Annotated in this window: 49 protein-coding genes (2 of these 49 only partly in view); 30 read left to right on the top strand and 19 right to left on the bottom strand. The window is 69.6% G+C overall.

Annotated features, from left to right (window positions below; translation table 11 throughout):
* On the top strand, positions 1–290 hold the 3' end of the coding sequence (locus tag FHT26_RS07415; RefSeq protein WP_168559503.1) for a methyl-accepting chemotaxis protein. It extends 1,252 nt beyond the left edge of the window; only the last 290 of its 1,542 coding nucleotides appear in the window; the start codon falls outside the window, past its left edge; it ends in the stop codon at positions 288–290.
* A 73-nt stretch (positions 291–363) separates the two neighbouring features.
* On the opposite strand, the gene FHT26_RS07410 is transcribed toward FHT26_RS07415, so the two are convergent.
* The 3 genes from FHT26_RS07410 to FHT26_RS07400 all read right to left on the bottom strand — a co-directional run bounded on the left by FHT26_RS07410 (position 364) and on the right by FHT26_RS07400 (position 4,107).
* A complete protein-coding gene (locus FHT26_RS07410) occupies positions 364–1,044 on the bottom strand; it encodes an OmpW/AlkL family protein (protein WP_168559502.1) in 681 nt (226 codons plus the stop codon).
* A gap of 28 nt (positions 1,045–1,072) precedes the next feature.
* On the bottom strand, positions 1,073–2,230 hold the full coding sequence (locus FHT26_RS07405) for an SGNH/GDSL hydrolase family protein (protein WP_168559501.1): 1,158 nt from the start codon (positions 2,228–2,230) through the stop codon (positions 1,073–1,075).
* A 161-nt stretch (positions 2,231–2,391) separates the two neighbouring features.
* Positions 2,392–4,107 (bottom strand): long-chain fatty acid--CoA ligase, encoded by a 1,716-nt coding sequence (locus FHT26_RS07400; protein WP_490362774.1) that lies wholly within the window; start codon positions 4,105–4,107, stop codon positions 2,392–2,394.
* Positions 4,108–4,274: 167 nt separating this feature from the next.
* Here FHT26_RS07400 and FHT26_RS07395 point away from each other — a divergent pair, with 167 nt between their 5' ends.
* On the top strand, positions 4,275–5,771 hold the full coding sequence (locus FHT26_RS07395; RefSeq protein ID WP_168559500.1) for a PQQ-dependent sugar dehydrogenase: 1,497 nt from the start codon (positions 4,275–4,277) through the stop codon (positions 5,769–5,771).
* Between the two features lie 109 nt (positions 5,772–5,880).
* Positions 5,881–8,196: a PQQ-dependent sugar dehydrogenase gene (locus FHT26_RS07390; protein WP_168559499.1), complete on the top strand. Its 2,316-nt coding sequence runs from the start codon at positions 5,881–5,883 to the stop codon at positions 8,194–8,196.
* 461 nt (positions 8,197–8,657) lie between these two features.
* Here FHT26_RS07390 and FHT26_RS07385 read toward each other — a convergent pair whose 3' ends face one another.
* A complete protein-coding gene (locus FHT26_RS07385; RefSeq protein WP_168559498.1) occupies positions 8,658–10,253 on the bottom strand; it encodes an alkaline phosphatase D family protein in 1,596 nt (531 codons plus the stop codon).
* A 243-nt stretch (positions 10,254–10,496) separates the two neighbouring features.
* Here FHT26_RS07385 and FHT26_RS07380 point away from each other — a divergent pair, with 243 nt between their 5' ends.
* Complete coding sequence (locus tag FHT26_RS07380) at positions 10,497–11,147, top strand: hypothetical protein (protein ID WP_168559497.1); 651 nt, start codon at positions 10,497–10,499, stop codon at positions 11,145–11,147.
* 95 nt (positions 11,148–11,242) lie between these two features.
* Positions 11,243–11,815: a 3'-5' exonuclease gene (locus tag FHT26_RS07375; RefSeq protein ID WP_246867763.1), complete on the top strand. Its 573-nt coding sequence runs from the start codon at positions 11,243–11,245 to the stop codon at positions 11,813–11,815.
* A gap of 37 nt (positions 11,816–11,852) precedes the next feature.
* On the opposite strand, the gene FHT26_RS30300 is transcribed toward FHT26_RS07375, so the two are convergent.
* From FHT26_RS30300 to FHT26_RS07345, 6 genes are all read right to left on the bottom strand, one after another.
* Positions 11,853–18,533, bottom strand: coding sequence for a calcium-binding protein (locus FHT26_RS30300; protein WP_168559496.1), 6,681 nt, complete (start codon positions 18,531–18,533; stop codon positions 11,853–11,855).
* A gap of 15 nt (positions 18,534–18,548) precedes the next feature.
* On the bottom strand, positions 18,549–18,959 hold the full coding sequence (locus tag FHT26_RS07365) for a hypothetical protein (protein ID WP_168559495.1): 411 nt from the start codon (positions 18,957–18,959) through the stop codon (positions 18,549–18,551).
* A 134-nt stretch (positions 18,960–19,093) separates the two neighbouring features.
* Positions 19,094–19,627, bottom strand: coding sequence for a hypothetical protein (locus FHT26_RS07360; RefSeq protein WP_168559494.1), 534 nt, complete (start codon positions 19,625–19,627; stop codon positions 19,094–19,096).
* Positions 19,628–19,699: 72 nt separating this feature from the next.
* On the bottom strand, positions 19,700–20,287 hold the full coding sequence (locus tag FHT26_RS07355) for a prolyl hydroxylase family protein (RefSeq protein WP_246867762.1): 588 nt from the start codon (positions 20,285–20,287) through the stop codon (positions 19,700–19,702).
* A 12-nt stretch (positions 20,288–20,299) separates the two neighbouring features.
* Positions 20,300–20,701 (bottom strand): hypothetical protein, encoded by a 402-nt coding sequence (locus tag FHT26_RS07350; protein ID WP_168559493.1) that lies wholly within the window; start codon positions 20,699–20,701, stop codon positions 20,300–20,302.
* Between the two features lie 48 nt (positions 20,702–20,749).
* Positions 20,750–21,145 carry a hypothetical protein gene (locus tag FHT26_RS07345; protein ID WP_168559492.1) on the bottom strand — a complete coding sequence of 132 codons (396 nt, stop codon included), beginning with the start codon at positions 21,143–21,145 and terminating at the stop codon, positions 20,750–20,752.
* Between the two features lie 767 nt (positions 21,146–21,912).
* Here FHT26_RS07345 and FHT26_RS07340 point away from each other — a divergent pair.
* From FHT26_RS07340 to FHT26_RS07320, 5 genes are read left to right on the top strand one after another with little or no spacing between them, the layout of a single operon-like run.
* Entirely contained in the window at positions 21,913–22,746 is an 834-nt protein-coding gene (locus tag FHT26_RS07340; RefSeq protein ID WP_246867761.1) for a GntR family transcriptional regulator, read from the top strand.
* Positions 22,747–22,748: 2 nt separating this feature from the next.
* The gene (locus tag FHT26_RS07335) at positions 22,749–23,546 is read left to right on the top strand and encodes a transporter substrate-binding domain-containing protein (RefSeq protein WP_168559491.1); all 798 of its coding nucleotides are present in this window, start codon (positions 22,749–22,751) and stop codon (positions 23,544–23,546) included.
* A 17-nt stretch (positions 23,547–23,563) separates the two neighbouring features.
* Complete coding sequence (locus FHT26_RS07330; RefSeq protein ID WP_168559490.1) at positions 23,564–24,223, top strand: amino acid ABC transporter permease; 660 nt, start codon at positions 23,564–23,566, stop codon at positions 24,221–24,223.
* A 3-nt stretch (positions 24,224–24,226) separates the two neighbouring features.
* Entirely contained in the window at positions 24,227–24,874 is a 648-nt protein-coding gene (locus FHT26_RS07325) for an amino acid ABC transporter permease (RefSeq protein ID WP_168559489.1), read from the top strand.
* Complete coding sequence (locus tag FHT26_RS07320) at positions 24,861–25,628, top strand: amino acid ABC transporter ATP-binding protein (RefSeq protein ID WP_168559488.1); 768 nt, start codon at positions 24,861–24,863, stop codon at positions 25,626–25,628. Before FHT26_RS07325 ends, FHT26_RS07320 begins: the two co-directional genes overlap by 14 nt.
* 155 nt (positions 25,629–25,783) lie before the next feature.
* On the opposite strand, the gene FHT26_RS29785 is transcribed toward FHT26_RS07320, so the two are convergent.
* Positions 25,784–27,517: a serine/threonine protein kinase gene (locus FHT26_RS29785; protein WP_246867760.1), complete on the bottom strand. Its 1,734-nt coding sequence runs from the start codon at positions 27,515–27,517 to the stop codon at positions 25,784–25,786.
* Between the two features lie 72 nt (positions 27,518–27,589).
* Here FHT26_RS29785 and ppnP point away from each other — a divergent pair, with 72 nt between their 5' ends.
* The 3 genes from ppnP to FHT26_RS29780 all read left to right on the top strand — a co-directional run bounded on the left by ppnP (position 27,590) and on the right by FHT26_RS29780 (position 30,741).
* The gene (gene ppnP, locus FHT26_RS07310; RefSeq protein ID WP_168559487.1) at positions 27,590–27,904 is read left to right on the top strand and encodes a pyrimidine/purine nucleoside phosphorylase; all 315 of its coding nucleotides are present in this window, start codon (positions 27,590–27,592) and stop codon (positions 27,902–27,904) included.
* Positions 27,905–27,973: 69 nt separating this feature from the next.
* Entirely contained in the window at positions 27,974–28,510 is a 537-nt protein-coding gene (locus FHT26_RS07305) for a putative pterin-binding protein (protein ID WP_168559486.1), read from the top strand.
* 17 nt (positions 28,511–28,527) lie between these two features.
* Positions 28,528–30,741 (top strand): ATP-binding protein, encoded by a 2,214-nt coding sequence (locus FHT26_RS29780; RefSeq protein WP_168559485.1) that lies wholly within the window; start codon positions 28,528–28,530, stop codon positions 30,739–30,741.
* Between the two features lie 126 nt (positions 30,742–30,867).
* Here FHT26_RS29780 and FHT26_RS07295 read toward each other — a convergent pair whose 3' ends face one another.
* Positions 30,868–33,585, bottom strand: coding sequence for a winged helix-turn-helix domain-containing protein (locus tag FHT26_RS07295; protein WP_168559484.1), 2,718 nt, complete (start codon positions 33,583–33,585; stop codon positions 30,868–30,870).
* 135 nt (positions 33,586–33,720) lie between these two features.
* Between FHT26_RS07295 and FHT26_RS07290 the strand changes: the two genes are divergently transcribed.
* Together FHT26_RS07290 and FHT26_RS07285 are read left to right on the top strand one after the other, a co-directional pair.
* Positions 33,721–34,065, top strand: coding sequence for a cupin domain-containing protein (locus FHT26_RS07290; RefSeq protein WP_168559483.1), 345 nt, complete (start codon positions 33,721–33,723; stop codon positions 34,063–34,065).
* A 97-nt stretch (positions 34,066–34,162) separates the two neighbouring features.
* Positions 34,163–36,931: an immunoglobulin domain-containing protein gene (locus FHT26_RS07285; protein WP_168559482.1), complete on the top strand. Its 2,769-nt coding sequence runs from the start codon at positions 34,163–34,165 to the stop codon at positions 36,929–36,931.
* Here FHT26_RS07285 and FHT26_RS07280 read toward each other — a convergent pair whose 3' ends face one another.
* The 4 genes from FHT26_RS07280 to FHT26_RS07265 all read right to left on the bottom strand — a co-directional run bounded on the left by FHT26_RS07280 (position 36,932) and on the right by FHT26_RS07265 (position 42,228).
* Positions 36,932–38,392, bottom strand: coding sequence for an HD domain-containing phosphohydrolase (locus tag FHT26_RS07280; RefSeq protein WP_168559481.1), 1,461 nt, complete (start codon positions 38,390–38,392; stop codon positions 36,932–36,934).
* 140 nt (positions 38,393–38,532) lie between these two features.
* The gene (locus FHT26_RS07275; RefSeq protein WP_168559480.1) at positions 38,533–39,852 is read right to left on the bottom strand and encodes a 3-deoxy-D-manno-octulosonic acid transferase; all 1,320 of its coding nucleotides are present in this window, start codon (positions 39,850–39,852) and stop codon (positions 38,533–38,535) included.
* On the bottom strand, positions 39,849–40,820 hold the full coding sequence (waaC, locus tag FHT26_RS07270) for a lipopolysaccharide heptosyltransferase I (protein WP_168559479.1): 972 nt from the start codon (positions 40,818–40,820) through the stop codon (positions 39,849–39,851). The genes FHT26_RS07275 and waaC overlap by 4 nt, the downstream gene beginning before the upstream one ends.
* 16 nt (positions 40,821–40,836) lie before the next feature.
* Positions 40,837–42,228 carry a phosphomannomutase/phosphoglucomutase gene (locus FHT26_RS07265; RefSeq protein WP_168559478.1) on the bottom strand — a complete coding sequence of 464 codons (1,392 nt, stop codon included), beginning with the start codon at positions 42,226–42,228 and terminating at the stop codon, positions 40,837–40,839.
* A gap of 136 nt (positions 42,229–42,364) precedes the next feature.
* On the opposite strand from FHT26_RS07265, the gene FHT26_RS07260 reads away from it, so the two are divergent.
* The 5 genes from FHT26_RS07260 (at position 42,365) to FHT26_RS07240 (ending at position 47,099) form a co-directional block, all read left to right on the top strand.
* Positions 42,365–43,903, top strand: coding sequence for a DNA-3-methyladenine glycosylase 2 family protein (locus tag FHT26_RS07260; RefSeq protein WP_168559477.1), 1,539 nt, complete (start codon positions 42,365–42,367; stop codon positions 43,901–43,903).
* Positions 43,900–44,448 carry a methylated-DNA--[protein]-cysteine S-methyltransferase gene (locus FHT26_RS07255; RefSeq protein WP_168559476.1) on the top strand — a complete coding sequence of 183 codons (549 nt, stop codon included), beginning with the start codon at positions 43,900–43,902 and terminating at the stop codon, positions 44,446–44,448. Before FHT26_RS07260 ends, FHT26_RS07255 begins: the two co-directional genes overlap by 4 nt.
* Positions 44,445–45,338 (top strand): DMT family transporter, encoded by an 894-nt coding sequence (locus FHT26_RS07250; protein ID WP_168559475.1) that lies wholly within the window; start codon positions 44,445–44,447, stop codon positions 45,336–45,338. The genes FHT26_RS07255 and FHT26_RS07250 overlap by 4 nt, the downstream gene beginning before the upstream one ends.
* A 64-nt stretch (positions 45,339–45,402) precedes the next feature.
* The gene (locus FHT26_RS07245; RefSeq protein ID WP_168559474.1) at positions 45,403–45,783 is read left to right on the top strand and encodes a helix-turn-helix domain-containing protein; all 381 of its coding nucleotides are present in this window, start codon (positions 45,403–45,405) and stop codon (positions 45,781–45,783) included.
* A complete protein-coding gene (locus tag FHT26_RS07240) occupies positions 45,780–47,099 on the top strand; it encodes a type II toxin-antitoxin system HipA family toxin (RefSeq protein WP_246867759.1) in 1,320 nt (439 codons plus the stop codon). Before FHT26_RS07245 ends, FHT26_RS07240 begins: the two co-directional genes overlap by 4 nt.
* 31 nt (positions 47,100–47,130) lie before the next feature.
* Here FHT26_RS07240 and FHT26_RS07235 read toward each other — a convergent pair whose 3' ends face one another.
* The 3 genes from FHT26_RS07235 to FHT26_RS07225 form a co-directional block, all read right to left on the bottom strand.
* The gene (locus tag FHT26_RS07235; RefSeq protein ID WP_168559473.1) at positions 47,131–48,222 is read right to left on the bottom strand and encodes a hypothetical protein; all 1,092 of its coding nucleotides are present in this window, start codon (positions 48,220–48,222) and stop codon (positions 47,131–47,133) included.
* 439 nt (positions 48,223–48,661) lie between these two features.
* The gene (locus tag FHT26_RS07230) at positions 48,662–49,570 is read right to left on the bottom strand and encodes a DUF2145 domain-containing protein (RefSeq protein WP_349238103.1); all 909 of its coding nucleotides are present in this window, start codon (positions 49,568–49,570) and stop codon (positions 48,662–48,664) included.
* Positions 49,571–49,572: 2 nt separating this feature from the next.
* Positions 49,573–50,055: a hypothetical protein gene (locus FHT26_RS07225; RefSeq protein ID WP_168559472.1), complete on the bottom strand. Its 483-nt coding sequence runs from the start codon at positions 50,053–50,055 to the stop codon at positions 49,573–49,575.
* A 76-nt stretch (positions 50,056–50,131) separates the two neighbouring features.
* On the opposite strand from FHT26_RS07225, the gene FHT26_RS07220 reads away from it, so the two are divergent.
* The 10 genes from FHT26_RS07220 to FHT26_RS29495 all read left to right on the top strand — a co-directional run.
* Positions 50,132–50,761, top strand: a complete 630-nt coding sequence (locus tag FHT26_RS07220; protein WP_168559471.1) for a TetR/AcrR family transcriptional regulator — start codon at positions 50,132–50,134, stop codon at positions 50,759–50,761.
* Positions 50,762–50,864: 103 nt separating this feature from the next.
* Entirely contained in the window at positions 50,865–51,266 is a 402-nt protein-coding gene (locus tag FHT26_RS07215) for a VOC family protein (protein WP_168559470.1), read from the top strand.
* Between the two features lie 205 nt (positions 51,267–51,471).
* Positions 51,472–52,539, top strand: a complete 1,068-nt coding sequence (locus FHT26_RS07210; protein ID WP_168559469.1) for a GlxA family transcriptional regulator — start codon at positions 51,472–51,474, stop codon at positions 52,537–52,539.
* Complete coding sequence (locus FHT26_RS07205) at positions 52,536–52,931, top strand: hypothetical protein (RefSeq protein WP_168559468.1); 396 nt, start codon at positions 52,536–52,538, stop codon at positions 52,929–52,931. The genes FHT26_RS07210 and FHT26_RS07205 overlap by 4 nt, the downstream gene beginning before the upstream one ends.
* A gap of 30 nt (positions 52,932–52,961) precedes the next feature.
* Positions 52,962–53,642, top strand: coding sequence for a biliverdin-producing heme oxygenase (locus FHT26_RS07200; protein ID WP_168559467.1), 681 nt, complete (start codon positions 52,962–52,964; stop codon positions 53,640–53,642).
* Positions 53,643–53,688: 46 nt separating this feature from the next.
* The gene (locus tag FHT26_RS07195) at positions 53,689–54,918 is read left to right on the top strand and encodes a helix-turn-helix domain-containing protein (RefSeq protein ID WP_168559466.1); all 1,230 of its coding nucleotides are present in this window, start codon (positions 53,689–53,691) and stop codon (positions 54,916–54,918) included.
* 45 nt (positions 54,919–54,963) lie between these two features.
* Positions 54,964–55,629: a glutaminyl-peptide cyclotransferase gene (locus tag FHT26_RS07190; RefSeq protein WP_168559465.1), complete on the top strand. Its 666-nt coding sequence runs from the start codon at positions 54,964–54,966 to the stop codon at positions 55,627–55,629.
* A gap of 102 nt (positions 55,630–55,731) precedes the next feature.
* Positions 55,732–56,502, top strand: coding sequence for a DUF899 domain-containing protein (locus tag FHT26_RS07185; RefSeq protein ID WP_168559464.1), 771 nt, complete (start codon positions 55,732–55,734; stop codon positions 56,500–56,502).
* Between the two features lie 3 nt (positions 56,503–56,505).
* On the top strand, positions 56,506–57,072 hold the full coding sequence (locus FHT26_RS07180) for a hypothetical protein (protein WP_210427281.1): 567 nt from the start codon (positions 56,506–56,508) through the stop codon (positions 57,070–57,072).
* A 9-nt stretch (positions 57,073–57,081) separates the two neighbouring features.
* A protein-coding gene (locus FHT26_RS29495; RefSeq protein WP_210427280.1) for an ATPase domain-containing protein crosses the window boundary here: on the top strand, positions 57,082–57,296 show its start. Its footprint extends 1,192 nt past the window's final position; only the first 215 of its 1,407 coding nucleotides appear in the window; it begins with the start codon at positions 57,082–57,084; the stop codon falls past the right edge of the window.

The following is a 57,296-nucleotide window of genomic DNA, read 5'->3' as shown; positions in this document are numbered from 1 at the left end:
GCGTCGAGCGCGTCGAGCAGGGCACGCTGCTGGTCGACCGTGCCGGCACGACGATGCAGGACGTCGTCACCTCGATCCGCCGCGTCACGGACATCGTCGGCGAGATCAGCACCGCGAGCAGCGAGCAGAGCACCGGCGTGTCGCAGATCGGCGAGGCGGTGACGCAGATGGACACGACGACGCAGCAGAACGCCGCGATGGTCGAGCAAGGCGCGGCCGCGGCCGAGAGCCTGAAGGCGCAGGCGCAGGACCTGGTGAACACGGTGGCGGTGTTCAAGCTGGCGGCGTGAACGGACGCCGGGTCACCCATGAAAAAAGCCCTGCCGCGGTTGGCGGCAGGGCCTTCACCCGACACCGCTCCGGTCAGAAGCGGTAGCCGACAAAGACCGCCGTGGTGAGCGGATCCAGCTTGATGTCGAGCGTCTGCCCTGTCGACAAGGTCGTGGTCGTCTTCAGGAAAGTCTTCAGCACGGTCGCATCGACGAACCAGTGTTCGTTGACGTTGTAGCTCGCGCCGATCGCGATCGTCGGGGCCAGCTTCGAGTCGACCTTCAAGGTGGTCGGGTTCGCGCTCGTGCCGCCAGTCAGGCCGGTCAGCGTCGCGGTGCCCTTCTCCTTGTAGAACTTCGCGTAGGTGATGCCGGCGCCGACGTAGGGGCGGAACGGCGAGCTCGCCTCCAGGAAGCGGTACTGCCCCATCAGCGTGATCGGCAGCGCCTTGGTCTCGCCGATCTTGCCGACGCCGGCGATCGCGCCGTCACCGTTGATGTCGTGCTTGAACGGCATCGACAGCGGCAGGTCGATCGCCCAGTTGTCGCTCCACATGTAGGTGATGCCGCCGCCGAACTGGGTGCTCGAATCGACGTCGGCCTTGGTGCCGGGGAAGGCCGGCGAGCTCAGGTCGCCGCTGTCGACCTTCGGATCGATGCGCACCGCACCGGCCCGCACCAGCCACGAGCCGGCGGATTGCGCGCTGGCGCTGGCGCCGGCGAACAGGCTGGCCACGCAACCGGCCAGCGCGATGCACTTGAATGTCTTGTTCATGGTTCTTGTTCCTTCGTGCATCCGGGGGTTACAGCCAGCCCTTGGTGGCCAGGCTGCGCGCGATCAGCTGGGAGAGCAGCTGGTGGGCATACGGCGTCGGGTGGAAGCCGTCGGAGAAGGCGTAGCTCTTCCACCAGTTCGGGTCGGTCACGCCGGTGGGCGGCGCGGCCGACAGTGCCGTCGCAGTGCAGGTCGGGAAGCTGTAGACCGGCAGGCCGTCGGCGCCGAGTCCGGTGGCCGGGCAGGCCGGCGTCGTGACGTTGGTCAGGCTGTATTGCGCCGGGATCGCCACTTCCTCGTTGAACGAGGTGTAGAAGTCGACCACGACCACCTTGCCGTTGCCGGCGTAGTGCGTGGCCAGCGTGCCGTTGAAGGCTTCGATCCACTTCTTGAACAGGCCTTCGGCCTGGGCACGGGCCGCGGCACCGCCATCGGTCGCGCCACCTTGCACGGCCTTGGCCGCGATCGAACCGAGCACCAGCTGGAAGCGCGGCGTGTTCGTGATGCCGGGCATGTTCAGGATGGCGACGTAGTTCGCCCCCTTGGCGAGGATGTTGGCATCGATGGCCGCGCTGAACTGCGTCGCCACCGCCACCATGTACATGCCGCCCAGCGTGGCCAGGCCCGCTGCGCCGGTGGCGGCCTGGGTGTCGACGGTGGTCGGGTCCAGCTCCGTCTTCAGCAGGGCCAGGTAGCTCGCACCGCCGTCGGAGGCGGCCTTCAGGTAGGCGCCCACCAGGTCGGCCGCGTCATTGCCGCCGCCGTCGATCAGCGCCAGCTCGCTGGCGCCGATGTTGGCCGTCGCGGTCGCGTCCTTCATCTGCTGGATCACCGACAGCTGCGAGGTCGGCGCGCTGTAGTTGTTGATCCGGCTGCCGGCGATCGCGTAGTTGGTGCAGCCGGTCTTCGCGGTGTTCGGCGTGAAGGTGGTCGCGCTCGTCGGCGTGTAGTAGCTGCACATCGACGTGATGCCGTAGTTCAGCGCGACGCGCTCCGGGTAGACCAGCGAATCGGTGCCCTGCACCGTTGCCTTGAAGCCGAAGGTGCCGGAGTCGGCCAGGCTGTCGCCCATCACCTTCACCGCGGTGATGTTGACCTTGGTCGTCGTGTCGCTGCCGCCGCCGCCGCAAGCTGCCACCAGTGCCGCCGCGCACAGCGCGACGACATTGCGTTTCCATTGATGCATCCGTGTCTCCTGCTTCCCAGTAATGAATCCAGCCGAGGCCGAGGGGAACGCCGCGCAAATCAGCACGACCGTTCGTTTTTCGATCAGCGCGGATGTTAGAGGCGCGACCGCGCCGGCGCCCTGCTGGAAAGCCCGGATACCGTCGAGAAAAAAAGGCCGGCTTACGTCGACTTTGTCTCTTGCTCCTGCAACACCCGCCACAGCACCTTCCCGGCGCCGGACTTCGGCAGGCTCTCGGCAAAGCTCACGAGCCGCGGCGCCTTGTACGCCGCCATGTGATCGCGCGCCCAGTCGACGATGTCCTGCTCGCGTGTCAGGCCGCGCGCTTCGGCGCGCAGCACCACCACCGCCTTCACTGTCTCGCCCCGGTAGGCGTCGCGGGCCGAGATCACGCAGGCCTCCTGCACCGCGGGGTGCTTGTAGAGCAGCGCCTCCACCTCCGCCGGCCACACCTTGAAGCCGCTCGCGTTGATCATCCGCTTCAGCCGGTCGGTGATGAAGAAATAGCCCTCGTCGTCCATGCGCCCCAGGTCGCCGGTGCGGAAGAAACGCCGGCCGTCGATCTCGATGAAGGCCGCCTGCGTCGCCTGCGGATGCCGCCAGTAACCCTGGAACACCATCGGCCCGTGCGTGACGATCTCGCCCACTTCGCCGACCGGCATCTCCTGCTGCGTCAGCGGGTCCACCACGCGCGAGTCGACGCCGAAGATCGGGATGCCCAGGCACTGCAGCTTCGCGCGCTCCGGCGGGTTGGCATGGCTCGGCGCCGCCGTCTCGGTCAGGCCGTAGCCTTCGGCGAAGGTCAGCCCGAACTCCGCTTGCAGCCGCTCGGCCACCGCCTGCGGCATCGCGGCGCCGCCACCGCTCAGGTAGCGCAGGCTCGACAGGTCGAAGCTCTTGTAGTTGGGACTGCCGAACAGGTCGATGATCATCGTCGGGATGCAGGTCCAGTGCGTCGGCCGGTGGCGCGAGACCAGCCGGCCGGCCAGCTCGCGGTCCCAGCGCGGCATCAGCACCGTCGTGCTGCCGTTGTAGACCGGCCCGAGCACGCCATAGACCATGCCGGTGATGTGGAACATCGGCACCACGCCCAGACTCACCGTCTCGGCACCGGCGTTGCCCCAGCAGCCGCCCACCGCGTTGGCCATCAGCGTGCGGTGCGTGTGCATGCAGCCCTTCGGCAGCCCGGTGGTGCCCGAGGTGTACGGCAGCACGGCCAGGTCGTCCGGCTGCGCGGTGTGCGGGCCCGGCACGCAGCGCTGCGCGAGCGCATCGGTCCAGCGGATGTAGCGCTCGGGGGTGCCCAGGGGCAGCGGCGGGTCGGCGCGCAACCACGCCTCCATCGCCGGCGGCGGCGCGATGCCGGCGTCGATCGCGTCGGGCAGCGCATCGGCATACCGCACCACCAGCACCTGGCGCAGCCGCTGCGCGTCGGGCAGCCCGGCATTCGCCTGCGCGACGAAACCGGTCAGGTCGGCGCTGCAGATCGCGACGCGGGCTTCCGGGTCGGTGATGTAGTGGCCGAATTCGTCGGCCTTGTTCATCGGGTTCACCGGCACGACGACCGCGTTGGCACGCAGGATGCCGTAGTACGCCGCCACGTACTGCGGGCAGTTCTGCAGGTACAGCACGACCCGGTCGCCGGCCTGAACGCCGGCCTGCTGCAGCCAGCCGGCCACCCGCTCGGCCTGCTCGCGCAGCGTGCGGAAATCGAGCGGCCGGCCGAAGAACAGGTACGCCGGCTTGTCCGGAAAGCGCTGCGCGGCCACCTCCAGGTTGAACCACAGCGTGGTCGACGGGATGGCCAGCGCTCGCGGCAGGCGGCGCGGCCAGATCCGGTGATGCGGGCGCGGTGGAACTTCGGGCAACGGGTTCACGGTCGACTCCCGGAAAGATCGGCAAGGTATACCGCGCCGTACCGGCAAGGCCTACGGAATCAACCCGCGGCCGCCCTGTCGCGAAGGCGACAGGCCCATGCTGCCGGCCGCGGCGGCATGGGCACACCGATTGCCGTCGCCCTCCACCAAACCTTGGGGAGACCGTCATGGCGAACTGGAGATCGACGATCGGATGCATGGTGCTGGGCAGCGGCTTGTTGCTCGGCGGCTGCGGGGGCGGAGGCGGCGACGGGACGACCGCCGGCGACGCCACCACCGGCGAACGCGCGGCGGCCGTCGGGGCCCAGGTGCCCGACGCGACGGCCGCCGACACGCAATTGCCGACGCTGGTGCTGAACACGCCGGCCGACCTGGCCGCCAACCTGACCGGTCGCATCGACATCACCGCCGACGCGAGCGACAACGTCGGCATCGCCGGCGTCGAGTTCCAGGTCGACGGCGCGCTGTGGGGCGACGACGACACCAATCCGCCGTACATGACCAGCATCACGACGACCCGCCTCACCACCGGGCAGCACGTGATCCGCGCCCGCGCCCGCGACACCTCGAACAACCGCTCCGCGTGGGTCACGCGGGTGGTGCAGTTCGGCAACGACGTGCAGGTGCCGGAAGGCTTCACGAAGACCGCGCTGGTCGGCGGGCTGACCGGCGCGACCTCGTTCGCCCAGGCGCCCGACGGCCGCATCTTCGTCGCCCAGCAGACCGGCGAGGTGCGCGTGATCAAGAACGGCGTGCTGCTGCCGACGCCGTTCGCGACGCTGGCCAACGTCAACACCGAGGGCAGCGAGCGCGGGCTCGGCGGCATCGTGCTGCACCCGGATTTCGCGACCAACGGCTGGGTCTACGTCTACTACACGACCAACGACGGCGGCACGCACAACCGCATCAGCCGCTTCACGGCGAACGGCGACGTCGCCGCCGGCCCGCCGACCGCGCTGTTCGGCCTGCCGACGCTCACCACGACGATGCACAACGGCGGTGCGATGCACTTCGGCATCGACGGCAAGCTGTACGTGGGCGTCGGCGACGGCGGGCTCGGCGCGCCGGCCCAGGACCGCACCAGCCTGTTCGGCAAGATGCTGCGGCTGAACGACGACGCCACCATCCCGACCGACAACCCGTACTACGGGACCAACACCGGCAACGCGCGGGCCGTGTGGGCGATCGGCTTGCGCAACCCGTTCACCTTCGCGATCCGCCCGAGCGACGGCCGCATCCACATCAACGACGTCGGCCAGAACACCTGGGAAGAGATCGACGTCGGCATCGCCGGTGCCAACTACGGCTGGCCGAACTCCGAGGGTCCCGACAACCTGACCGCCGCGTTCACCGCCCCGCTGTTCACCTACCGCCACACCGCGGCCACGCCGCCGGGCAGCGCGATCGGCGGCTTCATCATCGGCCGGTGCATTGCCGGCGGCGCGTTCTACCCGGTGGGCGGCAGCTTCCCGGCGCGCTTCCAGGGCAACTACTTCTTCGCCGATTTCACGACCCATGAGATCAGCCGCGTCGACCTGTCGAACGGCAACGCCGTCTATTCGTTCGCGAAGACGGTCGGCGAACCGGTCGACCTGCGCGTGGCCACCGACGGCGCGCTGCTGGTGCTGACGCGCAACAACATCGTGCGCATCGCGCCGACCTGAGCGTTCGCGAGGGGGTGACCGATACCGGGTTGCGATCGGTCACACCCCTGCCGTGCAAGAGCCGGAAAGGGAAGACACAATGCGGCGCAAAGAGACACAAGGGATCCTCATGGCTGCCATTCTTTCTCCCCTGAACAAGATGCGGCTGGCCGCGCTGGGCTGCAGCCTGCTGCTGGCCGCCTGCGGTGGTGGCAGCGACGGCGACACGCCGGCCAACCCGCCGGCGCCGGTCGGCAACGCCCCCACCGCGCGCATCGACAGCCCCGCCGAAGGCACGACCTTCGCGGCCGGCGATACCCTCACCTTCGCCGGCAGCGCGACCGACGTCGAAGACGGCACGCTGCCCGCCACCTCGCTCAGCTGGTGGGCCGACCTGCACCACGACGCCCACACCCACCCGCTCCAGCTGGCCACGCCCGGTGCGGGCGGCACGGTGACGATCCCGGTGCGCGGTGAAACCTCGTCGAACATCTGGTACCGATTCCACCTGAAGGCGACCGATTCGAACGGCAACGTCAACGAGGTCACCCGCGACGTGCAGCCGCGCAAAGCGCAGGTCACGCTCGCGACGGTGCCGGCCGGCCTGGCGCTGACGATCGACGGCCAGCCGGTGACCGGCCCGAACACCTTCACCGGCGTGGTCGGCATCGAGCGCGATGTCGGCGCCGCCACGCAGACCTTCAATGGCCGCAGCTACGGCTTCGCGACCTGGAGCGATGGCGGTACGGCCACGCACACGATCTCGACCCCGGCGGCCGACACCACCTACACCGCGACCTTCACCGACCTCGGCCCGGTGACGAACCAGCCGCCGACGGTTTCGCTCGCGGCCGCGGCCACCGGCACCGTCGGCACCGCGATGACGCTGACGGCCACCGCGGCCGACCCGGACGGCACGGTCGCGAAGGTCGAGTTCTTCGACGGCGGCACGCTGCTGAACGCCGACACCAGCGCGCCTTACTCGTTCTCGTGGACGCCTGCCGCGGCCGGCGCCCATTCGCTGACCGCGCGCGCCACCGACAACACCGGGGCGACCACCACCAGCACCGCGGTCGCGGTCACCGTGACGACGCCGCAAGGCCCCGACACGCAGGCACCGACGATCGCGATCACCGCGCCAGCCAACCTCGCGACCAACCTGACCGGCACGCTGAACATCACTGCTGCCGCGACCGACAACGTCGGCGTGGCCGGGGTCGAGTTCCAGTTCGATGGCGCGGCGCTCGGTGCCGAAGACACCGCGGCACCGTTCACCGCGAGCATCGTCACCGCCAACCATGCGAGCGGCCAGCACGTGATCCGTGCGCGTGCCCGCGACGCCGCCGGCAACCGCTCCGACTGGACCATCGTCACCGTCAAGTTCGGCGGCTCGGTGGCGCTGCCGCAGGGCTTCACGAAGAACGAATCGTGGGTGGCCGGGCTGAACAGCGCGACCGCGTTCGCGCAGGCGCCGGACGGCCGCCTGTTCGTCGCCGAACAGGGCGGCACGCTGCGCGTCGTGAAGAACGGCGTGCTGCAGGCCCAGCCCTTCGTGACGCTGACGGTCGACTCGCAGGGCGAGCGCGGGCTGATCGGCGTCGCGCTGCACCCCGATTTCGCGACCAACGGCTGGGTCTACGTCTATCACACGACCACGCAGAACGGCACGCACAACCGCATCACGCGCTACACCGCGGCCGGCGACTTCGCGGGCCCCGGTGCGCCGAAGGTCATCTTCGACCTGCCGGCGCTGTCGGCCGCGACCAACCACAACGGCGGCGCGATGCACTTCGGCAACGACCGCAAGCTGTATGTGGGTGTCGGCGACAACGCGCGCGGCTCGCCGGCACAGGACAAGACCAGCCTGTTCGGCAAGCTGCTGCGACTGAACGACGACGGCACGATCCCGACCGACAACCCGTTCTACGCGGCGAGCAACGGTGCGGACTTTGGTGCGGTGTGGGCCTACGGCCTGCGCAACCCGTTCACGTTCGCGGTGCGTCCGAGCGACGGCCGCATCCACATCAACGACGTCGGCGAGGTGACCTGGGAGGAAGTGAACGTCGGCACGGCCGGCGCGAACTACGGCTGGCCGGGCTCCGAGGGCAACGAGCGCGTGACTGCCGGCATCACCGGGCCGCTGTTCACGTACAAGCACAGCGCGACCAACCCGGAGGGCAACGGCCCGGGCGGCTTCTTCGTCGGCCAGTGCATTGCCGGCGGCGCGTTCTACCCGGCGGGCGGCAACTTCCCGGCGATGTACCGCGGCAGCTACTTCTTCGCAGACTACGTCGCGCACACCGTCGGCCGGGTCGACCTGGCGAACGGGAATGCCGCGTACGCGTTCGCGAAGCTCGACGCGGATCCGGTCGACATGCTGGTTGGGGCGGACAACGCGCTGTACATCCTCGGACGTGGCGGGATCGTGAAGATCGCAGTTCCGTGATCGTGCGGCGCGTCGCGTCGCGGCGGGTGAGGGGATGGGCTGGGCTGGGGGCTCATGCCGGGGTGGTCGGCCCTGGCGGGCCGACTCCACTGCGAAGATCGGCTTCGGGGATGCATCGGCAAACTCCCTCCACTCACTTCGTTCGTTGTGGTCAAACAGTGCCGATGAGTCAGTCCACGAAGCGGGCTGCGCCCGCCATCCCCGAAGCCGATCTTCTCCGTCACCCCAGAAATCGCCCCCAGCCCAGCCCATCCCCCCACCCGCCGCTCAACACCACCCGCTCTTGGGGGAGGAAAAGATTGAAGTGACCGACGAGCATGCGAGCGCCGGCGCGCTCGTCGGTCACTTCAATCTTTTCCCCCCCAACACAGCGAGCGGTGCCGGCAAAGGCGCGGGGGGGTCATCGGCCCCGCCAGGGTCGATGACCGCCCCCCGCGCCTTTGCGCGCGCAGAGACAGCGCTCAAGCAGCACGCAGCGTCTTCGTGAACAGCGTCGCCCCGGTCAGGTCCTTCAGGTTCACCGTGAACGCCTTGGTCTTCGCGTCGATGTCGACCTGCCCGAAGAACTGGTAGCCCTCGCTCGGCGCCGCGTTCTGCGCCGGCGGCGCCTTCTCGTAGACCACCTGCACGCCGAATGTCGCGTCGGGCTTGTTGGGCCCGAAGCTGCCGGCGTTCAGCGGGCCGGAGATGAACTCCCAGAACGGCAGGAAGTCGGTGAATTTCGCCTTGCGCGGGTCGTAGAAATTCGCCGCCGTGTAGTGCACGTCGGCCGTCAGCCAGACGATGTTCTTGATGCTCGCCCGCTTGATCTCGCGCAGCAGCCGCGCGATCTCCAGCTCGCGGCCCAACGGCACGCCGTCGTCGCCGTTGGCGATCGCCTCCCACTTGTCGCGGCCCTGCGCATCCTTGCCGTCGGGCACCTGCACGCCGATCGGCATGTCGGCGGCGATCACCTTCCAGGTCGCCTTCGAACGCTTCAGCCCGTCGAGCAGCCACGCGATCTGCGGTCGTCCCATGAACGCGCTCTCGCCAGTCTCGTCGGTCTGCAGGTTGGCACCGTTCGGGCCGCGGTAGCTGCGCATGTCGACGACGAACACGTCGAGCAGCGGCCCCTGCGGCAGGTGGCGGTACACCCGCTCGCTCTCGGCATCGGGCCCGCGGCGCAGCGGCGCGTACTCGAGGAACGCGCGGCTCGCGCGCGCCACCAGCAGCGGCACGTTCTTCTCGGTGTAGCGCGCGTCGCCCGACACGTCCTTCGAGTCCGACCAGTTGTTGCTGACCTCGTGGTCGTCCCACTGCCAGATCTGCGGCACCTCGGCCGACAGGCGGCGGATGTTGGCGTCCATCAGGTTGTAGCGGTAGCGCCCGCGGTATTCGTTCAGCGTCTCGGCCACCTTGCTGACTTCTTCGGTCACCAGGTTGTTCCAGGTGCTGCCGTCGGGCAGCTTCAGCTGCGCGGCGATCGGGCCGTCGGCATAGATCGTGTCGCCGCTGTGCAGGAAGAAATCGGGGTTCACCTTGCGGATCTGTTCGTAGATCTTCATGCCGCCCCAGGCCTCGTTGATGCCGAAGCCCTGGCCGGCGGTGTCGCCGCTCCACGCGAAACGCACATCGCGCAACGGCTTGCCATGCGAGGCCGCCGGCAAGCGCAGGTGGCCCGGCATCGGCTCGGACAGCACGCGCTCGTTGTGCAGGTCCTGCAGCACGACGCGGTAGAACACTTCCTGGCCGGCCGGCAGGCCCGTCAGGTCGACGCGGCCGGTGAAGTCGCTGTCTTCCAGCAGGTGCGGCCCGCGTACGCGGTTCAGGTTGGCGAAGCTCGCCGTGCTCGACCACTCGACCCACAAGCGCGCCGGCCGGTCGCTGCGCGTCCAGACGATCGCGCTGTCGGCCCGCGCATCGCCCGACTGCACGCCGGACGGAAACTGCGGACGCATCGCATCGCGCGTGACCACCGCGGCCGCACCGGACTGGGCCGGCTGGGCCGACGACAGCCCCGGCACGGTGCCCGCACCCGCCAACAGCAACGCGTTCGACAAGAAGATCCGGCGGTCCATTCGATTCGTCCTCGGTGATGCATGAAAGCGCGCAGTCTGCGGTGCCCGTGTGGCAGCTTCATGAACCGATCCGACACACCTGGCCCTGTTAGTCGGCAATCGCGCAGACACCGTGCAGGCCATGCATTTCACAGAACGCAGCATGAACAACTTGTATGGCCGGGCATGAGCCGCTTTGGCGCCGTTCTGATTACGCTTGCGGCGCGGCCGATGGCAGGTCGGCACCGTTCAGGGAGAAGCCAAATGAGTCACCCCCATGCATCGACGGGCTCGGCCGCCTGGGCCCCTGTCGCGGTCCGATTGACGTGGCGCGTGGCGCGCCACCACCTGCGCCGCATGTGCACCCTGGTGCCGCCGATCGCCCTGCTGGTCGGCGGCGCATACAGCTGCCTGACGGCCATCCCTTTCGGCATCGGCGATGCGGCCGCCGTGCTGATGTTGCCGGGCGACCTCGGCCCCGCCGGCCGGGGCCCCGATGCGCTGCTGATGTTCTGGATGCTGTCCTACGCCTTGCTGCCGCTGCAGGTGGTGGGACTGCACGAGGTGTCGAGACGGGGGCAGCTGATCGAGCAACTGCGGCCGCTGGTGCTGCACGCCGCGCCGCACGGACCGGGCCGGCAAAACCTACGGTACGCCGCCGCGGCGATCGCCGTGCTGGCGCTGCTCGGCATCGGGAAGATCCTGTTCGGCTCCGCTACGCGGGACCTGGCGGTCCAGACACCGGGGGCGCTGCTCGCCTTCCTGGGCGTCAACTGGCTGCTGCTGCACCTGCTGATGGCGATCGTCACGCTGACCACCTCCTTCTTCGCCGCCTGCGGCAGCAACGCGGCGCGAAGCCGTGACACGACCGATCGCCTGCGGTCCTACGCCGATTCGCGCCATGCGTCGGGCTGAAGGGTTCTCAGCCAACCGCTGAAAGGAGTGGAAACGAACGGCAATCCGCGGGCTTCTCCCCGGACGGCTGGCGCGCCGATTGCCTAAGCTGCCGCATGGCCCTCGTGCAGCCGCTTTCGTCCGTGCCGGCGGTGTCGTCCGCGGGTGGGCCGCGGCCCGCCGCCGCAGGTGCGGGCGCCCCGGCCATCCTCGACATCGAGGCCTCGGGCTTCGGCCGCGACAGCTACCCGATCGAGGTCGGCTACGTGCTGCCCGACGGCAGCAGCTTCTGCAGCCTGATCCGGCCGGCGCGCCACTGGACGCACTGGGACCCGGCCGCCGAGCAGGTGCACCAGATCCACCGCGAGACGCTGCTGGTGCACGGCCGGCCGGTGACCGAGGTCGCGCAATGGCTGAACGACCAGCTGCACGGCCTGACGCTCTACAGCGACGGCTGGGCGCACGACTACCCCTGGCTCGGCGCGCTGTATGAAGAAGCAGGCCTGGTGCCCGGCTTCCGGCTGGACAACCTGCGCTCGCTGTTGACCGAAGTCGAAGCGCGCGACTGGTATGCGACCAAGCAGGCGGTCAGCAACGAGCTGGGGCTGACGCGACACCGGGCGAGTGCGGACGCGCGCCTGCTGCAACGTACGCTGCTGCGGCTGCGGGAGCCGGGGCGGGACCCATAGCCCGCGGCACCCCGGCACTGCGGCCGCAGCAAGCCGGTCAGATCAACGCATTGGTGGTCAGGTGCACCGGCATCGACCCTCGCCACTGGGGGGTCATGTCGGATTCGGCAGCCGCCGGAGCGCCGAATGCCGCCATCGCGCTGACCAAGCCTTGCGCCTGAGCGTCGACCCCGCCGCCCTGCACGCTCAGCGTCGCCAGCAACTGGTCCAGCGCCATCGTCGCGCCGTCGGCAAAGCGGAACAGCTCGACACCGCGCTCTGACACCGCGTGATCCGAAGCCACCCGATCGGCCGCGTAGTCGATGTCGAGGAATTCGCGTCCGTCCTGAAAGAGCTTCAGCGTCTGCAGCGAAATCCGGTCTTCGATTTCTTCCCAGTTCTCGGGGTTGGGGTCGAAGGTGAAGGCATCGGACCACTGATAGCTCAGGCTGGCCTGCTGAACCGAGGTGTCGAACTCCACGATGTCCTTGTTCGCGTAGGTCAAGTCACCGTACATCGCAAAGTACTGCAGGGCGTCGAACCCGTAGGTGTCCCCCAGCTGGAGCCAGTCGAATGCGGCCAGGTCGGAAATGGTGTCCAGATCCGACCCCGCCGTGCCGACGATGTAGGTGTCGGCGCCCGAACTGCCGTCCATCCAATCGCTGCCGGCACCACCGATGATGACGTCGTTGGCGTCGGTTCCCTGCACGGCATCGTTGCCTTCGCCGACATCCAGCCATCCACCCCGGCCACGATACGTGTTGTCGGCATAGCTGAACCACACGCCCAAGTCGACGTCTTCACCGTCCGTCGGCCCGTTCGTGGCAATGCCCCAGTCGGTTAGCGTCCGGTAGCCGATGTTCACCGAGTCGTCGCCAGCGCCGGTTTCGAGGGATCCGCGGAAGTCGGTGAAGGTGGCGATGTCTTCATAGTTGACGCTGCCGCCACCGCCCCCGAACTCGATGGAATCGTCGCCGGCCGAACCATGGACCGTCGCCTGCGTGGCGGTGTACACGTACTCCATGTACGACTCCGTCTCGAAGGTGCTGACCGGCGGTTCGTTGCGCGGCTTGTAGAAGCCCGAACCGCCGGATGACGAACCCGCCGGCAGCAGCACACCGAGGACGTCGTGGCCCTGCCCGCCATTCACCAGGGTGGAACCCGGCGGCAGATTGGATGCGCCACCCGGCAAGTCATCCAGCGAGACGAACCGCTTGATGTCCGATGCGGGGTTGACCGGCGAGCTGGGGGCATGGGAGCCGCGATCCCGGCCAATGACGGTCCGGTATCGCTGAAACTCCTCGACCTGCCACGCCCCAGGCAGGAAGTCTGCATCACCGGCCACCTCGAGATCGACCTGCCTGACCTTGTCGGCGCTCTGCACACCGCCCGCGAGAAAGCTGGCGAACTGGCCCTCGATCCGGAAATCGCGCAGTTGCGCCTCGACTAACGCGGTCTTGCGCCCGGCCAGGTCGGACTGCGCCGGCGGCAATGCCGACGCGATGCTGTCCAGCGTCACCGCGGCGTGGCCATGGGCTTCGACGTGCCAGGATGTCCCGAAGCCCGGATGCAAGGCGTAGTCCTTGATCCTGACGATCGAGGACTCTCCGGACGCCAGGATCAGGTCATTGCCGTCGCGTGCTCCGGTGACGCTGCCGTCGAACTGCAAGGTGGCGAGTTCGTCGGTGCTGCCCTCGACCACGTCGTAGCCATCGCTGCCGCTGAAGGTGTAGGTGTTGGAGCCCGTGCCACCGACCAGGGTGTCGTTGCCGGCTCCGCCCGTCAACGTGTCGTCGCCTGCCCCGCCCTCGATGCGGTCGTCCTGCTCGGAGCCCACCAGCAGGTCAGCGCCCGCCGTACCGCGGTACACGCCGTCGGCCGACAGGCCGCCCTCGGCGGGCGGCAGCTGCATCAGATCGAGCAGCGATGCCGTCGTGCCGTCCGCGAACTGCAGCGCTCCGATTGCCATGTACGCCCCCGCTTCCAGCGTGACGACGTCGCCCTGGCCGTAGTCGATCGAGACGATCCGGGCACCGCCACGCGCCACGCCAGGGCTGCTCACCCGGATGTCGGCGAGGCCGATGCCGGCACCGAAGCGGATCACGTCCAGCCCGCCATCCGATGCCTGGACGGTTGCGATGGTGTCCACGCCATCGCCGCGATTGAATTCGTAGACATCGACACCGGATTCAGCATCGGTCACGCGTCCCGACAGCGAGTCGTCGCCCTTGCCCCCGGACAGCAGGTCGGCGCCGGCGCCGCCCTGCAGTTCATCGTTGCCGATGCCGCCTTCGAGCACATCGTCTCCGCCGCCCCCGCTCAACAGGTCTTCGCCGCTGCCGCCTTGCAGCAGGTCGCGCACGCTGGTGCCGGTCAGCGCCTGGTCGCCCGTCATCGACGACGACCACATGATGCCGCTGCCGGTCATGTAACCGGAGCGCACCAGCCCTCGCGCTTCGGTCGCGTCGACGATGGTTTGCAGCGACCGGGTCGCCCCGGTTGAATCGGCCACCATCAGTGAACCCGGCGAGATGCCGGAGCCATAGGACACAAGCCCGGCCGATCCGAAACTGACGTAAGTCGTTCCGTCCTGGCTGAACACTTCCGCGGTGTCGTGGGCCAGCGTGACGCCATTGACCTGCAGGACGTTGTCGCCCTCGTTGTCGTCGATGTGGGAGGCGATGTAGATCGGCTTGCCCTCGACCAGTTCGGCCGGCTTGAAGGTGATGCGGTAGGTGTCGTTGCCGGCGCCGCCGACAAGGTAGTCATCGCCGTCGGACTCGAGCAGGTCGTTGCCTTCGCCTCCGAGGAGGACGTCCGTGCCGATGTCCGCGGTCAGCGTGTCGTCGCCTTCGCCACCGGCCAGCAGGTCATCACCGTCACCGCCGCGCAGTGCATCCTGGCCCGCGCCACCGAAGAGGGAGTCGGCACCTTCGCCACCCGTCAAGGTGTCGTCGCCGGCACTGGCATACAGCATGTCGAAGCCTTCGCCGCCATCCAGCACGTCGTTGCCATTGCCACCCAGCAGGCTGTCGTTCCCGGTGCCACCGTAGAGCGTGTCGTTGCCGGTCAATGTGGAGACCGCATCGCTGCCGGTCTCGTCCTCGCCAGACAGCCAGTCGTTGCCGTCGCCGCCATCGAGCACGTCGTCGTTGCCACCGCCCCAGAGCTTGTCGTCTCCCGCGCCGCCATCGAGCGTGTCCTTCCCGTGCAGGGAAGCAGCGACCACGCTGGTGACGTCATCGCCGCGAAGCTCGTCGTTGCCGTCGCCGCCGCCAAGTTCATCGTCCTTGCCGCCGCCGACGAGCGTGTCGTCGCCTTCGCCGCCGTCCAGCAGGTCGTTGCCATGCGCTGCGGCGCTGAGCGACGTTTCATCGGCGTCACCCCACAAGGCGTCGTTGCCTGCGCTGCCCCACAGCGTGTCGGCGCCGCCGCCGCCTTCGAGGTAGTCGTCGCCATCCTCGCCATCGAGGTAGTCGTTGCCGAAGGCTGCTGCATCGGCGCCGGTGGCATCCGAATCGCCCCACAGGCTGTCGTTGCCGGTGCCGCCGTACAGGCTGTCATCGCCGCCCTGGCCGAACAGGCGGTCGTCACCGGCCTCGCCATCCAGGTAGTCTGCGGCATGCGCCGATGCCGACAGGCGCGACACGGCGTCGTCGCCCATCAGCGTATCGCTGTCATCGCCGCCGAAGAGGGTGTCCTTGCCGCCGCCGCCATAGAGCACGTCGTTCCCGGCTTCGCCGTCGAGGTAGTCGTCGCCGTGGAACTCGGCCGCCAGCTGTTGCGAAGGCGTGTCGGACGCGGTGTCGCCCACCAGCACGTCGCTGCCACCGCCGCCGAAGAGATCGTCGGCGCCGCCCTGGCCCAGCAGGGTGTCGTCACCGTCTCCGCCATCGAGGTAGTCGTCGCCATGGATGGCAGCCGGGGCCGCTTCGATGTCGGCATCGCCGAGCAGCAGGTCATTCCCTTCATCGCCATACAGATCGTCGGCCCCACCGTAGCCGGTGAGCGTGTCCTGGCCGGCACCGCCGGACAGAATGTCCGCACCTTGCTGCTCCTGCGGCGTATGGATGTAGGAACTGGTGCTGTTCACGATGGAGGCATCGCCGTGGAGGTCGTCATCGCCGTCGCCACCGTCGATGAAGTCGTTGCCACCCATGCCGTAGACGAGATCGCTGCCATCGCCTGCATGCACGACGTCGCTGCCGGAGCCAGCGGCCACCCAGTCGTCGCCCGCGCCGCCATCGATCACGTTTCCTTCATCGTCCGTCACCGGGAGGCCCAGGCCCGGGACATGCCATTGGCTGCCTTCGACCACGGACCAGTCGCCGCGCGTGTCGCTCCACCCTGCCCCCGCGTAGCCCGCGGAGCCGAAGATGTAGTCGCTTCCGTCGCCGCCTTGAAGCGTGTCGCGGCCGGCACCACCGGCCAGCAGGTCGTGGCCTTCGCCACCATCCAGCAGGTCGGCTTCTGCCGATCCATTGAGGGCATCGTTGCCGGCGAAGCCGAGCAAGGTCGAACTCGCGCCATTGCTGTTCAGGACTTCATTGACAGGGGTCCCCGGCACGGTGTTGCCGGTCTCGGGCGGTGTGTACGCACCGTCGAGCGTGATGCCGAGGTTCTTGTTCGGCGACCAGCCGCGCACGGCAATGACGTCGGTTCGATCCGAGAACGTGATGAAGAGATCGTTCCGCAGCTCGTCGATGGGAACGAGCGTGTAGTTCACCTTCTTGTCCGCGGTCTGCCAGACGCCGTCGGCGACCTTCTTCGCTCCGGCGCCCGTGATGGGGCCCAGCCCGTCGATTCTGATTTCGCCTTGGCCGTCCTTGTCCTCGATGGTGTCGTAGCCACCCTCTGCCGCGAACTTGTAGATGTCCGTGCCGTCCCCGCCCTGCAAGGTATCGGTGCCCTTGCCGCCTTCGAGGGTGTCGTCTCCGGTGCCGCCGATCAGCATGTCGGCACCCAGGCCCCCAATGAGCGAGTCGTTGCCGGCGCCACCTTCCAGGTGATCGTTGCCATCCTTGCCGTTGAGCAGGTCATTGCCGCCCATCCCATAGAGATGGTCCTCATCGCCATCGCCATTGATGACGTCGCCCTTCTCGCTGCCGAAAGCGATCTGGTGGTCGTACAGGGAGATGCCGGTGCCGTCGATGGCCAGCGTGAGCGGGGAACCGCCCGGGATGACGTGGGTGTAGTCGATGTAGTCCCAGTTCCCGGCCACGGCCGATGTATCCCAATCGTCGTCGTAGCTCTTGTGGCCGCCGCGCGGGCTGTCATCGTCATCGCGCGCGCCTTGCTTGTCCCATTTGAGTTTCCAAGCCAGCATCTGGGCCCGATCGCTGAGGTAGGAGTCCGTCATGCCTTGGCCGCTGGCTTCGTCCGACAGGTCAAGCGAGCCATCGGTGTTGTGCGCGGTGTAGCTCACGTCCGTGACCACGAACGGATTCAGCTCGCGCAACGCGTAGCGCCATGCGATGCTGTTGCGGGCCTGGCCGATCAGTTCGTCGCGGGTCAGGCTGGCGTCGATGGTCAGCTTGTTGCCATTGAGGTCGGTAGGCAGTGGAGTCGTGATCGTGGAGGTGACGCCGAAGAGGAGGTTGCTGAGCTTGTCCAGCAAATCTCTTCGCCCGTTTTGGTCACGGTCCTTCAGCAAGCGATAGAACTCAACTGCGCCGTCGCCGCCGAAGAACCCACCGATCAAGGCCGCGCCAAACACGATTGCCGCCGCCGCGGACGCCGGGATAACACCGGCGGCAGCCAAAACTCCTGCCCCAGCAGCTGCGATGGCCCCAGCCGCCCATTGCAGCGCAGACGAGCCACCAGCATCGACGGCCCATTCCGTCATGATTTCTTTGGCTCGCGATGGATTGGCGTTGGCATCCATTCCGGCCAGCGTGAGTGTGAGTAGTGTTCCAAACACCCCCAGCCTCTTCGCCCATGCCGATCCAGCCGGCGCATTCCTCACCATGTCCTGGATAGCCACAGCCCCAGCTTTCGCATTGGCCAGTTCAACCGAACCCATCTTTGCCGTTTGCTCGATAAACGACTGCACGAGTACCTTATCGCTGTGAGCAAGTTCTGCAGTAGCGTCGGACCATCCCAAGTACGTTGCCGTGCTTGCGGGTGTCAGCTTGCTGAAGTGAGTTTGGTCTCTTGAGAGTTCTCGTATGGAATTCAGGATAGCTGACTCATCGCCCATCGCTTTTATCGTTGCGATCGGGACGCCATCTATCGATGTCACATTCAGATTGTTAAGAAGAGTAGGAAGCTCAACTTGGGCGAATACTCGGCTTGACAAAGCAAATGGCGCAATAACGCGAACTTCGCCAACAGTTGCAGCAACGAAGCGTTCGGAGGTATTGGCCCAAGCACCGCCACGAGAAGCATAAAGGAAATCGTTCGCTGGAGTTCCCCTGATATCCAGATCTGCGATTTCCGTCAAATTAAAAGCTTTCGCCACTGCATTCTTGAACTGAGGCGCCTCCAAGAAGGCAGCAACCTCGGTCGCATCGATAGCTCGAATATCCGCGCCGGAGGCGAGCATACTCTTTATAATCGCATTTGAACTCGTACCATCGCCAAGCGGTCCGCTGTACAGTACGGTCACACTTCCATGAACGCGACCACCCGTCGCTTCTAATGAAATTTGAGCCACTAGAGACAAGAGGCTGTCTGATGTAGCGTATGCAGCCGGATTGCTCGTGAGGAGTTGCAGAGCTTCTGCTGCGGTGTAAGTCATGGCGGCAACGTCCTATTAGAAATCAAACGTGGTTGTGCTTCGCGCGCCACTTGAATAAACGCCGCCACCTTGGTAAGCAATCAACCCCTCTTTCAGGTCCGAAACAACTTTGCTTCGTTGATCCGCTATCGACTCGGGCAGATCCAGTTGCAAAAGCTTGTAATGCCGCCACCTACTTCCATCCGGCGCAGTTCCCGTTTGCTGATCCAGGCGAACCGTGAGCAGCACCCCGTACCAATACAGGGTGCACTCTTTCTGTGTCGCAAACTCCTCGCGGCCAGACCCTACAAAACGCAAATATATATCACGCTCCTTATCAACCGTCCAATCTGGCTGGAACGTTACCTTCAAGAATCGGCGATCTATTTCTTCAATGTCATATTTCTTAATGTTTTGCGCCGAAATATATTCATTAATAAAAGTCATTTCATTTCTCCTGTCATGTCGATTGCAAAGCAATAACTTTGCGAGAGTAAATTTCAGAAAAGTTCGTAGCTTGGTTGTCTCTCGCGGAGTCTTCGATGTCCTTGGCCATCTGGCATCAACCCACTGAACAACAACTATGTATCGCCTGCAGCGGCCCCTTTCACCGAACCACTGACTTCGTCTATCAGGTCAAAGAGTGATTTGACAGTGAAATTTGCAGCCGGGTCCGTGAGCTGAAGGTAGGCCGCGAGATAATCTTTTGCCATATTAACCCCCCGCCCTTCAAAATTCACCAATACAGGCGCGCCTCCTGGCTCACCATACATTCCGTAAACAAGAAATGCCTCTCTCACCATTTCTCGCAGTTGATTCGAATCGAAGTCAGCCTCATGATCCAGGGGGCGCAGGAGCCCAGATGAATTATTCTTCAGCGATAACGAGTACATTCGACCATTATTGAAGAAATAATATGTACACCGCGAGTCCATCGGAAGCTGAGGCGCCCAGAATAAATAGCTATTTCTATTAACATCGACTGCCCAGTGAAGGTTGTCACCGCCTTCAAAATGACCTCCTCTCATGGCCAAATGCCGTTGCTTTCTCTCATCGGCGTCTGAGATTATTTTGGAAGCATCGACAGAAGTAATCATCTTCAGCTGGTAAGTCATAATTTCTCTCGGCAATCAAATATTAATCAGCAATCACAACGTCAAATTCGCAGAGTCAGTCAAAACCAATACTTACAAATTGATTCCCGGCATCCCATACATCACATCCGACCGCAACACATACTTGACCCCTTCCGTTACCGCCGCCCCTTCGTGCCACGTGTGATGGATGAACAGCAATCCGCTTCCCACCTTCGGCACGATCCCGAACGTCCGGAAGTCCGTCTCCCCACCGGCAAAGCCTTCGTTCAAGTACACCAGCAGAGTCAGCTTGCTCGTCAGGCCGTCTTCATGCCACGGGCCGTCCTTGTGCATCCTGAAGCGCTGTCCGGGTGAGTACTTGTAGAAGCGCAATTGCTTCGGCAGCCCAAGCGCCACTTCGCCTTCGAGCGCCGGCAGCGGCATCGCCGCCATCCGTTGCCACACCAACGCGATCCATTCCGGCGCCTCGAACTGCGCACGTTCATTGTTCCGTACGGTGCTCATCACTTGCGGCCCGCCGTCCGTGCGCACCGTCGCCGCGCCAAAGCCCCGCTGCTCCGCCAACTCGATCAGCGCGGCGCACTCGTCGGCAAGCAACAGATTTCGTGTCGAGAACACACGCTCCGAATGGGCCACCCACTGCGGCGGTGGTACGGCAAAGTTAGTCAGGTTCAGCATAGTCATCCAAGGTCAATGGAAGGACGTAGCGGTGTTAAAAACTCCGCCATCTCCGTAGGCAACCAGCGCTTCCCGGAAATCTGCAAGCACATCGCTTCGCAGTGCTTGCAGATGCTCCGGCAGATCTGTCCGGCGCACCTTGATGTAGGCTGAACTCGCCTGCGCGACACCTCCGGTGGTGCCTTGCAATTCCAGCTCGACCGCAACAAGGTCGCCGTGGCGAAACAGCGTCCACGTGGACACGTGCGCCATCTCCTCACGCCCCCTCGTCACGACACGCAAATAAATATTGCGATCTCGGTCGATCGTCCAGTCACGGGAATGCGTGCCGCCGACAACGAACTTCTGATCGATCGATTCGAGGTCGTACTTCTTGACGTCTGCGTCGGAGATGTACTCGTTAGAGAAAGCCATGACTTCCCTCTCCTGGTATACGAGCGTTCTGACCTGAGCGGTCCATGTTCAGAAGCCAAAACTGGTTGCGTTCTGCGACCGAGCGTTCACACCTCCGCCGGCATACGTCGTCAGAGCTTCCTTCAAATCCATGAGGACTTGCGGCCGGCTACTCGCCAAGTCGGTAGCCAGTTCGATGCCCAAGAGTTCGTAGTGAACGGAGCAACCCGCGCTCGAACGGCCGGTTTGCTGATCCAAGCGGATGAGGATCAATTTGCCCTCCCAGTACAACGCGAATCGTTTGTGATTGGCGAACTCCTCCCTCCCCGAGCCCACGAGTCGCAGATAGACATCTCGCTCTCGGTTGATGGTCCACTCCGGACGGAACGTGATGTTGAACAGCCGCCTGTCGGCTTCTTCGATCCCATACCACTTGATATCTTCATCAGAGATGTATTCATTCACGAAGGGCATGATCGATGGCCCTCGGGCGAGCAACGACGTCCGCATTTCACCGATCGCAGACGGCCGTCTGCACCGGGCTCGGCAAGTACTCGATCACACGGCACTTGCCAAGCATCGTTCATCAAGGCCAGCGCAGGCAGCGGCGCGAGGTTCAGGCGGCCCGGGTGGCTGCGGTTGAGCCTGGCCTCAAGGCCCAAGCGCTGGGGAGCCAGCAGCAGGTCGATCGTGATGGGTCGGTGGGTGGGCGGCCAGCCCAGCTGATGGGCGAAGTGGGCCGAGTCAGCGGCCACATGGTGCAGCCTCGCGATCAGGCACCGTGCCATCAGCGGAGAGATTTCCGGCGCCGCAGAAACTGCAGCCGCGTCATCTTCGGGCGATGTGCGCACCGGCGCACTTGGCGCTGTTTGAATCGACACCTGCTTCTCCCTGTTTGCGGGTCATTGTGCGGTACCGCGCAGGGATGCCAGGGCCCCCGAAGGAGGGAGGCTCGACAAGCCATTGCGGTGCTGACGGATGCCGCCCGGCAATCGCCGGCAAGGGGCTTGGAGCTTCTGGCGCAGCGCCGATGGGCGCCGCATTCGATCGATCCGGTTCGCAGCCTAACGCAGCCGCGGCGCGAATCCATCCATCAAGATGGCCATGACAACCACCGCAGGTTCGTGCTGTCGCCAAGCCCGGCCGTTCGGGCCCGGCACTTGCATACAACCCCGCCGCACCCGATCCGGGTGGGCGCTGCAAGCCCTGATGCCTCATTTTGGTGAACCGGCTTGTATGCAACCAATCCATGCCTCACGCTGGTGCCCGCCATCCGCAACAAGCCCGAACACATTGCCGACCGCATCGTCGACGCGATCCTCGCGCGCAAGCTCGCGCCCGGTGCACGGCTCGGTGAACAGCCGCTGGCCGACCTGTTCGGCGTCAGCCGCACCATCGTCCGCGAAGCGCTGACGCGGCTGGCAGCGCGCGGCATGGTCGAGGTCAATTCGCGCCGCGGCTGGTTCGTCGTGCAGCCTTCGCCCGATGACGCCCGCGAGGCGTTCGCCGCGCGGCGGCTGATCGAGACCGGCCTGCTGCAGTCGCTGGCCGCACCGCTGGCGGGCGCGCCGCTGCGGCGGCTGCGCGCGCACGTCGCGCAGGAGCAGGCGGCCGTGGCCGCGGCCGATGCGGGCGAGCGCAGCTTCCTGCTGGGGGACTTCCACGTCTGCCTCGCCGAGTGCGCCGGCAACGGCACGCTGGCCGAGATCCTGCGCGACCTGACCGCCCGAACCACGCTGATCGCAGTGCTGTACCAGTCGAACCACGAGGCCGCGCAGTCGTGTGCCGAGCATGCCGGGATCGTCGCCGCGCTCGAACGCGGCGATGCGGCCGGCGCGGCCGAGCTGATGCGCCGCCACATCGACAGCGTGGCCGCCCACCTCGACCCGAGCGGCGCCGTCGACCCGCTGGCCTCGCTGCGCAGCGCGCTGTCGCCGGTCGGCGGGGTCAAGCCGGCCGGCAAGGCAGGCAAGGCACAGGCCTTGCATACAAGCGCGGCAGTTCGCAAAGGCCTCTTCACGCCGCTGCTGACCGATCCCCCTTCCTCGTCCACCCCGGAGTACTGACGATGAGCCACCGCTGTTTCCTGAAAGCCCTCGGCCTGCTGGCCGCTGCCCCGCTGCTGTTCGCGGCGTCCGCCGCGCAGGCGCAGACCGCGCTCGACGACGTGCTGGCGAAGAAGCTGATCACGATCGCGATCCCGACCGACTACCCACCGTACGGCTTCGTCGGCACCGACCTGAAGCCGCAGGGCCTGGACGTCGACATGGCCACGCTGATCGCCGCGAAGCTCGGTGTGAAGGTCGAGCTGGTGCCGGTGACGAGCTCGAACCGCATCCCGTACCTGCAGACGAAGAAGGCCGACCTGGTGATCTCGACGCTCGGCAAGAACCCCGACCGCGAGAAGGTGATCGACTTCACCGCCGCGTACTCGCCGTTCTTCCAGGCGGTGTTCGGCCCGAAGACGCTGACGGTGAAGACGCCGGCCGACCTGGCCGGCAAGAGCATCGGCGTGACGCGCGGCGCGATGGAAGACCAGGAGCTCGGCAAGATCGCGCCGTCGGGCCTGGACGTGAAGCGCTTCGAGGACAACAACGTGACCGTCTCGGCCTACGTGTCGGGCCAGACCCAGCTGATCGCGACCGGCGCGTCGGTGGCCGGCGCGATGATGGCGAAGAACCCGCAGCTCGGCACCGAGTTCAAGCTGCTGCTGAAGGACTCGCCGAACTTCATCGGCGTCGCCAAGGGCGAGGACAAGCTGCGCGCGAAGGTCAACGAGATCATCGCCGACGCGAAGAAGAGCGGCGAGCTCGACAAGATGGCGGTCAGGTGGCTCGGCCGCCCGGCCGGCGACCTGCCCCAGTGAGCTGAACCGCGCCCGCGATGATCAGCCTCGACTTCCCGGCCGTGCTGGCCGAATGGCCGCTGATGGCCAAGGGCGTGGGCATCACGCTCGCGCTGACCGGCGTGTCGGCGGTGTTCGGCCTGGCGCTCGGCGTGGCCTGCGCGTGGGCGCGGCTGCACGGCGCGGCAGGGCTGCGCTTCGCGGCCGGCGCGTATGTGGAGCTGATCCGCAACACGCCGTTCATCGTGCAGCTGTTCTTCCTGTTCTTCGGGCTGCCGAGCCTGGGCGTGCGGCTGTCGCCCGAGGCCGCATCGGTGCTCGCGATGGTGATCAACCTCGGCGCGTATGCGGCCGAGATCGTGCGGGCCGGCATCGCCGCCACGCCGCGCGGCCAGGTCGAGGCGGCGCGCAGCCTGGCGCTCAGCGAGATGCAGGTGTTCACCCGCGTCGTGCTGCCGCCGGCGCTGAAGCGCGTGTGGCCGGCGATGGTCAGCCAGATCGTCATCGTGATGCTCGGCTCGGCGGTATGCGGGCAGATCGCGACGGCCGAGCTCTCGCATGCGGTGAACCTGATCCAGGGGCGCAACTTCCGGGCCTTCGAGGCCTTCATCGTCGGCACCGCGATCTACCTGGTGCTGTCGATCGCGCTGCGCCGCCTGCTGAACTGGATCGGCCCGCGCCTCATCTTCGGAAAGTAGCCGATGGTCGAGTTCACGCTCTGGGAAATCCTGCGCAACCTGCTGCTCGCGCTGCGCTGGACGGTGGCGCTGTCGCTGGTCGCCTTCATCGGCGGCGCGCTGGTCGGGCTCGCGCTGCTGGTGGCGCGGCTCGCGATGCCGCGCGCCGAACGGCTGATCGCCGGCTACGTGCAGCTGTTCCAGGGCACGCCGCTGCTGATGCAGTTGTTCTTCCTGTTCTTCGGGCTGTCGGGCCTCGGGCTGTCGCTGTCGAACTGGACCGCCGCGGCCATCGCGCTGACGCTCTACAGCAGCGCGTTCTTCACCGAGATCTGGCGCGGCTGCGTCAACGCGGTGCCGAAGGGCCAGTGGGAGGCGTCGAGCGCGCTCGCGATGAACCTGGGCGAACAGCTGCGGCACGTGATCGGCCCGCAGGCGCTGCGGGTCGCGGTGCCGCCGACGGTCGGCTTCGCGGTGCAGATCATCAAGGGCACCGCGCTCGCGTCGGTGATCGGCTTCGCCGAGCTGACCAAGACCGGCTCGACGATCGCCAACGCGACCTTCCGCCCGTTCACGGTGTTCGCATTCGTCGCGCTGCTGTATTTCGCGTTGTGCTTCCCGGTGTCCCTGTGGGCCCGTTCGCTGGAGAGAAAGCTTCATGGTCACGCCTGAGATCACTGCCCCCGCCGCGCCCGAGGCGATCGTGCAGATCGCCGGGCTGCGCAAGCGCTTCGGCACGAACGAGGTGCTGAAGGGCATCGACCTGTCGGTCGTGCGCGGCGAGGTGATCGCGATCATCGGCAAGAGCGGCTCGGGCAAGAGCACGCTGCTGCGCTGCGTGAACGGGCTGGAGCGGTTCCAGGAAGGCTCGCTGACGGTCGACGGCCAGCCGCTGCTGCACGGCAATGCGGCAGCGATGCGCGCGCTGCGCCAGCGCGTCGGGATGATCTTCCAGGGCTTCAACCTGTTCCCGCACCTCAGCGTGGGCCGCAACGTGATGCTCGCGCCGACGCTGGTCAAGAAGAAGGCCGACCCGGATTGCACCGCGCAGGCGCGCCGGCTGCTGGAGCGCGTCGGGCTGGCCGAGAAGTTCGATGCGCAGCCGGAGCAGTTGTCCGGCGGCCAGCAGCAGCGCGTCGCGATCGCTCGGGCGCTCGCGATGGAGCCGGCGGTGCTGCTGTGCGACGAGATCACGTCGGCGCTGGACCCGGAACTGGTCGGCGAGGTACTGCGCGTCGTCGAGACGCTGGCCGACGAGGGCATGACGCTGCTGATGGTCACGCACGAGATGAACTTCGCCCGCAAGGTCGCCGATCGCGTGGTGTTCATGCATGCCGGGCGGATTCACGAGGTCGGCTCGCCGGCGCAGGTGTTCGGCGCGCCGCAGACGGCGGAGCTGAAGCAGTTCCTGTCGGCATTGCACTGAGGGGCCGGCGTCCATGTGCGCACCTCGCCTCAGACCCCGTTCGGGCTGAGCTTGTCGAAGCCTGCGCGCAGCGCTTCGACAGGCTCAGCGCGAACGGTTTGTGTACGCAGAACCCTTCGACAGGCTCAGGGCGAACGGAGAGTCAGGCCAGACCGCTAGCCTCCGTTCAATTCCTTGCGCTTGCGCTCGTCTTCGAGTTCGCGCGCCCGCACGCAATGCGGGTGGTCGTGGAACGCCGGGTTGGTCTCGCACTCGCGCAGGATGCAGGTCAGGCGTGCGAGGAACTTGCGTGCGCCGCAGGCTTCGCCGGGCGTCTTCGGCCCGGCGGCCTCGGTGGCGGCGGCCGCGGCCGGCGTCGTCGCGACGGCCGGCTGTGCTGCCTGGGTCGTCGGCGGCAACTCGGCCACGGCAGCTTTCGGTTCGGCGCGGTGCTTTGCGGCCGCCGCAGGGGCCTTGCCGTCGGCCGCCTGCGCGGCGGCGGGCTCGGACGCCGCGGCGTCCGCCACGGCCGGCAGCGTCGCGACGGCAGCAGGCTCGACGACCGCGGCGACCGGCGCCGACGCCGGCGGCTCGATCGCGATCGGCGCGGGCGCCGACGCGGCCGACGGTTCGGCGTAGGCCGGTTCCACCTCGGGCCCACCGCGACCCTTCATCGCGAACACCGCCGCGATCGCCAGCACGGCGACACCGGCGAGACCGGCGATCAGCACGCCGCGGCGCTTCGGCGGTTCGGCCGCCGGCGGTGCGGCGGCATCGCGGCGCGGCGGCGCAGGCGGCGGTGACAACGCCGGCGCCGAAACCACCGCCGCGGTCCGTGGCGCGACCGCCGCCTTCGGCTGCGTCGCCGCCACCGTCGGCTGGAACACCGTCGGTTGCCCGTCGATCGGCTGCGTCGGCGACCACGCGGCCTGCACCTGCTCGCGCGACACCGGCTGCGTCGCCTCGCCATCGGCGAGCGGCCGCTCCGGCGGCACGAGCCGGCCGTCGAGCGCATCGCGGAACTGCGCGACGTTCTGCGGCCGGTGGCTCGGCCGCACCGCGAGCGCCCAGTCGATCGAGCGCAGCAGCGGCTGGCCGATGGTGCCGCGCTGCACCTCGTCGAGCTGCGCGAGCGGCTTGGCATCGTCGTGCACCGCGCGCGCGGCCGACGGCACCGGCGGCCGGCCGGTGATCACGAAATGCAGCACCGCGCCGAGCGCGTACAGGTCGGTCCACGGCCCCTGGCGCAGCTGGCCAACGTCGGCGTACTGCTCGATCGGCGCGTAGTTCGGCTTCAGGATCGCGGTCAGCGTCTGCGTGCGGTCGCCGATCACGCGGCGCGCGGCACCGAAATCCAGCAGCACCGGCAGGCCCGACGGCAGCAGCAGGATGTTGTCGGGCGCGATGTCGCGGTGGAACACGTCTTCGTCGTGCAGCACCTGCAACGCGCCGAGCAGCGGGTCGATCACGCCGCGGATCCACGCATCGCTCGGCACGCCGGTGAGCGCCTTGCGCTCTTCCTTCAGCGTGCGGCCGGCGTAGTACGGCATCACCATGTAGGCGGTGCCGTTGGCTTCCCAGAAGCGGTAGACCTTGACCAGCGACGGGTGGTCGAAGCGCGCGAGCAGCTTGGCCTCGTTGACGAACGAGCGCAGCCCGATGCCGAAGGTCTCGAGGTGCGCCTGCGAGCGCAGCGACACCTGGTCGCCGTCGCCGCGGGCGGCCATCGCGGCGGGCATGTACTCCTTGATCGCGACCTGGCGCTCCAGCGCATGGTCCATCGCGAGGTAGACGATGCCGAAGCCGCCGACACCGAGCACGCGCAGGATCTCGAACTCGCCGAGCCGGGTGCCGGGACGCAGCGCGCCCTGGTCGTCTTGAAGGCCCGCGCTGCCGGTCGGTGTGCTCATCGGGGCAGTTTACCCGGCGACTTCGCCCCTACACTTCCGCCGTTCCGTCCACCATCCTTCGTCGACCCGACCATGACCACCGACAAGATCACCGCCACCATCTCGACCCGCGCCAACGTCTACTTCGACGGCAAGTGCGTCTCGCACGGCATCGAGCTCGCCGACGGCAGCAAGAAGAGCGTCGGCGTGATCCTGCCGGCCACGCTGCGTTTCACGACCGGCGCGCCGGAGGTGATGGAGGTCGTCGAAGGCGGCTGCCGCATCCGCCTGGACGGCAGCGAGGCCTGGCAGTCGTACGCCGCCGGCCAGTCGTTCTCGGTGCCGGGCCAGTCGGCCTTCGACATCGAGGTGACCAGCACGATGCACTACATCTGCCACTTCGGTTGAGGGGCGGCCGCGGCCGAGCCGGCGCTCCGGCGGCGGGCCATGCGGTGAAACCAATGCAAAATCCGTCAGATGGGACGATCGAGACTTTGGAGCGGAGGGGAGGATCGACGCCGAGCCGGCCTGCTGCTGGCCGCGGTCGGCCTGTGTTGGATCGCAGGCGCGGCGCGCGCGGCGGACGCGCCCGAAGGCAAGCCGCTGCTGACGATCATCGGCGGCATCCAGCACCGCAACGGCCCTGACGGCCTGTCGTTCGATGCAGCGGCGCTGCAGAAGCTGCCGCAGCTCAGCTTCTCGACCCGCACGCCGTGGTACGCGACGCCGCGCAAGTTCACCGGCGTGCGGCTGCGCGACCTGCTGGCCGCCGCCGGGGCACAGGGCCAGCTGGTGCGTGCGGTGGCGTTGAACGACTACAAGGTCGACATCCCGATCGAGGACGCCGCGACCAGCGACGTGATGGTGGCCTGGCTGCTCGACGACAAGCCGATGCCGGTGCGCGACAAGGGGCCGCTCGTCATCATCTACCCGTTCGACGACCAGCCCGAGCTGCGCACCGCGGTGCACTACGGCCGCGCGGTCTGGCAGCTGCGGCTGCTCGACGTCCGATGAGCGGTGCGCCGCCGCCGGTGACAGCGCCCCGCCGCGGCTGGCTGGTGATGCTGGCGACCACGCTGGCGCTGGCGCTGGCGGCCGCCGCCTATGTGCAATGGCGCCAGTACGACCTGCTCGACAGCAGCGTGCACTACCAGAACGACGCGCTCGGCTGGAGCTTCTTCCAACTCGAGACCGAGCACCTGCGGCTGCGCAACGAGATGCACGTGGCGCTGGCCGACCTGTCGCTGTCATTGCCGTTGCAGCAATCGCGTGCCGCCCCGCGCGAGGCGCTGCAGAACCGCTACGACATCTTCGTCAGCCGCATCGGCCTGGTCGACCACGACCGCGCGGCGCGCATCATGCCGGACCACGGCATCTACACGCAGGCGATGCTGCAGGTGCGCGCCTTCGTCGACGAGGCCGACCGCTACCTCGGCGAGAAGCCGGCGGCCGCGCTCGACGCCGCCGCGCTGCGCCAGCTGCTGGTGCGGCTCGACGGGCTGAGCGTGCCGCTGCACGACCTGTCGCTCGGTGCGTCGCACCTGCTGTACGAGCGGGTCTCGCAGCGCAACGCGGCGGTGCGCACGCAATCGAAGCTGAGCCTCGGGTTGACGCTGTTCCAGTGCGTGCTGCTGATCGCGTTCGCGCTGATCGTGCTGCGGCAGTTCCGCAGCCTGTCCGAGCGCGGCGAGCGGCTGCAGGCGCTGGCCGACAACCTGGCGGTGGCCCGCACCGAGGCCGAGTCGGCCAGCCGCGCGAAGAGCGTGTTCCTGGCCAACATGAGCCACGAGATCCGCACGCCCTTCCACGGCATGCTGGGGATGATGTCGCTGCTGCAGGACACGCCGCTGTCGAAGCAGCAGGCCCGCTTCCTCACCACCGCGAAGGAGTCGGCGAACCACCTGCTCGCGATCCTGAACGACATCCTCGACATCTCGAAGCTCGAATCGGGCAACCTGCAGGTCGCGCCGCAGCCGCTGGACCTGGTGGCGATGCTCGGCCAGGTCGACGCGTTGATGCGGGTGCAGGCGCATGCCAAGGGCCTGCAGCTGCAGGTCAGCATCGCACCCGACGTGCCGCACTGGGTGAATGCCGACGCGACGCGGCTGAAGCAGATCCTGTTCAACCTGCTGAGCAACGCGCTGAAGTTCTCGAACGCCGGCATGGTGAGCCTGGCGGTGACGCGGCAGGCCGGCGGTGCGCTGCTGTTCAGCGTGGTCGACACCGGCATCGGCATGGACGCCGCGATGCTCTCTCGCTTGTTCCAACGCTTCTCGCAGGGCGACGACACCACCTCGCGCCGCCACGGCGGCGCCGGCCTCGGGCTGGAGATCTCGCGCAGCCTGGCGCGCTTGATGGGCGGCGACATCGCGGTCAGCAGCCAGGCCGGCGTCGGCAGCCGCTTCGTCGTGACGCTGCCGCTGCCGGAGGTCGCCGCACCGGCCGGCGCCATGCCGGGCCTGGCCGCCGACGGCACGGCGCCCACCCGACCGCTGCGCGTGCTGGTCGCCGAAGACCATCCGGTGAACCGCGCCTACCTGGAGGCGGTGCTCGACAAGCTCGGCCACCAGGCGGTATTCAGCGAAGACGGCGAGCAGGCGGTGCGCGCGGTGCAGGCGCAGGAGTTCGACGTCGTGCTGATGGACCTGCACATGCCGTTGATGGACGGCTTCGCGGCGGCGCGCGCGATCCGTGCGATGCCGCCGCCCAAGGGCGAGCTGCCGATCATCGCGCTGACCGCCGACGCGTTCCAGGAGTCGCAGGAGCGCACCCGCCAGGCCGGCATGAACGGCTTCCTGACGAAGCCGGCGCACCTGCCGCAACTGCGCGAGGTGCTCGGCCGCTACGGGCAGCAGGCGACGCCGGTGTTCACCGCGGTCGACGGCGGCACGGCGGCCGCATCGGCCTCGCCGCTCGACCAGGCGACGGTCGACAACGTCAGCGTCGCGCTGTCGCCGGGCAAGTACGCCGAGCTGCTCGGCCGCTTCTTCGGCCTGCACGGCGGCACGCTGCAATCGCTGCGGCAGACCCAGGGCCGGCGCGACCACGAGAGCATGCGCAGCCAGGCGCATGCGCTGAAGGGCGCGGCGCTGAGCCTCGGGCTGCGCAGCGTGGCCGACAGCGCGACGCGGCTGCAGGAGGCCGCGGCCGAAGGCTCCACGACACCGGTCGAGCCGCTGCTCGACGAGCTGGACCGCCACATGGGGATCACGCGCGACCTGTGCGTGAAGCTCGGGCTGCTGTAGGTTCCATGTCTGGCGTCAAGCGGGCCGAGCGCCGGGCCGCCCCAAGCCGGACCGCATCCCCTCGGGGGATCGACCGGTGTACCCACCGGGCGAGGGGTTGTCATGTAGCCCGGATGGGCGTCCGGGCTACGGACCATGGCGCCAGCGCGCCGCCGCCTGGCCGCGCGTCTCGACGCCCAGCTTGCCGAGCAGGTTGGCCACGTGCCGCTTCACGGTGTGCGGGCTCAGTTCGAGCCCGCGCGCGATCAGCTTGTTGCTGTCGCCGGCGGCCAGGCGCGCGAGCACCTCGCGCTCGCGTTCGCTGAGGCCGGCCAGGCCTTGCGCACGCCCACCACGCGGCGCGGCCGCATCGTCGTCCTGCGGTGCCCGCGCCGCCGCACCGCCGGGCCGTGCCGCGCGCACGGCCGGGTCTTCGCGCGGCGCGAGCGTCGCGGCCAGCCGGCCCAGCACCGCCTTCTGGTCCGTTGACAGCCGCTCGCCCCAGCGCGTGTCGCGCAGCCGCTGCAGCACCGGCCAGCCGCACAGCAGCGCGCCGCCGACCGAGCCGCCCGCCATCGCCCGTGCAATCCACGGCCGCAGCGTCGCCGCGGCCTCGTCGAGCGCGCCCAGCCGCAGCCGCACATCGGCCAGCAGCACCGTCGCCTGCGCGGCCGGGAAGAAGCACGACGGCTCGTGGTCGATCGCCAGCGGCGCCAGCAGCGCCTGCGCGTCGTGCAGCCGCCCGTCGACCAGCGCGACGAACGCGCGGCTGAAGCGCCGGCCGTCGTCGGCCGCCGCCCATCCGCACGGGTCCGGCACCTGCGCGAGCCGCGCGTCCAGCTCGCGCAGCGTGGCCTCGTCCTGCAGGATCCACGCGGCGCGGCCGTGCGTGAAGATCGCCTCGCATTCGTGCGTCAGCCGGTTCGGTGCCGAGCCGTGTTCGGCGATGTCGTGCCGGCATTCCAGCGCCGCCGCATACGCCGCGTCGCGCCGGCCGCCAACCGCATCGATCAGCGTGTGCGCCAGGTGGTTCTCGGTCAGCACGCTGCGCGGCCGGCCGAGCCAGCGGCAGTCTTCGTCGGCGCGCGCCAGCCAGTGCCCGGCCTCGTCGAGCCGGCCGGCCGAGAACGCCAGCCAAACCCGTGCATGCAGCACGCCGGCGCGCAGCTGCGTCGGCGTGTCGCCGAACAACACGGTCGCGCGCTCGCCGAAGCGCTCCAGCAGCCCGTCCATGCCCGGCATGCCAACCCACAGGCTATGGAAGAAGCAGGCGTCCCACACCGCCGGCTCGGGCACGCGTTCCAGCGCCTGCAGCATCTGCGCGAACCATGGCGCCACGTCGGCCGCGCGCGCCTGCGCATACGCCGCCCAGGCCGCGCCGAAGCACACGATGGCGCGCGTGCCGTCGTCCAGCGGCAGCGCCAGCAGCTTCGGCAGCTCGCGCGCGGCCACCTCGGTCTGCGCCATGTTCTCCATCGCGAGGCAGGCATACGCCCGTGCCCGCCATGCCTGCGCCTCCCGGCCGGCCGCCCGGAAGCCGGCCTCGGCCTGCTGCATCGCGGCCAGCATCGTGTCGAACGCGAAGGTCGGGAAGCAGCTCAGCCCGCGCAGGAAATGCAGCTCGGGCCGGCGCTCGAACTCGGCCGGCGGGAACAGCGCCAGCATGCGCGCGAGGCTCGGCCCGCCGCCGATCGCCAGCAGCTCGGCACCGCGCCCGGCCACTGCCTGCGCCGCTTCATCCCAGGCGCCAGCACGCGCCAGGTAGCCGACGGCGCGCGGCAGGTCGTCTTCGCCCTCGGCCGCGCGGCGCAACAGCGCCGGCAGCTCGCCGGCGCACTCGCGTTGCAGCCGGTCTTCAAGGAAATCGCGGAACAGGTCGTGCAGCCGCAGCGTCAGCTCGTCGGCATCGAGCACGCTGACGAACAGGCCGCGCCGTTCCACCTCGGCCAGCAGTCGCGCGGCATGCGGCGACCCGCTGACGCGGGCGCAGCGCGCGGCGGTCAGCTCCGGCAGCACCGCGCAGCACAGCAGGAAGCTGCGCAGCTCGGCCGGCATGTCGTCGAGCACCTCGGCCGCGAGGTAGTCGAACAGGTGGCGCTGCGTCAGCACGCCGGCCCGCGCGCCGTTGCCGCCGGGCCGTGCCGACAGGTTCAGGCGCAGCCCGGCGGCCCAGCCGTCGGTGCGCTCCAGCAGTTCGCGCGCGACACCGGCATCCGCTGGCAGCCCGGCGCCGGCCAGCAACGCGACCACCTCGTCCTGGTTGAAGCGCAGCTCGTACTGGCGGAACTCGCCGAGCTCGCCGGCCGCGCGCCAGCGGCCCATTGCGAGCGGCGGCTCGAGCCGGCTTGCCATCGCCACGCCCCAGCGCGCCGGCAGCCGCTCGATCACCCATTGCAGCAGCTCGAACACCTGCGGATCGGCGATGCGGTGCACGTCGTCGAGCACCAGCAGGCCGCGCGCCGCCTCGGCACCAGCCAGCGCGTTGATCAGCTCGTCGGCCACCGCGCGCAGCCCGCGCTCGCCGAGCGCCAGCGTGGCCAGCGCATCCGGGTCGACGCGCCACGGCAGGTCGTGCGGCTCCAGCGCGCGGCCCAGGCACGCGAGGAAGCGCGGCAACTGGTCGTCCTCGTCGGCGCTGACCCACGCGAGCGCGGTGCCCGGCGGCAGCCACCGGATCTGCCGCGCCAGCGCCGAGGTCTTGCCATAGCCGGCCGGCGCGAGCAGCAGCGTCAGCCGCCGCTGCAGCAGCGAGGTGCCCAGCGCGAGTTCCAGCGCCGGCCGGCCGACCAGGCTGGTGCGCGGCCGCGGCGGCTGGATCTTGGCCAGCGCGAAGGCGTGGGGAGCGGGTGCGGGAGCGGACGACATCGCGGGATTCTGATGGCGCCAGGCGACGCCGAGCCCGCACACGACCTCCTCAAATGGGGGGATGGCCCGCCGTCCCGCGACCGGATGGCTCTTTCGGCCGATGCGGTGCGGCGCCGTGGCCTGCAGCATCGCGACATGCTCGTCATCAACCACAGCGCCCTGCCCCGCGACCCGCCGGACGGCCCGAACCCGCGCGTCGGCGTCGCCGGGTTCGCGCAGGGCATCCGCGGCTTCGAAGCCTGGACGCAGCAGCTGGTGCCGGGCGCGGTCACCGGCAGCCAGCGCCACGACGGCGAGCTGGCCATCCTGGTGCTGCAGGGCAGTGGGAAGCTGCAGCTGCCCGACGGCCCGCAGCGCTTCCAGGCGCCGTGCACGCTGGTCGTGCCACCGGATGCCGAGCACCAGGTCGTCAACCACGGCGGCGGGCTGCTGCAGCTGGTCATCGTCGCGGCTCCCCCGAAAGGGGTGGCTCCTCGCTGACGCGGCCGCTGGCTCCTTCGGGCGATGCCGCGCGGCGGTGGCGCCGGAACACTGCGAACCTCACCGCAACACCCCATCGGATACCAGAGAGAACGCGATGAAAAAATTCACCCACGGCCTGGCCGCCTTGCTCGCCAGCGTCGTCCTCGCCGCATGCGGCGGCGGCGATTCCAACGACGGCGGCAGCACACCGCCGCCAGCCACCGCCAGCGTCACCGGCCAGGTCGTCGACATGGACAGCGACCAGGCGGTGGCCGATGCCACCGTCAGCGCCGGTAGCGCCAGCACGACCACCGCCGCCGACGGCAGCTTCACGCTGAACGGCGTCGCGCCGGCCGACCGCGTGACGGTGAAGGTCGAGGCCGCTCGGCACGGCGCAAACGTCGCCGTCGTGAAGCTCGCGGCCAAGGGCACAGCCGACGTCCGCGTGCGCCTGCTGAAGCTCGCCGCCCCGCAGAGCTTCGACGCCGCGGCCAGCGCGACGATCGGCAACGCCGCCGGCACCGCGCAGGTGGCGCTGCCCGCCAACAGCCTGGTCGATGCGACGACCGGGGCGGCCGTGGCCGGCACCGTATCGGTCAGCGTCACGCCGATCGACCCGGCGCGCGACCCGGAGCGCATGCCGGGCGGCTACACGACGCTGCAGAACGGCAGCGAGCGCACGATCGAGAGCTTCGGCGCCGTCAAGGTCGACTTGCGCGATGCCGACGGCAAGCGCCTGAACCTGAAGCCCGGCAGCAGCGCCACCGTGCGCATCCCGCTGTCGACCCGCTCGCCGAACCCGCCGGCCAGCGTGCCGCTGTGGCACTTCGACGAAGCCAGCGCGCGCTGGGTGCAGGAAGGCAGCGCGACGCTGACCGGCAGCGGCGCGAACCAGTACTACGAAGGCACGGTCACGCACTTCAGCTACTGGAACGCCGACCGGATCGCCGAGACGGTGGCGCTCGAAGGCTGCGTGCAGACCGCCGACGGCAAGCCGGCAGCCAACGTGCTCGTCAGCACCAGCGGCGTCGACTACTCCGGCCGCAGCGCGGCCGTGACCGACGACAACGGCCACTTCGTCGTGCTGGTGCGCAAGGACTCGACCACCAGCGTGTGGGCCGCGACCGACAAGCTCGTCACGCCGATCCACCAGGTGACGATGGGCAGCGAGAACGGCGCGATGACCGAATGCATGGTGCTGGCGCCCGCGACCAGCGGCAGCAAGCTCGCACCGAAGGTCACCAGCAACCCGCGAGCGCTGACCGTGGCGGTCGGCGAGACGGCGATGTTCAGCGCGACCATCGACGGCACGCAGCCGATGGTCTACGCCTGGCTGCGCAACGGCGTCGAGATCGCCGGCGCCGACGGCCCGTACCTGTGGCTGCCCGAGGTGACGCTGGCCGACAACGGCGCCGTCTACAGCCTGCGCGGCACCAACGCCGCCGGCAGCGTGACCACGCTGACCGCGAAGCTCACCGTCAGTGCGACGCCGTTGCCGCCGACGCTGGTGTTCGGCCCGCAGCCCTTCACCGTCGCGTCCGGCGAGACCGCGGTCTTCTCGGTGGCGGTGGACGGCAGCGCGCCGTTCAGCTACCAGTGGAAGCGCAACGGCCAGCCGATCGCCGGCGCGACCGCCGCGGTCTACACCTTCGCGACGGCGGATGCCGACGACGGCGCGCTGTTCAGCGTCAGCGTCGCCAATGCCAGCGGTTCGCTGCAGACCGACGCCGCGAAGCTGACCGTGGTGCCGGCGCAATCGGCCCCTGTGATCACGACGCAGCCGCACGGCATCGTCGTCAACGTCGGCAGCCCGGCCAGCTTCGCCGTCGAGGCCAAGGGCAGCGCACCGCTGAGCTACCAGTGGCAGCGCAACGGTGTCGCCATCGGCGGCGCGACCGGCAGCCTGCTGACGCTCGACGCAGTGACCGCGGCCGACGACGGCGCGCAGTTCCAGGTGGTCGTGACGAACGCGAAGGGCAGCGTCACCAGCGCCGCCGCGACGCTGACGGTCAACCAGGCGAGCAGCGACCAGCAGGCGAAGCTGCTGGCGCTGATGACGCTGTGGCTGCCGGGCATGGAGGCCGCCGGCGCACCGCTGCAGTTCGCCGACGACGACTTCAGGATGCTCGGGCTCGACGCGGTGTGTGCCGGCGGCACCGCCTCGGTCACGCTCGACGGCGCCGCCGCGCCCGCGGCGGGCACGACGCTGCCCACCGGCAACCACACGCTGGCCGCGCAGTTCACCGGCTGCCAGACCGAGGGGGCGTCCGTCTACACCGGCGGCAGCAGCCTGGCGTACAGCTTCGCCGACCTGGCGCACCGCGTCGGCTCGGCGCAGTCGACCGCGAGCGACTTCCGCGTGACGGCCGACGACATCAACGGCGTCGCGAAGACCAGCCGCGTGCAAGGCAACGCGAAGGTCGAGCTCGACGGCAGCCTGAACGGCACGACCGAGACGACGACGCTGCGCTACCTCCCGGCCAGCGGGCTGACGGTGACCGACATGGCGACCCAGTCGGTGGCGAGCTTCAGCGGCGGCACTGCGCTGATGCAGACGGTGATGCAAGGCGTGGCCCCGCAGCAGCGACTGCTGCTGACGCGCGAGGAGTACGCGCAGCTCGCGTTCAGCCGCGGCGGCGTGAACTACCAGGTCGACGGCTTCTTCCAGCTCGACTTCGGCACGCAAGGGCTGCCGAGCAGCGGCAGCGGCACCGTGACGATCAGCGGCAACGGCCAGGTGATCGGCCGCGTGCGCGGAACCGCCGGCGGGCTGGTGGTGGAGATCGTCGACGGCGGGCTGCTGGGCAGCCTGCCGCCGGCGAAGGCGTCGTCGGCCACGGCGGTGGCCCGCTCGCTCGCCAGGGCCGCGGCCCGCGGGCACTGATCAGAGCAGCCCGGTCGTCATCGCCTTCAGGGTGGCGGCGGCGCGGGTGGTGCACTCCAGCTTGCGGAAGATGTTCTCGAGGTGGGCCCGCACGGTGCTCGGGCTGATGCCGAGCGTGCGGGCCGCTTCCTTGTTGCTCTCGCCGAGGCTGATGCGGCGCAGCACCTCCACCTCGCGGCCGGTCAGCAGGGCCGCGGGCTCGGTCGCCTGCGGCGGCTCGGGGGCTCGCGAGGCGCCGCCCAGCGCGGCGACCACGTCGGCGTCGAACAGCCCACGCTGCGCCTCGCGCTGCAGCTGCGCCTGCGCCTCGTCGAACGACAGCGCCGCGCGGCCCGGGCGGGCGGTCTGCAGCAGCACCGCATGCGCCGCCGCGGCCAGCACGCGGGCCTCGATGCCGAGCGCCGCGCCCGACAGTCCGCGGAAGTAGCCCGAGCCGTCGAGCCGTTCGTCGGCATGCGATGCAAGCTCGGCCTCGTCGGCCAGGCTGCCGATGCGGCGCGCGGCCCGCGCCGTCCAGTACGGCACCAGCCGCAGCCGTTCCATCGCCGATTCGCTCGGCGCGCCGGGCTGGTCCCAGAGCGCGTTCGGCACCGCCGCGCGGCCGATGCCGTGCACCAGGCTCGCGCGGTACAGCCGCTGGCGCGACAAGGCTGGCAGTCCCAGGCGCTCGGCACAGGCGGCCGCCACCTGCGCGACACGGCGCGAGTAGCCGGTCAGCCACGGCAGCTTCAGGTCGATCACGTCGGCGATCAGTTCGAGCGAGGTGCTGCCGCCGTGGGGACCGGCCGCCATCGCCGGCGCCGTGTCGACGCAGGCCGGGTCCTGCTCCAGCGTGTGCAGCCAGTCGACGGCATGGCGGCTCACCGCGTCGACCACCTCGGCGGGGTAGGCCGCGCCCGCGCGCGCGGCCAGGTAGCTGAGCGCGCGCTCGAGGTCGTAGACACGGCTGAAGATCTCCAGGTCGCTCGCGGCCGAGACGATGAACACCTCGAACGGGATGTCCGGCGGGCGCAGGCCGTTCGGCTGGCCGTGGCCGTCGGGCCGCTCGAAGATGCGGCGCAGCGGCAGCTCGACGGCCGGCGGCATGCCGAGCGTGCGCGCAACGTCGCCGGAGACTTCGCAATGGATCTGCGCGAGCGGCATCATCGAGCCGGCCAGGTGCGACGGCAGCCCGGCCGCCAGCATCGCGTGCCGGCCGCCGACGTCGTCGCCCATCAGCTCGGAGAATTCCGGCGCGTTCGCAGTGCAGCCCGACCAGCGCAGCAGCGAGACGTAAGCGGCGTTGGCGCAGGCGTCGCCGCCGAGGCCGAGCGTGGCCGCCAGCTGGGCCGCGATCCACGCGGTGCGCGCCGAATGGTCGACCGGCTGGCCCATGCTGAGGTCACCGACGAAGGCAAGCGCCTTGACGGCATCGAAGACGAGGACCTGGGCGTCGGGCGAGGCGGTGGACGGGGTGGACATCGGGAGCGGGCGTGTCGGGATGGGCGAGGGCCTGCCGTGCGGGGCAGGTCCGCATCATGCCGCGGTTGCAGGGGCCGTGAGGGCGATGGGCTGAACTGTCGGTTCGACGGCGGTTCGGCACCATCGGACGAATATCCGGCCTACGCGGGTATCCAGCGGACGATGCGTTGCACCATGCGCGCCGCCGCGCCGCGGTGCGCGGCCGCGAACGCCCTCGCCTGTGCGGCCCGCTGCTCGCGTTGCGGGCTGGCCAGCAGGCTCATCGCGCTCGCGACACCCTCGCCCATGTCCGCCACCCGCAGCGCCGCGCCGGCCGCCTGCGACAGCTCGGCCGCCTGCGCGAAGTTGAAGGTGTGCGGCCCCATCACGATCGGGCAGCCGCAGGCCGCGGCCTCGATCAGGTTCTGCCCGCCCAGCGGCGCGAAGCTGCCGCCCAGCAGTGCCACGTCGGACATCGCGTAGTACAGCGCCATCTCGCGCATCGAATCGCCCAGCCACACGTCGGCGCCCGACGCATCGGCCGGCGGCGTGTCGCCCCAGCCGCTGCGCCGCGCGAGCGTGAACCCGGCCGCCTGCACCAGCGCGGCGACCTCGTCGAAGCGCTGCGGATGGCGCGGCACGATCAGCAGCAGCGGCCGGTTCGCCGGCGCCTGCTTCGCCCACTCGGCGAGCAGCATCGCCTCTTCGCCCTCGCGCATCACCGCACCCAGCAGCACCGGCCGCGCCAGGGCATGCCGCCACGCGCGGCCGCGCGCCAGCAGGCTTTCGTCCGGCGCCATGTCGAACTTCAGGTTGCCGCAGACGACGACCTCGCGCGCGCCCGATTCGCGCAGCCGCTGCGCATCGGCCTCGGTCTGCGCCAGCACCAGCGTGATCGCCTCGACCGCCGGCCGCAGCACCGCTGCCAACCGCTCGCCCTGGCGCCGGCTCTTCTCGCTGAGCCGCGCATTCGCCAGCACCACCGGAATGCCGCTGCCCTGCGCGCGCCGCAGCAGGTTGGGCCAGATCTCGGTTTCCATCAGCACGCCGACGCGCGGACGAAACTGCTCGAAGAAGCGTTGCACGACGCCCGGCGTGTCGTACGGCAGCCAGGCCTGCGCATCGCCGTCGCGCAGCAACGCCTTGCCGGCCTCGCGGCCGGTGGCGGTGCCGTGCGTCAGCAGCAGCCGCAGGTTCGGCCGCTCGGCGCGCAGCGCATCGATCAAGGCCGCAGCCGCCAGCGTCTCGCCGAGCGACACCGCATGCACCCACACGTCGCCGACCCAGCGCTCGCCGCGGTAGTCGCCCAGCCGCTCCAGCACCTTGTGCCGGTACAGCGGCTCGGCCCGGCCGCGCAGCCACAGCCGCAGCAGGTAGGCCGGCTTCAGCGATGCCAGCAGCAGCGAATAGGCCTGCCGTGCCAGCCATTGCCGCCAGGTGGCGGCCGGAACGTCGCGTGCGGGATCCACGGCGCCCGTCATGCCCGCGACGCGGCGCGCACGACCTGCCAGGCGGCCCACACCAGGTCGACCTCCGGCGTCGGCGTGCGCTCGACCGACACCTGGTGCCGGTGGCCGTGCGCGATCTGCGGGCCGGTGCGCCACGCGGTCGGAAAGTTGTACAGCTGCACATGCGGCAGCCCGAGCGCGACCGCGATGTGGCTCAGCCCGCTGTCGACGCCGATCACGCCCTGCGTCGCGCCCATGCGGTCGACCAGCGCGTCGAGCGACATCGCCGGCCACACCTCGGCATGCGCGCCGAACGCCTGCTGCAGGCGCTGCGCGCGCGCCAGCTCCGCGGGTCCCGCATGCGGCAGCGCGATGCGCCAGCCCGCGCCGATGCAGCGCTGGCCGAACTCGATCCAGTGCTGCTCGGGCCACAGCTTGTCGTCGCGCGAACTGCCGTGCACGAACACCAGCGTCGGCAGCGGCAGCGGTTGCGCATCGGCGCGCAGTCCGAACTGCGGCGGCCCTTGCACCGGGTAGTTCAGCGCCATGCCGGCCAGCTTGCGCGAGCGATCGAGCGCATGCACATGCGGCTCCATCGCGAGCGGCTGGTCGATCAGCCAGCGCGCCGGCCATTCGAAGCCGGAGCCGTCGGTGCGGTTCGCGAGGCCGAAGCTCGGCCCGTCGGCCAGCCGCGCAACCAGCGCCGACTTGGTCAGGCCCTGCAGGTCGAGCACCGCGTCATAGCGGTGCTGCCCCAGCTGCTGGCGGAATGCGCGCCATTCGTCGCGCACCGGGCGCGTCCACCAGGCGCGGCGCCAGCGGCGCTGCGCGCATTCGATCACCTCGCTGACGCCGTGCACGCGCCGCACCAGCGGCGCGAAGCCCGGCTCGACGACCCAGTCGACCTGCGCATGGCGGTAGACCGCCCGCAGGTCGTGGACGACGGGCATCGCATGCACCACGTCGCCGAGCGACGACAGCTTGACGATCAGGACGCGCACGACGACGGCGACGCGGTCAATGCGCGGCGGCAGCGATCTGCGCGTCGGGCTTGGCCACGCGCAGCGCGGCCATGAAGTCGGCCTCGATGCGATGCAGCGCCTCCTGCGTGTGCCCTTCGAAGCGCAGCACCAGCACCGGCGTGGTGTTCGACGAACGGATCAGCCCGAAGCCGTCGTCGTACTCGGCACGCAGCCCGTCGATCGTGATGATCTCCTTCGCGCCGGGGAAGCGCGCGCCGTCGAGCAGCTTCTGCACGACCTGCTTCGGCTCGCCTTCGTCGCACGCGACGTTCAGCTCGGGCGTGCTGAAGCTGGTCGGCAGCGCATTCAGCACCTGGCTCGGGTTCTTGCCGCGCGACAGGATCTCCAGCAGCCGCGCCGCGGTGTAGGTGGCGTCGTCGAAGCCGTACCAGCGCTCGCCGAAGAAGATGTGGCCGCTCATCTCGCCGGCCAGCGGCGCCTTCAGCTCCTTCATCTTCGCCTTGACGAGCGAGTGGCCGGTCTTCCACATCAGCGGCTTGCCGCCGGCGGCGCGGATGGTCGGCGCGAGGCGCTGCGTGCACTTCACGTCGAAGATGATGGTGCCGCCCTGGTTGCGCGACAGCACGTCGGTGGCGAACAGCATCAGCTGGCGGTCCGGGTAGATGATGTTGCCTTCCTTCGTGACCACGCCGAGCCGGTCGCCGTCGCCGTCGAACGCGAGGCCCAGCTCGGCATCGGTCTCCTTCACGGTGCGGATCAGGTCGGCCAGGTTCTCGGGCTTGCTCGGGTCCGGGTGGTGGTTCGGGAAATCGCCGTCGACCTCGGAGTAGAGCTCGGTCACGTCGCAGCCGAGCGCACGCAGGATGCCGGGCGCCGACGCACCGGGGATGCCGTTGCCGGAGTCGACGACGATCTTCATCCTGCGGGCCAGCTTGCAGTCGCCGACGATGCGTGCGCGGTATTCGGCGAGCACGTCCATCGTGCCGGTGCGGCCATTGGCCACGGTGTAGTTCTCGGCTTCCATGCGGATGCGCAGTGCCTGGATCTCGTCGCCGTAGATCGCGCGGCCGGCCAGCACCATCTTGAAGCCGTTGTAGTCCTTCGGGTTGTGGCTGCCGGTGACCTGGATGCCGCTGTTGCAACCATGCTGGCCGCGCGTGGCAGCCACGTAGTACAGCATCGGCGTGGTCACGGCGCCGATGTCGACGACGTCGAGCCCGGTCGACGCGAGGCCGCGGATCAGTGCGGCGACGAGGCCCGGCCCCGACAGGCGGCCGTCGCGGCCGACCGCCACGGCCTTTTCACCCGCCTTCAGTGCCTCGCTGCCGAAGGCACGGCCCAGGTGCTCCGCGAACGCTTCGTCGATCGTCTTGCCGACGATGCCGCGGATGTCATAGGCCTTGAAGTTGGACGCAGTCACTTGCATTCGGTTTCTCCTGGAGAGGTGCGCATTGTAGGGAGCGTCTGACATGCAGCCTTCGGGCCAGCACGGGTCCCCACCCGCGTCCGCGACATGTCCGAAAACGGCGAGTCTTGCCGCGCGAGGGTTCGATAATCCCGCCATGCCTTCCTTCGACTCCGATGCCGCCTACCTGGCCATCAAGGCCCGCGACGCCCGCTTCGACGGCCAGTGGTTCGTCGGCGTCACGTCCACCGGCATTTATTGCCGACCGATTTGCCGCGTGCGCACGCCGCGCCGAGAGAACTGCGTGTTCTTCGACACGCCGGCCCAGGCCGAGGCGGCGCGCTTCCGGCCGTGCATGAAGTGCCGGCCCGAAGTCGCGCCCGGGCCGGGGCTCGCGTGGACCGTGATGGATGCATCGCGCACACTGGCCCGCCAGGCGGCGCACTGGCTGGACCATGCGGCGGCCGAGGAAGAAACCCCGTCGATCGCGGCGCTGGCCGCGCACCTGGGCGTCAGCGACCGCCACCTGCGGCGCATCTTCGCGGCCGAGCATGGCGTGACGCCGCTGCAGTACGTGCAGACGCGCCGCCTGCTGCTGGCCAAGCAGTTGCTGACCGACACCCGGCTGCCGGTCGCGCAGGTCGCGCTGGCCAGCGGCTTTCGCAGCCTGCGGCGCTTCAACGCGGCCTTTGCCGACAGCTACCGCATGAGCCCGACGCGCTTGCGCGGCGATGCCGATGGGCGTGCCGATCCGCTGTCGCCCGACGACGGCGTGACCGTGTCGCTCGGCTTCCGCTCGCCGTACGACACCGCGGCGATGCTGCGCTTCCTGACCGCACGCGCGGTGCCGGGCGTCGAGGCAGTCGAGGCCGCGCGGGTGCGGCGCAGCGTGCGCGCCGGCGTGCTCGGGCCCGAGGCCGGCTGGCTCGAGGCCTCGTTCATCGACGAGACGCCGACGCGTCCGGCCAGCCTGCGGCTGCGCTACGCGGCGACGCTCGCGCCGCACAGCGGCCGCGTCGTGATGGCGGTGCGGCGCTGGCTCGACCTCGACGCCGCGCCCCAGACCATCGACGACGCGCTGCGCGACCTGCCCGGCGCGCCCGGGCTGCGGCTGCCCGGCAGCATCGACGCCTTCGAGATGGCGGTGCGCGCGGTGCTCGGCCAGCAGGTCACGGTGGCCGCGGCGCGCACGCTGGCGCGGCGGCTGATCGAGCGCTTCGGCGAGCCGCTCGCCACGCCGTGGAACGACATCGCCCGCGGCTTCCCGTCGCCGGCCGTGCTGGCCGCGGCGCCGCTCGAGCACATCGCCGAGCTCGGCATCATCCGCACCCGCGTCGGCGCGATCCAGGCGCTTGCCAACGCCTGGCCCGAGCTGACGCGGCTGCTGGCGCTGCCGCACCGGCCCGAGGCGCTGATGACGGCGCTGGCCGCGCTGCCCGGCATCGGCCCGTGGACCGCCCACTACCTCGCGATGCGAGCGCTCGGCTGGCCCGATGCGTTCCCGCCGAAGGACGTGGCGGTGCTGAACGCGATGAAGACCCTGTTCGGCACGCAGAACCAGCGCGAGGCCGACGCCCGTGCCGAGGCCTGGCGGCCCTGGCGCTCGTATGCGGTGCTCAGGTTGTGGAACAGCCTGGCGCCCTTGCCACCCGACGCGACCCCGTCGACACCACCTGCTTCAGGAGCCACACGATGACCACCACCTCCACCCTCGCCCGCCGGCTGCGGACCGTCTGCACCGCGCAAGCCGCCTTCGAATCGCCGCTCGGCCCGGTGCTGCTCGCCCGCACCGCCCATGGCGTTGCCGGCATGTGGTTCGACGGGCAGAAGGCCCATCCGGGCGAGTTGCCCACCGTGCCGCACGACCCGGACGACCCGTTGCTGAAGGAGGCCGCGCAGCAGCTGAGCGACTACTTCGCCGGCCGGCGCACGCAGTTCGAGCTGCCGCTGGACCTGCAGGGCACGCCGTTCCAGCAGATCGTCTGGCAGGCGCTGCTGCGCATCCCGGCCGGCGGCACCTGCACCTACGCCGCGATCGCGCGCGAGGTCGGCGCGCCGCAGGCAGTGCGGGCGGTCGGCGCGGCGGTCGGACGCAACCCGGTGTCGGTGATCGTGCCGTGCCATCGCGTGCTGGGCCATGACGGCAGCCTCACCGGCTATGCCGGCGGGTTGCAGCGCAAGCAGGCGCTGCTGCAACTCGAAGGCGTCGAGCGCGTCGCCGCCACCGAGGCCGCGTCTTGAAGCGCGCCGATGCGGTCGAACTGACCGGGCTCGCGGCGATCTGGGGCGCGTCCTTCCTGTTCATGCGCATGGGCGCGGCCGAGTTCGGCCCGGTCGCGCTGGCGGCCGTGCGCGTCTGGGGCGCCACGCTGTTCCTGCTGCCGCTGCTCGCGCTGCGCGGCCAGGCCGGCGTGCTGCGCGCCCATTGGCGACCGATCTTCGTCGTCGGCATCACGAACTCGGCGCTGCCCTTCCTGTGCTTCAGCTACGCCGCGCTGTCGATCACGGCCGGGCTGTCGTCGATCTTCAATGCCGCGACGCCGCTGTTCGGCGCGCTGATCGCGTGGCTCTGGCTGCGCGACACGCTGACGCCCGCGCGCGTGGCGGGCCTCGCGATCGGCTTCGTCGGCGTGCTGTGGCTCGCGTGGGACAAGGCGAGCTTCAAGCCGGGCGCGAGCAGCGGCTGGGCGGTGCTGGCCTGCCTGGCGGCGACGCTGCTGTACGGCTTCTCGGGCAGCTTCACGAAGCGCTACCTGACCGGCGTTGCGCCGTTGGCGGTCGCCACCGGCAGCCAGCTGTCGTCGGCGCTGCTGCTGGCGGTGCCGGCGCTGGTGTGGTGGCCCGCCGCGATGCCGTCGCTCGCCGCGTGGTCGGCCGCCGCGCTGCTGGCGGTCGGCTGCACCGGCATCGCGTACATCCTGTTCTTCCGGCTGATCGCCCACATCGGGCCGGCGAACGCGCTGTCGGTCACCTTCCTGATCCCGGTGTTCGCGGTGCTGTGGGGCTGGCTGTTCCTGCATGAAGGCCTGACGCCGCAGATGCTGGCCGGCTGCGCGGTGATCCTGCTCGGCACCAGCCTGACGACCGGCGTGCTGAAGCCGCCCGCCTGGTTTTCCAGACATTTTGCTTGATTTGCATGGTTTTCCTATCAATGTATAGTGAAGCAATCATTCCAATGAAAATGATTGCTTTGCCATGCAAATCAATGCCACGCCGCGGGTATCCCAGGTCGCCGAGCCGCAGCAGCCACTGCCTGCACAGCTGAAGGCCTTGCGCCGTGCCCACCGGCGGTCGCTGGTGAGCCTGGCCGAGCGCACCGGGCTGAGCCGGCTGACCGTGGCGGCGGCCGAAGGCCAGGCCGATGCGCGGCTGTCGACGCTGACCGCGCTGTTCGACGAACTCGGCTACACGCTGGTGCCGGTGCCGAAGGCGCTGCTGGCCGAGACGGTCGCGTTCATCGCCAACCAGGGGCAGTCGGTGTCGCTGCCGGCGGGCATCAGCGCGCCATTGGGCGTGGGGCAGCAGGCGTTCCGGGCCGCCGCGGGCGACCTCGACGAGGACGAAGCCCCGTCATGAGCCGCAACGCCACCGATCCGATCACGATGGCCGAGCTGCGGCTGCACGTGCCCGATGCCGCGCAGCCGCGGCGCATCGGCTGGCTGTCGCAGGTGGGCGACAACATCCGCGTGTCGTTCGACGAGGCCTACGTCGGCGACGCGATCCGACCGACGCTGTCGCAGCTGTACCGCGGTGCCGACGAAGCGCAGACCCGCGCGATCCTGACGGCCGTCAACGACGAGCGCCTGGTGCGCATCGGCCGGCTGCCGGTGTTCTTCGAGAACATGCTGCCCGAGGGCCACAACCGCGACCGGCTGGCCGAGCGGCGCGGCGTCGAGCGCGACGACGAGTTCGAGCTGCTGGCCGCCGCCGGCCACGACCTGCCTGGCGCGCTCGAAGTGCTGCCGGCACACGGGGTGCCGGCCGGCGTGGTCGAGCTGCATGCGACGAAGCGGCTCGAGCCGCTGGAGCCGTCGGCGGTAGCGGCGCCGGTCGACGACGGCTTCTCGCTCGGCGGCTTCGTCACCAAGTTCTCGATGGTGCATCGCGGCGCGCGCTACGTGGTGCGCAGCGGTACCGAGGCCGGCGAGGTGCTGGTGAAGCTGCCGTCGACGGCGTACCCGGACCTGGTGCACAACGAGGCCTGCTGCTACCGGCTGGCCGAGGCGGTCGGCGTGCGCACCGCCGGCGCGAGCGCGCGCCCGGTGGCCGAGCTCGAGCTGCCCGGCATCGCGCTGCCGTTCAGCCACTACCTGCACGTGCCGCGCTTCGACCGCCGGCCGCTGCTCGACGGCCGCACGCAGCGCGTGCACTTCGAGGAGCTGACGCAGGCGCTCGGCATCGACAGCCGCCGCAAGTACCGCGACCTGCCGGCCGCGATGCGGGCCTTGCTGGTGCTGCTGAAGCAATCCCCGGCCAGCGACGTGCGCGATCTCGACGAGGTGTTCCGCCGCTGGACGGCGTATGCGCTGATGGGCAACACCGACGCGCATTCGAAGAACTGGGCACTGCTGTACGAAGACGGCCTGCACCCGCGGCTCGCGCCGGCCTACGACATGGTGTGCGTTGCGGCCTACTTCGACCCGGACGACCCGCGCGCGCTGTCGCAGAACCGCAGGATGGACGAATCGCTGCAGGCCTGGAACGAAGACGCCGCCGAGGCGCTGGCCAAGGCGGCGGGCCTGCTGGCGTTCAACCGGTTCCGGCGCATCGTGCGCGACACGCGCGAACGCGCGCGTGCGCTGTGGCCGGCGCTGCTGGCCGACGCCCCATCTCGCGTGGCGGCCACCATTGCAAAGCGCTTGAGGCAGGTTTCAATCAACCTGCACGCTTGACCGTTGCGGACATCGGCGCGAGCCAGCCACGCTACGAGCAGCTGTTCACCAGCTTCGCGTACAGCGTGTTCAGGTCGAGCTGCGTCGCGAACCCTGCCGGCGCGTGCCCGGAATGGAACCCGGTGCTGCGCAGCCCGCTCAGGAACGGGTTGCTCAGGTACTGCTGGCTGAAGTTGCCGGTGCCGCTGAAGTAGAACGAGAACAGGTGCGCCGGGTCGAGCGCGAACTCGCCGCGGTAGCTCTCGCCGTCGTTGCCGTCGTCCCAGCCCCACGGCGTGTTGGCCGCGTTGGTGCTGCAGGTCTTCAGGCCCGAGCCGCAGCCGCCGCTGGTGTCGCCGCGGAAGGTGCCCCAGGTCGCGAAGGTCTGCGCCTGCGCGGCAGGCTGCAGCGCGTCGCCCAGCGCGGCGGCGTACAGGCCGTCCGGCTGGTTCAGGTCGACCAGCCGGTAGGCCACGTGCCGGTCGTTGCCCGACAGCGGGTGGCCCGGCGTGCCGAGCGTCGGGTAGTAGACGATGCCGTCCTGGTTGGCCGCGCCGTTGAAGTTCGACGCATACGGCCAGGCCTTCAGCCCGTGGCCCTTGGCCTCCTGCACGGTCTTCATGCGGCTGATGCCGTTGTCCATCTCGAACGACACCGTGCCGTCGATGGTTTCGTGGCCGTTGCGGTACGGGCTGCCGGCCGGCGTGAACGCGAAGAAATCGGTGTGGAAGACGGTGATCATGCCTTCCATCGTGCCGAACGGCGTGCCGTCCTTGCGCACCGAGATGATCGCGCCTTCGAGGTCGTTCTCGTGCTCCTGGTCGAAGGCGGTGTCCGACCAGTCGCGCGGGTGGTAGAACGAATAGCCGATGAACCAGTGCGTGCAGCTCTCGACCACCGAGTAGTACACCGTCGCGGGCCACTGGCCGTTGCCGCGGTTGTCCCAGTTGTTGGTCGTGATGCGGTCGTTGTCGTAGTCGTACGCGGTGATGTACTCCGACGGGTAGTCGCTCGAGTCGGTGTCCTGGTAGTGCACCGGCGCATGGCGGAACGCGAGTTCCGCCGTCGTCAGGGCCTGCGCCGCGATGCTCGCGAATGACAGGCCCAGGCCCGCCGCCAGCGCGGCGATGGTCTTCTTCAGCATGCTCTCTCCCCTCGTGCCACGGTTGATGTGGCCGCGAGGGTAAGGAGCGCCGATGTCGCGTCGATGACCCGACGCGGTCAGAACGATGGCAGCGCAAGCCGCTCAGCGGCCGCAGTACGGATCGTCGGGATGGCGGTGCGACGGGATGAAGCTTCCGCGCGGCGGCGTGTTGTAGCTGACGCTGCTGACCGGCGATGCTCGCGTAGTTGTCTTCATCCGTCGTGTGCCGGTAGACCTCGACGCCCTGCGGACGCGGCAGGTTGCGCCGCGGCGCCAGCGTCGACGCGCTCGGACGCCGGTAGCCGCCGTCCGACTCGTCGCCCGACGAGATGGAATCGAAGCTGTCGCGCCGGCGACGGCCGCCGCCGCCCGGGATGCCGATGGCCGACGAGCGCGACGGCGACGGGCCGAATCCGAAGCCCGGTCATTCAACTTTGTATCAATCCAGCGCCAAGGTCTCGTCGCCCGCGCCTGCTTCGCAACCGGGACCGAGCGGCTGCCAGCCGCGGCGCACCACCACCTTGCGCTCGTCGTGGCACAGCTCCACGCGCTCGGCCTGCGGCAGCCGCTGGTGCACGAAGGCCTCGATCGCGGCCGGCGTGCTGATGCGCAGCTTCATCGCGTAGAGGTCGTCGCGCGGGTGGTCGTCGACGTGGATCAGCGGCACGAACTGCGCCGCGAACATCAGCCCGTGAGAGCCGATCTCGACCGGCGCCGGCGAGTAGCCCTGCGCCTGCAACCACTGCTGCGCCTGCTCGCGCGACACCGGCCCGGCATCGAAGCCGCCCCAGGCGCTGGCGATCAGCTCCAACACCCACTGGTTGCAGTTCTGGTAGCGCGTGCTGAACGCGTAGGCGTTGGCGCTGTAGCGGGCCGCCAGCAGGTCGAGCGCCAGCCGACGGTCGAGCGACGTGCGCGCGAGCGCGGCGCCCTCGGCCTCGGGCAGCAGCACGATCGAGACGTGGCCGATGGACGGCCGGTCGGCGCCGAGCAGGAAGCCGGCCACGCCCTGGTCGAACAGGCGCGGGCGCGATTCCTCGCAGGCGTAGTAGAGCTGGCGCACCGACCAGGCGCTGTCGGCATCGGCTTTCAGCAGGATGCCGGCATGCGAGTAGAGCAGCCCGAAGCGGCTCAGGTCCAGCCCCGAGCGCGAGATCAAGGCCACGCGACGGCCCGAGCGGTCGAGTTGCTGGCGCACCACGGCGGCGAAGCGCAGCAGCTTGTCCTGCTGGCCGGCATCGATCGCCGCCGGGCGATCGCAGAACTGCACGCTGGCGGCCTGCGCGCTGCCGAACCAGGCACCGCAGGCCAGCACCGCCGCCGCGACCGCCGTGCGGCCGCGGGGCACCGTCACAGCGTGACGACGCGCGAATCGAGGTCGCGCCGCCAGTCGTCGGTCAGCACGAGGAAGAAGGCCTCGCGGGTGTCGACGCGGGCGAACTCGAAACCGTACGGGCGCTGATTCGCCTGCACCAGGTCGCCGGTGCCGAGCGGCCGGGCAGCCAGCGCCTGGCGCGGCAGCTCGAGGATGAACTCGCGCGACGCACCGTCCTCGGTGGCACGCAGCGTCAGCTGCATCATCGCGGGCCGGCCGGCGACTTCCGCCACCTCGGCCACCTCGATCACGCGGTACTGGCCTTCGGCGACGTCCTTGTCGCGCCGGGAGCTGTTGCTCGATCCCTTGATCGAATCGGACACGCTGCCGGACGAGGCCGACCCGGCACTCGATGCCGACGAAGCGAAGCTCTCGGCCTGGACCGGCAGCGTGGTGCCGAGGGCCAGCAGCGACAGCGCGGACAGGCAGGTCGCGCGAATGAGGGGCAGTCGGGTCATGGTCATCCTTCGGTGATGCGGGACAAGGGACGCAGGGGACGGCGCAGCATAGCCGACGACGCGCGAGAATCCGCCCATGCCCCGCCCTCCTCCGCTGACACCCCGCAAGGCACCGAAGCAGGCCCGTTCGCAGCGCACGGTCGAAGCGCTGCTCGAGGCCGCGGCGCAGGTGCTCGAAGCGCGCGGCATGGCCAGCTTCAACACGAACGCGGTGGCCGAGCGCGCCGGCGTCGGCATCGGCTCGCTGTACCAATACTTCCCGTCCAAGGAGGCGCTGACGCTCGGGCTGATGCAGCGCGAAGGCGAGCGCTTTCATGCCGAGGCGCGGGCCGCGCTGGCGCAGCCGGACGGCGCGGCCGCGTTGCGCGTGCTGATCGCCGCGTCGGTGGCGCAGCAGCTGCGGCGGCCCGAACTGGCGCGGCTGCTCGACGTGGAAGAGAGCCGCCCGGAGCTGCGCGCCGCGGTAGTCAAGGGGGCGTTCCGCGCGCTCGTTTCCGAGATACTGGGCCGCGCCGACCTGCCCCGCCAGCCGGTCCATGAGCGGGCCGTCGACGACGTCGGCGCCATCGTGCGCGGCCTCGTCGACGGTGCCGGAGAACGCGGCGAATCCGACGAGCCGGCGCTGCGCCGGCGCGTCGAGGCCGCCGTCTTCGGCTACCTGCGCCTGGCCGCCGTCAGCCCCGAAAGCGAGTCGGGCAAGCGCTGAGCCACCGCCTGTCCCAGGGGCCGCGCCGCACCCGTCGATGCGAGTAGATCGAACGGCCCCCGTTTCCTACGATGCCGTCCTTTCCCACCACAGGCATCGCCCGATGAACCACATCACCACCACCATGAAGCTCAACCACCTGAGCTTCCCGTCGAACGACCTCGCCGCGAGCACCCGCTTCTTCGAACAGCGGCTCGGTTGCACGTCCACCGCCCACCCGGGCTACAACATCCTGAAGCGGCCCGGCTTCGACATCGTGCTCGAACAGGCGCAGGGCTTCCAGGTCGACTGGCCGCACAACTTCCACATCGGCTTCGAGCTGCCGACGGCCGAGGACGTGCGCACGCTGTACGAGCGCTTCAAGGCCGACGGCATCGAGATCCAGGTCGATCTGGTGCGCAGCCCGCGCGGCACGCGCTTCTTCTGCGTCGCGCCCGGCGGCTTGCTGGTCGAGATCAACACCCGTGCCGATGCGCCGGACGACGTCCGCGCGACGATGACCTGAGCGCCCCCACCCCCGGGAGGACCCGCCCCTCCCGACCCATCGGTTAAGGCCAATACGACCTCCATTCGCGCCAAGGGAGGTCGATGTGCGAGAAAGTACACAGTCGAATCCCACACTCGCCGGAGAAGATAGCCCTGTTACGAACAGCAACAATGTTGGGACAGGGAGTACAAAAAGAATGGAAGCTATCCCGGATGTGCGATGCATGGCCGTGCTCGTACCGGACGGATCCAGCATCGTCGGCGTGGCCGGTCCGACCGAAGTGTTCACCGTGGCCAATGCGCTGCTCGCGCGGGCCAACCGGCCGCCGGCCTACCGCGTCGCCTGTGTCTCGCGGCACGGCGGCGGGGTCGCCACCTCGGCGGGGTTCGCGCTGCAGACCCAGCCGCTGGACAGCGTGCCGCCGGCCACCGTCGACACGCTGCTGGTGTGCGGGGGCCCGGAGATCGGGCCGGCGCTGCGCGATGCGGTGCTGGTCGACTGGATCGCCCAGGCCGCCCCGAAGGCGCGGCGCGTCGGCTCGATCGGCACCGGTTCGTTCCTGCTGGCCGCCGCCGGCTTGTTGAATGGCCAGCGCGCCGTCACGCTGGCCGGGCATGGCGACGATTTCAGGGCGCGCTTCCCGCGCGTGCAACTCGAAGACGACCCGATCTACGTGCAGTCGGGCAAGTTCTGGACGGCCGCCGGCATGACGGCCGGCATCGACATGGCACTCGCGCTGGTGCGTGCCGACCTGGGTCCGCAGATCGGCCTGGACGTCGCCCGCACGCTGGTCGTGTTCATGGCGCGCTCCGGCAGCCAGGCGCAGCGCAGCACCTTGCTGAACCTGCAGGAGCGCCTCGCGCAACGCGGCGCCGACAGCATGCTGACCGACCTGCTCGGCTGGGTCGCGACGCGGCTGAGCCAGCCCACCACGGTGACCGACATGGCCGGGCGCGCCGGCATGAGCCCGCGCAACTTCGCGCGCTTCTTCGTGCGCAGCACCGGGCAGACGCCGGCCAAGGTGGTGGAGCAGCTGCGCGTCGAGCGCGCCTGCCACCTGCTGGAGTCGTCGCCGGTGTCGATCAAGGCGATCGCGGCCCAGAGCGGCTTCGTCGACGACGAACGCATGCGCCGGGCCTTCGTGCGCCAGCTCGGCTGCACGCCGGCCGAATACCGCGCCCGCCTGGGCGGCGCGGACCTGCGCGCCCGCAAGCCGAGTTCCGGGCAACGGCACACGCGTCGCGCGCCGCTGGCGCAGCACGAGATCCGTCCGCAAGGAGAACCCGCATGACCGAGCTGCTGCTGTGGGTCGGCAGTGCGGCGGTGTTCCTGGCGGCCGGCGTGGCGACCGGCTGGCACTTCGGGCGGGCGCGCGAGATGAAGCGGGTGTCGCGCCGCGTCTCCATCGTGCTGGGCCAGGTGGAGCGCCGGCACAGGAAGGAGCTGAACCGCTTCCAGACCACCTTCGCGAAACAGGCGCAGGAGCTGAAGGAGGTGCGGGCGAAGCAACGCCTGCGCGAGGCGGCCGACCATCTGGTGGGCACGCAGGTGCAGGCGCGCTCGCCGGGGTATCCCCAGGCGACACCCCGTTCGCTGAGTTCGCTGAGTTCGCTGACCGACAAGCCGACGCTGCCGGAGCACGGCTTCGCGCCGACGCAGCCGATGCAGCATGCCAACCGCTGACCCCCGATCACCGAGACCCCACGCGCGCCCATGCACATCCCGTACATCGCCCTGCAGTTCCCGACCGTGCCGGCACCGTTCGCGCCGACGCCGTCGGGCAGGACCCTGACGCAGCGGCTCAGCGAAGACGCCGGTTTCCTGCACGACTACCTGCGCGACGGCCTGAACCTGATCGAGCCGTTCCGGACCGCCGAACACTATGCCGGCTTCCTGACGGTGCTGTACCACATGCTCGCCGACGTTCGGCGGCTCTATGCCGACGAGGAGGTCTGGCGCGTGATCCCCGATCCGGAGCTGGTCGACGCACCGCGCGCGCGCCGCATGGAGGCCGACCTGCACGACCTGCGGGCCTGGCCGCCGAACCCCGGCGCGACGCCGGCGACCCATGGCCTCGGGCTGATGGAGGCGCTGGGCTGGCTGTATGCGAGCGAGGGCCTGATGCTGAGCCTGGACATGATGGCGCAGGCGCAGAACCTCGGCGAGCAGCTCGGCCTGAGCGAGACGCATGGCGGGCGCCACCTGCTGTCACCGCTGGCCAACCGCACCCGCGCCTGGCGCAGCCTGGCCGCGGTGCTCGACTCGGCCCGCTTCTCGCACGGGCAGGGCACCGACTTCGTGTCGGGCGCGAGCCTCGCGTACCACCGCCTCGACGAGCTGCTGTCGCTGGCACTGCGGCCGCGCACCGACACCGAGCCGGCCGAGATGGCCTGAACGGCTCGGCATCGGGCGCCGGCGCGGGCCGAGGTAGCCTTGCGCGATGGATTCACTGATCACCGCCTCGGCGCGCGCGCTGGCCGCTGGCGACCCGCTCGGCGCGCTGAAGCGGATCGCGCTGCGCGACGACCCGCCGGCGCTGGCGCTGCGCGGCATCGCGATGGCCCAGCTCGGCGAGCACCCACGCGCCCGCGAGCTGCTGCGCAGCGCGGCCCGCGGCTTCGGCGCGCATGAAGGGCTGGCGCGGGCGCGCTGCGTCGTGGCCGAGGCCGAGGTGGCGCTGGCGATGCGCGACCTCGGCGGCTCGCCGCGCGCGCTGGCCGACGCCGCGATCGTGCTGGAAGCGCGCGACGACCACGCGAATGCGCTGCAGGCGCGCCTGATCGCGGCGCGCCGGCTGCTGCTGCTGGGCCGGCTCGACGAGGCCGGCACCGCGCTCGCACAGCTCGATGTGCGCGGGCTGCCGGCATCGCTCGCCGCCGTGGCCGAACTGAGCGCCGCCGAACTCGCGCTGCGCTCGCTGCGGCCGGTGCCGGCGCGTGCGGCGCTCGTTCGCGCGCAGGCGGCCGCGGAGCGTGCCGGCGTGCCCGCGCTCGCCGCCGAGGTGGCCGAGGCGCAGGCCGCGCTCGACCAGCCGGCCGCGCGCCGCGTGCGCCGCGCCGAGGCCGGCGGCGAACAGGCCCTGCGCATCGACGAGGTCGCGGCGCTGCTGGCCTCCGACGCACTGGTCGTCGATGCCTGCCGCCACGGGCTGCAGGCCGCGGACACCTGGCTGCCGCTGGCCCGCCGGCCGGTGCTGTTCGGGCTGGCGCGCGCGCTGGCGCAGGCGTGGCCAGGCGACGTCGACCGCGACGAGCTGATCGAGCGCGTGTTCAACACCCGCCGCCCGGACGCGACGCACCGGGCGCGGCTGCGGGTCGAGATCGGCCGGCTGCGCGCGCTGGTCAAGCCGCTGGCCGACCTCGAAGCGACCTCGCGCGGCTTCGTGCTCCAGCCGCGCGGCGCGCGCGAGGTCGTGCTGCTCGCACCGCCGATCGATGGCGACCCGGGCTCGCTGCTGGCGCTGCTGTGCGACGGCGCGGCCTGGTCGACCTCGGCTTTGGCGCTGGCGCTCGGTGCCAGCCAGCGCACCGTGCAGCGCGCGCTCGCCGAGCTCGAAGCCGCCGGCCGCGTGCGGGCGATCGGGCAGGCGCGTTCGCGCCGCTGGCTCGCACCGCCGCTGGCCGGATTCACGACGATCTTGTTACTCCCTGCTGCGCTGCCGATTGCATAGAGTTGTCTCACGGCGCCGATCCGCGGCGCGAGACAAGGAGCAGCAGTGAACCTCAAGACCCCGCAGAGCCCGGCCCCCCGGGTGCGCACGGCCGAGATCGTGCGCGAGTACGGCCCGTTCGGCGAATCCACCAAGGTGGCCGGCGTCACGCATGACGGCCACCAGGTGTGGGCCGCCACCGGCGCCGCGCTGGTGGCGTTCGATCCGGCGAGCGGCGACACCACGCGCACGCTGGAGCTGCCCTGCGATGCCGGCACCGCGTTCGACGGCACCCACCTGTACCAGATCGCCGAATCGCGCATCGACAAGATCGACCCGGCCACCGGCCGGGTGCTGGCGTCGATTCCGGCACCCGGCCGCGGCGGCGACTCGGGGCTCGCATGGGCCGAGGGCAGCCTGTGGGTCGGGCAGCACCGCGAACGCAAGATCCACCAGATCGATCCGGCCACCGGCGCGATCCGGCGGACCATCGAATCCAACCGCTTCGTCACCGGCGTGACCTGGGTCGACGGCGAGCTGTGGCACGGCACCTGGGAAGGCGACGAGAGCGAGGTGCGTCGCATCGACCCGCAAAGCGGTGCCGTGCTCGACCGGCTGACGATGCCGGCCGGCATCAACGTCAGCGGGCTCGAATCCGATGGCGCGGGCCTGTTCTATTGCGGCGGCGGCGGCACCGGCAAGGTCCGCGCCGTGCGGCGCCCGAAGGCGTGAGCGGCTGGACGCTCGCATCGCCCTCTCTTCATCCCTCTCGTCATCCCTCCCCTCACCCCGTCCTTCCACCACGAACGGCTCGCCGAGCCGAGGAGCATCGCCATGAACACCGACAACACCATGAACCATTCCGTCGTTTCCCGTGACCGCTGGATCTCCGAGCGCAAGGCGCTGCTCGAGCGCGAGAAGGCGTTGACCCGCCAGCACGACGAGCTGGCACGCCAGCGCCGCGCGTTGCCGTGGGTGCGCGTCGAGACCGATTACATCTTCGACACGCCCGCCGGCAAGCGCTCGCTGGCCGAGTTGTTCGAGGGCCGCCGGCAACTCGTGGTGCAGCACTTCATGCTGGCACCCGGCTGGGAAGCGGGCTGCAAGAGCTGCTCGTTCATGGCCGACCACCTCGACGGGGCCGTGCCGCACCTGGCGCAGCGCGATGTCTCGATGCTGGTGGTGTCGCGCGCGCCGCTGGCCGAGATCGAGCGCTTTCGCGAACGCATGGGCTGGCAGTTCCGCTGGGTGTCGTCGAACGGCACCGACTTCAATCGCGATTTCGGCGTCACGTTCACGCCGGACGAAGTGGCGCGCGGCGAGGCCTACTACAACTACAAGCTGCAGCCGTTCCCGGCCGAAGAGGCGCCCGGCATCAGCGTGTTCTGCAAGGACGACGCCGGCCGGGTGTTCCACACCTACTCGACCTTCGGGCGCGGCGTCGAGCTGATGATGGGCACCTACGACCTGCTGGACCTGACGCCGAAGGGCCGCGACGAGGCGGGCATGAGCCACACGATGGAGTGGGTGCGCCACCACGACCGCTACGAGACCGCGCCGGCCGCGAAGGCAGCAGCGGCTTCGTGCTGCTCGGCGCATGCCTGAGCCATGGCCAGCCTGTGGCCGTGGGTGGCGCTCGCCGGGCTCGGCGCCCTGCACGGGCTGAGTCCGCTCAACGGCTGGGGGCTGGCGGCGGCCTGCGGCCTGCGCACACGGGAGAGAACGCCGGTGCGCCGGGCGCTGTGGGCGATCGGCCTCGGGCACGTGGCGTCGATCGTGGCGGTGGCGTTCGTGTTCGCGCACGGCGGGTCGGTGGACCGGGACGGCGTCTGGCGGGTGGCCGGTGTGCTGCTGGTCGTGCTGCTCATCGGGGTGGCGACCTGCCGCGCGCTGCGGGGCCCGGCAGCACCCGCCGCGGCCGGCGCCTCGAACGCCGGCCGCGCGCTGATGGCGACGTGGTCGTTCCTGATGACCACCGCGCACGGCGCCGGCCTGATGCTGGTGCCGGCGTTCATGCCGCTGTGCCTCGCCGGGAACCCGGCGCGCGAGATCACCGCATCGGGCTCGCTGGGCCTCGCGCTGGCGGCCGTGCTGGTTCACACGGCGGCGATGCTGGCCACCACCGGCCTCGTCGCCACCGGCGTCTGCCGCGGCGTCGCTGCGATGCGGCGATAAGATGGCCTCGTGGCAGTGCCAGGAGGAAAAGTGACTGAGATGAAAAGGTTGCCGACGGCCGTTCCCGGACTTGACGAGATCCTGCACGGAGGTCTGTTCGAAGGCGGCGTCTACATCCTCGAAGGGCCCCCGGGCGTCGGCAAGACGACCCTCGCGAACCAGATCGCCTACCAGGCGCATGCCAACGACGGCACCAAGACGCTCTACGTGACCCTGCTCGCCGA

The sequence above is a fragment of the Rhizobacter sp. SG703 genome (assembly GCF_012275445.1).
Taxonomy (GTDB): Bacteria; Pseudomonadota; Gammaproteobacteria; order Burkholderiales; family Burkholderiaceae_C; genus Rhizobacter.
This window is presented reverse-complemented; position numbering and strand designations above follow the sequence as displayed.

Bases quoted from the DNA above. Each gene is read 5' to 3' on its own strand.
- FHT26_RS07280 (WP_168559481.1), bottom strand. From the start codon at position 38,392: ATGTCCACCCCGTCCACCGCCTCGCCCGACGCCCAGGTCCTCGTCTTC.
- FHT26_RS07200 (WP_168559467.1), top strand. From the start codon at position 52,962: ATGCACATCCCGTACATCGCCCTGCAGTTCCCGACCGTGCCGGCACCG.
- FHT26_RS07330 (WP_168559490.1), top strand. From the start codon at position 23,564: ATGATCAGCCTCGACTTCCCGGCCGTGCTGGCCGAATGGCCGCTGATG.
- FHT26_RS07245 (WP_168559474.1), top strand. From the start codon at position 45,403: ATGCAAATCAATGCCACGCCGCGGGTATCCCAGGTCGCCGAGCCGCAG.
- FHT26_RS07255 (WP_168559476.1), top strand. From the start codon at position 43,900: ATGACCACCACCTCCACCCTCGCCCGCCGGCTGCGGACCGTCTGCACC.
- FHT26_RS07405 (WP_168559501.1), bottom strand. From the start codon at position 2,230: ATGCATCAATGGAAACGCAATGTCGTCGCGCTGTGCGCGGCGGCACTG.
- FHT26_RS07180 (WP_210427281.1), top strand. From the start codon at position 56,506: ATGGCCAGCCTGTGGCCGTGGGTGGCGCTCGCCGGGCTCGGCGCCCTG.
- FHT26_RS07235 (WP_168559473.1), bottom strand. From the start codon at position 48,222: ATGCTGAAGAAGACCATCGCCGCGCTGGCGGCGGGCCTGGGCCTGTCA.
- FHT26_RS07225 (WP_168559472.1), bottom strand. From the start codon at position 50,055: ATGACCCGACTGCCCCTCATTCGCGCGACCTGCCTGTCCGCGCTGTCG.
- FHT26_RS07410 (WP_168559502.1), bottom strand. From the start codon at position 1,044: ATGAACAAGACATTCAAGTGCATCGCGCTGGCCGGTTGCGTGGCCAGC.
- FHT26_RS07350 (WP_168559493.1), bottom strand. From the start codon at position 20,701: ATGGCTTTCTCTAACGAGTACATCTCCGACGCAGACGTCAAGAAGTAC.
- FHT26_RS07275 (WP_168559480.1), bottom strand. From the start codon at position 39,852: ATGACGGGCGCCGTGGATCCCGCACGCGACGTTCCGGCCGCCACCTGG.
- FHT26_RS07325 (WP_168559489.1), top strand. From the start codon at position 24,227: ATGGTCGAGTTCACGCTCTGGGAAATCCTGCGCAACCTGCTGCTCGCG.
- FHT26_RS07385 (WP_168559498.1), bottom strand. From the start codon at position 10,253: ATGGACCGCCGGATCTTCTTGTCGAACGCGTTGCTGTTGGCGGGTGCG.
- FHT26_RS07335 (WP_168559491.1), top strand. From the start codon at position 22,749: ATGAGCCACCGCTGTTTCCTGAAAGCCCTCGGCCTGCTGGCCGCTGCC.
- FHT26_RS07265 (WP_168559478.1), bottom strand. From the start codon at position 42,228: ATGCAAGTGACTGCGTCCAACTTCAAGGCCTATGACATCCGCGGCATC.
- FHT26_RS07355 (WP_246867762.1), bottom strand. From the start codon at position 20,287: ATGCTGAACCTGACTAACTTTGCCGTACCACCGCCGCAGTGGGTGGCC.
- FHT26_RS07210 (WP_168559469.1), top strand. From the start codon at position 51,472: ATGGCCGTGCTCGTACCGGACGGATCCAGCATCGTCGGCGTGGCCGGT.
- FHT26_RS07240 (WP_246867759.1), top strand. From the start codon at position 45,780: ATGAGCCGCAACGCCACCGATCCGATCACGATGGCCGAGCTGCGGCTG.
- FHT26_RS07290 (WP_168559483.1), top strand. From the start codon at position 33,721: ATGCTCGTCATCAACCACAGCGCCCTGCCCCGCGACCCGCCGGACGGC.
- FHT26_RS07375 (WP_246867763.1), top strand. From the start codon at position 11,243: ATGGCCCTCGTGCAGCCGCTTTCGTCCGTGCCGGCGGTGTCGTCCGCG.
- FHT26_RS07215 (WP_168559470.1), top strand. From the start codon at position 50,865: ATGAACCACATCACCACCACCATGAAGCTCAACCACCTGAGCTTCCCG.
- ppnP (WP_168559487.1), top strand. From the start codon at position 27,590: ATGACCACCGACAAGATCACCGCCACCATCTCGACCCGCGCCAACGTC.
- FHT26_RS07285 (WP_168559482.1), top strand. From the start codon at position 34,163: ATGAAAAAATTCACCCACGGCCTGGCCGCCTTGCTCGCCAGCGTCGTC.
- FHT26_RS07320 (WP_168559488.1), top strand. From the start codon at position 24,861: ATGGTCACGCCTGAGATCACTGCCCCCGCCGCGCCCGAGGCGATCGTG.
- FHT26_RS07220 (WP_168559471.1), top strand. From the start codon at position 50,132: ATGCCCCGCCCTCCTCCGCTGACACCCCGCAAGGCACCGAAGCAGGCC.
- FHT26_RS07185 (WP_168559464.1), top strand. From the start codon at position 55,732: ATGAACACCGACAACACCATGAACCATTCCGTCGTTTCCCGTGACCGC.
- FHT26_RS07390 (WP_168559499.1), top strand. From the start codon at position 5,881: ATGGCTGCCATTCTTTCTCCCCTGAACAAGATGCGGCTGGCCGCGCTG.
- FHT26_RS07205 (WP_168559468.1), top strand. From the start codon at position 52,536: ATGACCGAGCTGCTGCTGTGGGTCGGCAGTGCGGCGGTGTTCCTGGCG.
- FHT26_RS07380 (WP_168559497.1), top strand. From the start codon at position 10,497: ATGAGTCACCCCCATGCATCGACGGGCTCGGCCGCCTGGGCCCCTGTC.
- FHT26_RS07395 (WP_168559500.1), top strand. From the start codon at position 4,275: ATGGCGAACTGGAGATCGACGATCGGATGCATGGTGCTGGGCAGCGGC.
- FHT26_RS30300 (WP_168559496.1), bottom strand. From the start codon at position 18,533: ATGACTTACACCGCAGCAGAAGCTCTGCAACTCCTCACGAGCAATCCG.
- FHT26_RS07360 (WP_168559494.1), bottom strand. From the start codon at position 19,627: ATGACTTACCAGCTGAAGATGATTACTTCTGTCGATGCTTCCAAAATA.
- FHT26_RS07195 (WP_168559466.1), top strand. From the start codon at position 53,689: ATGGATTCACTGATCACCGCCTCGGCGCGCGCGCTGGCCGCTGGCGAC.
- FHT26_RS07365 (WP_168559495.1), bottom strand. From the start codon at position 18,959: ATGACTTTTATTAATGAATATATTTCGGCGCAAAACATTAAGAAATAT.
- FHT26_RS07305 (WP_168559486.1), top strand. From the start codon at position 27,974: ATGGGACGATCGAGACTTTGGAGCGGAGGGGAGGATCGACGCCGAGCC.
- FHT26_RS07260 (WP_168559477.1), top strand. From the start codon at position 42,365: ATGCCTTCCTTCGACTCCGATGCCGCCTACCTGGCCATCAAGGCCCGC.
- FHT26_RS07295 (WP_168559484.1), bottom strand. From the start codon at position 33,585: ATGTCGTCCGCTCCCGCACCCGCTCCCCACGCCTTCGCGCTGGCCAAG.
- FHT26_RS29785 (WP_246867760.1), bottom strand. From the start codon at position 27,517: ATGAGCACACCGACCGGCAGCGCGGGCCTTCAAGACGACCAGGGCGCG.